The 55,927-nt window shown below is 75.5% G+C and carries 52 protein-coding genes, 1 pseudogene and 1 riboswitch (1 of these 54 cut by a window edge); of the genes and pseudogenes, 34 read left to right on the forward strand and 19 right to left on the reverse strand.

The annotated features are described in order from the left end of the window. The first annotated feature begins 156 nt into the window (after positions 1-156). The 10 genes from clsA to OSB71_RS14690 all read left to right on the forward strand — a co-directional run bounded on the left by clsA (position 157) and on the right by OSB71_RS14690 (position 10,424). The gene (gene clsA, locus OSB71_RS14645) at positions 157-765 is read left to right on the forward strand and encodes a cardiolipin synthase ClsA (RefSeq protein WP_265948358.1); all 609 of its coding nucleotides are present in this window, start codon (positions 157-159) and stop codon (positions 763-765) included. A 109-nt stretch (positions 766-874) separates the two neighbouring features. Continuing rightward, on the forward strand, positions 875-3,370 hold the full coding sequence (locus OSB71_RS14650) for a mannose-1-phosphate guanyltransferase (protein WP_265948573.1): 2,496 nt from the start codon (positions 875-877) through the stop codon (positions 3,368-3,370). Between the two features lie 72 nt (positions 3,371-3,442). After that, a complete protein-coding gene (locus OSB71_RS14655; RefSeq protein WP_265948360.1) occupies positions 3,443-4,345 on the forward strand; it encodes a DUF881 domain-containing protein in 903 nt (300 codons plus the stop codon). Then, complete coding sequence (locus tag OSB71_RS14660; protein ID WP_265948361.1) at positions 4,342-4,674, forward strand: small basic family protein; 333 nt, start codon at positions 4,342-4,344, stop codon at positions 4,672-4,674. The genes OSB71_RS14655 and OSB71_RS14660 overlap by 4 nt, the downstream gene beginning before the upstream one ends. Before the next feature lie 5 nt (positions 4,675-4,679). Next, on the forward strand, positions 4,680-5,660 hold the full coding sequence (locus tag OSB71_RS14665; RefSeq protein WP_265948363.1) for a DUF881 domain-containing protein: 981 nt from the start codon (positions 4,680-4,682) through the stop codon (positions 5,658-5,660). Positions 5,661-5,717: 57 nt separating this feature from the next. Beyond that, positions 5,718-6,602 (forward strand): double zinc ribbon and FHA domain-containing protein, encoded by an 885-nt coding sequence (locus OSB71_RS24655; RefSeq protein WP_265948365.1) that lies wholly within the window; start codon positions 5,718-5,720, stop codon positions 6,600-6,602. A 25-nt stretch (positions 6,603-6,627) separates the two neighbouring features. After that, entirely contained in the window at positions 6,628-7,368 is a 741-nt protein-coding gene (gene ftsR, locus OSB71_RS14675; RefSeq protein ID WP_265948366.1) for a transcriptional regulator FtsR, read from the forward strand. A 133-nt stretch (positions 7,369-7,501) separates the two neighbouring features. Continuing rightward, positions 7,502-7,975 (forward strand): bifunctional nuclease family protein, encoded by a 474-nt coding sequence (locus OSB71_RS14680; RefSeq protein ID WP_265948367.1) that lies wholly within the window; start codon positions 7,502-7,504, stop codon positions 7,973-7,975. Positions 7,976-8,171: 196 nt separating this feature from the next. After that, complete coding sequence (locus tag OSB71_RS14685; RefSeq protein ID WP_416237263.1) at positions 8,172-8,771, forward strand: MerR family transcriptional regulator; 600 nt, start codon at positions 8,172-8,174, stop codon at positions 8,769-8,771. Between the two features lie 87 nt (positions 8,772-8,858). Further along, on the forward strand, positions 8,859-10,424 hold the full coding sequence (locus OSB71_RS14690) for a DNA polymerase IV (protein WP_265948369.1): 1,566 nt from the start codon (positions 8,859-8,861) through the stop codon (positions 10,422-10,424). On the opposite strand, the gene OSB71_RS14695 is transcribed toward OSB71_RS14690, so the two are convergent. Then, positions 10,337-10,729: a PRC-barrel domain-containing protein gene (locus tag OSB71_RS14695; protein ID WP_265948576.1), complete on the reverse strand. Its 393-nt coding sequence runs from the start codon at positions 10,727-10,729 to the stop codon at positions 10,337-10,339. The two genes, OSB71_RS14690 and OSB71_RS14695, sit on opposite strands and share 88 nt — an antisense overlap. Before the next feature lie 120 nt (positions 10,730-10,849). Next, positions 10,850-10,947, forward strand: a riboswitch (glycine riboswitch). Between the two features lie 186 nt (positions 10,948-11,133). On the opposite strand from OSB71_RS14695, the gene gcvP reads away from it, so the two are divergent. Then, positions 11,134-14,019 carry an aminomethyl-transferring glycine dehydrogenase gene (gcvP, locus tag OSB71_RS14700; RefSeq protein ID WP_265948371.1) on the forward strand — a complete coding sequence of 962 codons (2,886 nt, stop codon included), beginning with the start codon at positions 11,134-11,136 and terminating at the stop codon, positions 14,017-14,019. A 126-nt stretch (positions 14,020-14,145) separates the two neighbouring features. On the opposite strand, the gene OSB71_RS14705 is transcribed toward gcvP, so the two are convergent. Both OSB71_RS14705 and OSB71_RS14710 read right to left on the reverse strand, forming a co-directional pair. Next, positions 14,146-14,352, reverse strand: a complete 207-nt coding sequence (locus OSB71_RS14705; protein ID WP_265948372.1) for a DUF5999 family protein — start codon at positions 14,350-14,352, stop codon at positions 14,146-14,148. Between the two features lie 335 nt (positions 14,353-14,687). After that, entirely contained in the window at positions 14,688-15,272 is a 585-nt protein-coding gene (locus OSB71_RS14710; protein WP_265948374.1) for a hypothetical protein, read from the reverse strand. 482 nt (positions 15,273-15,754) lie between these two features. Between OSB71_RS14710 and OSB71_RS14715 the strand changes: the two genes are divergently transcribed. Further along, positions 15,755-17,251: a glutamate-cysteine ligase family protein gene (locus OSB71_RS14715; RefSeq protein WP_265948375.1), complete on the forward strand. Its 1,497-nt coding sequence runs from the start codon at positions 15,755-15,757 to the stop codon at positions 17,249-17,251. A gap of 143 nt (positions 17,252-17,394) precedes the next feature. Beyond that, positions 17,395-18,219: a CPBP family intramembrane glutamic endopeptidase gene (locus tag OSB71_RS14720; protein ID WP_416237264.1), complete on the forward strand. Its 825-nt coding sequence runs from the start codon at positions 17,395-17,397 to the stop codon at positions 18,217-18,219. A 6-nt stretch (positions 18,220-18,225) separates the two neighbouring features. Here the strand turns inward: OSB71_RS14720 and OSB71_RS14725 are convergent, their stop codons facing one another. Then, the gene (locus OSB71_RS14725; protein ID WP_265948377.1) at positions 18,226-19,047 is read right to left on the reverse strand and encodes a PhzF family phenazine biosynthesis protein; all 822 of its coding nucleotides are present in this window, start codon (positions 19,045-19,047) and stop codon (positions 18,226-18,228) included. A gap of 142 nt (positions 19,048-19,189) precedes the next feature. Between OSB71_RS14725 and OSB71_RS14730 the strand changes: the two genes are divergently transcribed. Both OSB71_RS14730 and OSB71_RS14735 read left to right on the forward strand, forming a co-directional pair. Further along, the gene (locus OSB71_RS14730) at positions 19,190-20,287 is read left to right on the forward strand and encodes an EamA family transporter (protein ID WP_265948379.1); all 1,098 of its coding nucleotides are present in this window, start codon (positions 19,190-19,192) and stop codon (positions 20,285-20,287) included. A 155-nt stretch (positions 20,288-20,442) separates the two neighbouring features. Beyond that, a pseudogene (locus OSB71_RS14735) lies at positions 20,443-21,381 on the forward strand (DMT family transporter); the annotation flags it as partial. On the opposite strand, the gene OSB71_RS14740 reads toward OSB71_RS14735, so the two are convergent. Beyond that, positions 21,376-22,050: a pyridoxamine 5'-phosphate oxidase family protein gene (locus OSB71_RS14740; protein WP_265948380.1), complete on the reverse strand. Its 675-nt coding sequence runs from the start codon at positions 22,048-22,050 to the stop codon at positions 21,376-21,378. The pseudogene OSB71_RS14735 and the gene OSB71_RS14740 overlap by 6 nt on opposite strands. A gap of 205 nt (positions 22,051-22,255) precedes the next feature. On the opposite strand from OSB71_RS14740, the gene OSB71_RS14745 reads away from it, so the two are divergent. Beyond that, a complete protein-coding gene (locus OSB71_RS14745) occupies positions 22,256-23,587 on the forward strand; it encodes an aminotransferase class I/II-fold pyridoxal phosphate-dependent enzyme (protein WP_265948381.1) in 1,332 nt (443 codons plus the stop codon). Between the two features lie 146 nt (positions 23,588-23,733). Here OSB71_RS14745 and OSB71_RS14750 read toward each other — a convergent pair whose 3' ends face one another. Continuing rightward, positions 23,734-24,285, reverse strand: a complete 552-nt coding sequence (locus OSB71_RS14750) for a hemerythrin domain-containing protein (protein WP_265948383.1) — start codon at positions 24,283-24,285, stop codon at positions 23,734-23,736. A 27-nt stretch (positions 24,286-24,312) separates the two neighbouring features. Next, on the reverse strand, positions 24,313-24,435 hold the full coding sequence (locus OSB71_RS14755) for a hypothetical protein (RefSeq protein WP_265948385.1): 123 nt from the start codon (positions 24,433-24,435) through the stop codon (positions 24,313-24,315). Positions 24,436-24,465: 30 nt separating this feature from the next. On the opposite strand from OSB71_RS14755, the gene OSB71_RS14760 reads away from it, so the two are divergent. From OSB71_RS14760 to OSB71_RS14795, 8 genes are all read left to right on the forward strand, one after another. Further along, positions 24,466-25,188, forward strand: a complete 723-nt coding sequence (locus tag OSB71_RS14760; RefSeq protein ID WP_265948386.1) for a potassium channel family protein — start codon at positions 24,466-24,468, stop codon at positions 25,186-25,188. Between the two features lie 219 nt (positions 25,189-25,407). Further along, positions 25,408-26,226 (forward strand): HipA family kinase, encoded by an 819-nt coding sequence (locus OSB71_RS14765; protein WP_265948388.1) that lies wholly within the window; start codon positions 25,408-25,410, stop codon positions 26,224-26,226. Next, positions 26,223-26,654, forward strand: a complete 432-nt coding sequence (locus OSB71_RS14770; RefSeq protein ID WP_265948390.1) for a DUF3037 domain-containing protein — start codon at positions 26,223-26,225, stop codon at positions 26,652-26,654. The genes OSB71_RS14765 and OSB71_RS14770 overlap by 4 nt, the downstream gene beginning before the upstream one ends. Positions 26,655-26,752: 98 nt before the next feature. Beyond that, positions 26,753-27,514, forward strand: a complete 762-nt coding sequence (gene fabG / locus OSB71_RS14775; protein ID WP_265948391.1) for a 3-oxoacyl-ACP reductase FabG — start codon at positions 26,753-26,755, stop codon at positions 27,512-27,514. A gap of 34 nt (positions 27,515-27,548) precedes the next feature. Further along, positions 27,549-28,304 carry an SDR family oxidoreductase gene (locus OSB71_RS14780; RefSeq protein ID WP_265948393.1) on the forward strand — a complete coding sequence of 252 codons (756 nt, stop codon included), beginning with the start codon at positions 27,549-27,551 and terminating at the stop codon, positions 28,302-28,304. 580 nt (positions 28,305-28,884) lie between these two features. Continuing rightward, positions 28,885-30,468, forward strand: a complete 1,584-nt coding sequence (locus OSB71_RS14785) for an ABC transporter substrate-binding protein (protein ID WP_265948394.1) — start codon at positions 28,885-28,887, stop codon at positions 30,466-30,468. A 99-nt stretch (positions 30,469-30,567) separates the two neighbouring features. After that, on the forward strand, positions 30,568-31,239 hold the full coding sequence (gene ung / locus OSB71_RS14790; protein ID WP_265948579.1) for a uracil-DNA glycosylase: 672 nt from the start codon (positions 30,568-30,570) through the stop codon (positions 31,237-31,239). A gap of 98 nt (positions 31,240-31,337) precedes the next feature. Continuing rightward, the gene (locus tag OSB71_RS14795; protein ID WP_265948396.1) at positions 31,338-31,820 is read left to right on the forward strand and encodes a hypothetical protein; all 483 of its coding nucleotides are present in this window, start codon (positions 31,338-31,340) and stop codon (positions 31,818-31,820) included. 357 nt (positions 31,821-32,177) lie between these two features. Here the strand turns inward: OSB71_RS14795 and OSB71_RS14800 are convergent, their stop codons facing one another. Further along, positions 32,178-32,627: a hypothetical protein gene (locus OSB71_RS14800; protein ID WP_265948397.1), complete on the reverse strand. Its 450-nt coding sequence runs from the start codon at positions 32,625-32,627 to the stop codon at positions 32,178-32,180. A 465-nt stretch (positions 32,628-33,092) separates the two neighbouring features. On the opposite strand from OSB71_RS14800, the gene OSB71_RS14805 reads away from it, so the two are divergent. After that, positions 33,093-33,998 carry a Gfo/Idh/MocA family protein gene (locus OSB71_RS14805; protein WP_265948399.1) on the forward strand — a complete coding sequence of 302 codons (906 nt, stop codon included), beginning with the start codon at positions 33,093-33,095 and terminating at the stop codon, positions 33,996-33,998. Here the strand turns inward: OSB71_RS14805 and lnt are convergent. From lnt to OSB71_RS14820, 3 genes are all read right to left on the reverse strand, one after another. Then, entirely contained in the window at positions 33,970-35,484 is a 1,515-nt protein-coding gene (lnt, locus tag OSB71_RS14810) for an apolipoprotein N-acyltransferase (RefSeq protein ID WP_265948401.1), read from the reverse strand. The genes OSB71_RS14805 and lnt overlap by 29 nt on opposite strands. Positions 35,485-35,575: 91 nt before the next feature. After that, positions 35,576-36,466, reverse strand: a complete 891-nt coding sequence (locus OSB71_RS14815; protein WP_265948403.1) for an undecaprenyl-diphosphate phosphatase — start codon at positions 36,464-36,466, stop codon at positions 35,576-35,578. Positions 36,467-36,662: 196 nt separating this feature from the next. Beyond that, positions 36,663-37,445 carry a TVP38/TMEM64 family protein gene (locus tag OSB71_RS14820; RefSeq protein WP_323055295.1) on the reverse strand — a complete coding sequence of 261 codons (783 nt, stop codon included), beginning with the start codon at positions 37,443-37,445 and terminating at the stop codon, positions 36,663-36,665. A gap of 130 nt (positions 37,446-37,575) precedes the next feature. Here OSB71_RS14820 and OSB71_RS14825 point away from each other — a divergent pair, with 130 nt between their 5' ends. After that, the gene (locus tag OSB71_RS14825; RefSeq protein ID WP_265948405.1) at positions 37,576-38,418 is read left to right on the forward strand and encodes a spermidine synthase; all 843 of its coding nucleotides are present in this window, start codon (positions 37,576-37,578) and stop codon (positions 38,416-38,418) included. Here OSB71_RS14825 and OSB71_RS14830 read toward each other — a convergent pair. Beyond that, positions 38,358-39,722 carry an MFS transporter gene (locus OSB71_RS14830; protein ID WP_265948407.1) on the reverse strand — a complete coding sequence of 455 codons (1,365 nt, stop codon included), beginning with the start codon at positions 39,720-39,722 and terminating at the stop codon, positions 38,358-38,360. The genes OSB71_RS14825 and OSB71_RS14830 overlap by 61 nt on opposite strands. Continuing rightward, on the reverse strand, positions 39,719-40,792 hold the full coding sequence (locus OSB71_RS14835) for a DUF8017 domain-containing protein (RefSeq protein WP_265948409.1): 1,074 nt from the start codon (positions 40,790-40,792) through the stop codon (positions 39,719-39,721). The genes OSB71_RS14830 and OSB71_RS14835 overlap by 4 nt, the downstream gene beginning before the upstream one ends. Before the next feature lie 160 nt (positions 40,793-40,952). Here OSB71_RS14835 and OSB71_RS14840 point away from each other — a divergent pair, with 160 nt between their 5' ends. From OSB71_RS14840 to OSB71_RS14850, 3 genes are all read left to right on the forward strand, one after another. Beyond that, entirely contained in the window at positions 40,953-41,405 is a 453-nt protein-coding gene (locus OSB71_RS14840) for a DUF4442 domain-containing protein (protein ID WP_265948411.1), read from the forward strand. 62 nt (positions 41,406-41,467) lie between these two features. Next, positions 41,468-42,007: a gamma carbonic anhydrase family protein gene (locus OSB71_RS14845; protein WP_265948413.1), complete on the forward strand. Its 540-nt coding sequence runs from the start codon at positions 41,468-41,470 to the stop codon at positions 42,005-42,007. Between the two features lies 1 nt (position 42,008). Then, on the forward strand, positions 42,009-42,749 hold the full coding sequence (locus tag OSB71_RS14850) for an acyltransferase (RefSeq protein WP_265948414.1): 741 nt from the start codon (positions 42,009-42,011) through the stop codon (positions 42,747-42,749). Between the two features lie 50 nt (positions 42,750-42,799). Here the strand turns inward: OSB71_RS14850 and OSB71_RS14855 are convergent, their stop codons facing one another. Next, a complete protein-coding gene (locus OSB71_RS14855; RefSeq protein ID WP_265948415.1) occupies positions 42,800-43,216 on the reverse strand; it encodes a CoA-binding protein in 417 nt (138 codons plus the stop codon). A 166-nt stretch (positions 43,217-43,382) separates the two neighbouring features. On the opposite strand from OSB71_RS14855, the gene OSB71_RS14860 reads away from it, so the two are divergent. The 3 genes from OSB71_RS14860 to OSB71_RS14870 all read left to right on the forward strand — a co-directional run bounded on the left by OSB71_RS14860 (position 43,383) and on the right by OSB71_RS14870 (position 48,267). Further along, entirely contained in the window at positions 43,383-44,006 is a 624-nt protein-coding gene (locus OSB71_RS14860; protein ID WP_265948417.1) for a YigZ family protein, read from the forward strand. Between the two features lie 71 nt (positions 44,007-44,077). Next, the gene (locus tag OSB71_RS14865; RefSeq protein WP_265948419.1) at positions 44,078-45,247 is read left to right on the forward strand and encodes an exonuclease SbcCD subunit D; all 1,170 of its coding nucleotides are present in this window, start codon (positions 44,078-44,080) and stop codon (positions 45,245-45,247) included. Next, complete coding sequence (locus tag OSB71_RS14870; protein WP_265948421.1) at positions 45,244-48,267, forward strand: AAA family ATPase; 3,024 nt, start codon at positions 45,244-45,246, stop codon at positions 48,265-48,267. The genes OSB71_RS14865 and OSB71_RS14870 overlap by 4 nt, the downstream gene beginning before the upstream one ends. A 71-nt stretch (positions 48,268-48,338) precedes the next feature. Here OSB71_RS14870 and OSB71_RS14875 read toward each other — a convergent pair whose 3' ends face one another. Together OSB71_RS14875 and OSB71_RS14880 are read right to left on the reverse strand one after the other, a co-directional pair. Continuing rightward, entirely contained in the window at positions 48,339-50,039 is a 1,701-nt protein-coding gene (locus OSB71_RS14875; protein WP_265948423.1) for a DUF885 domain-containing protein, read from the reverse strand. Positions 50,040-50,133: 94 nt separating this feature from the next. Continuing rightward, on the reverse strand, positions 50,134-50,631 hold the full coding sequence (locus tag OSB71_RS14880) for an Lrp/AsnC family transcriptional regulator (protein WP_265948425.1): 498 nt from the start codon (positions 50,629-50,631) through the stop codon (positions 50,134-50,136). A 59-nt stretch (positions 50,632-50,690) separates the two neighbouring features. On the opposite strand from OSB71_RS14880, the gene OSB71_RS14885 reads away from it, so the two are divergent. Then, positions 50,691-51,905: a trans-sulfuration enzyme family protein gene (locus OSB71_RS14885; protein WP_265948427.1), complete on the forward strand. Its 1,215-nt coding sequence runs from the start codon at positions 50,691-50,693 to the stop codon at positions 51,903-51,905. Here OSB71_RS14885 and OSB71_RS14890 read toward each other — a convergent pair. Beyond that, the gene (locus OSB71_RS14890) at positions 51,853-53,106 is read right to left on the reverse strand and encodes a GNAT family N-acetyltransferase (RefSeq protein WP_265948429.1); all 1,254 of its coding nucleotides are present in this window, start codon (positions 53,104-53,106) and stop codon (positions 51,853-51,855) included. The two genes, OSB71_RS14885 and OSB71_RS14890, sit on opposite strands and share 53 nt — an antisense overlap. 854 nt (positions 53,107-53,960) lie before the next feature. Here OSB71_RS14890 and OSB71_RS14895 point away from each other — a divergent pair. After that, positions 53,961-54,254: a chaplin gene (locus OSB71_RS14895; protein ID WP_265948430.1), complete on the forward strand. Its 294-nt coding sequence runs from the start codon at positions 53,961-53,963 to the stop codon at positions 54,252-54,254. A 129-nt stretch (positions 54,255-54,383) separates the two neighbouring features. Here the strand turns inward: OSB71_RS14895 and OSB71_RS14900 are convergent, their stop codons facing one another. Together OSB71_RS14900 and OSB71_RS14905 are read right to left on the reverse strand one after the other, a co-directional pair. Next, positions 54,384-55,217, reverse strand: a complete 834-nt coding sequence (locus tag OSB71_RS14900; protein WP_265948432.1) for an alpha/beta fold hydrolase — start codon at positions 55,215-55,217, stop codon at positions 54,384-54,386. Between the two features lie 114 nt (positions 55,218-55,331). After that, a protein-coding gene (locus tag OSB71_RS14905) for an SDR family oxidoreductase (protein WP_265948434.1) crosses the window boundary here: on the reverse strand, positions 55,332-55,927 show its 3' portion. The gene runs 154 nt beyond the window's last position; 596 of the gene's 750 nt are visible here — the last part of the coding sequence; the start codon falls outside the window, past its right edge; it ends in the stop codon at positions 55,332-55,334.

Raw genomic sequence — 55,927 nt, forward strand, 5'->3', positions numbered from 1 at the left:
TGGAAGAGCCCCGCTGGTCGAACCAGCGGGGCTCTTCCGCGTTGTGGTCCGGCCGGCCCCCGGGTCCGCCGGTTCCGTACCCCCGCGAGGCCTTCGTCCGGGCCTGCCGGTAAGGTCAGGGAGCAGGGTTGGCACGTTCCGGTCAGGAGGCCCCGGGTGGAGGTCCAGGAAACACGCGTCCAGACGGACCGGGTCCTCACCATTCCCAACGTGCTGAGCATGGCGCGCCTGCTCGGCGTCCCCGTGTTCCTGTGGCTCGTGCTGTGGCCGGAGTTCGGCGGCCCGAACGCCGACGGCTGGGCGCTCGCCGTTCTGGCGCTGAGCGGCGTGAGCGACTACCTGGACGGCAAGCTGGCCCGCCGGTGGAACCAGATCAGCAGCCTCGGCCGGATTCTGGACCCCGCGGCCGACCGCCTCTACATCCTGTCCACCCTCGTCGGCCTCACCTGGCGGGGCATTCTCCCGCTGTGGCTCACCGCGCTCCTGCTGTCCAGGGAGCTGGTCCTGCTGGTCATGGTGTGGCTGCTCGACCGGCGCGGTTTCGCCCCGCCGCAGGTCAACTTCCTCGGCAAAGCCGCGACCTTCAACCTCATGTACGCCTTCCCGCTCCTGCTTCTCAGTGACGGGGGCGGGTGGCTTGCGTCACTTGCCGCGATTTTCGGATGGGCGTTCGCTGGATGGGGTACAGCTCTGTACTGGTGGGCAGGAGCCCTCTACGTGGTCCAGGTCCGCCGGATTCTCAGGGCGGACAGCGTGACCGGCTGAGCCGACTCCGACAGCGTCGCGGAGCGAGGTGCCACCCCGTTTTCCCGGGAACCCCGCCGTGGGCTCGGTCAGGTCCGACCGTCGTCGTGTGAAGGAGGACGTTACCGACATGAAGGCCGTTGTGATGGCCGGTGGCGAAGGCACCCGCCTTCGTCCGATGACCGCGAGTATGCCCAAGCCCCTCCTGCCCGTGGCCAACCGGCCGATCATGGAGCACGTTCTCAGGCTGCTGAAACGTCACGGCCTGAACGAGACCGTGGTCACCGTGCAGTTCCTGGCCTCGCTGGTCAAGAACTACTTCGGTGACGGCGAAGAACTCGGCATGGACCTGACCTACGCCAACGAGGAGAAGCCGCTCGGCACGGCCGGCAGCGTGAAGAACGCCGAGGAGGCGCTGAAGGACGACTCCTTCCTCGTCATCTCCGGCGACGCGCTCACCGACTTCGACCTCACGGATCTGGTGAATTTCCACCGGGAGCGCGGCGCGCTCGTCACCGTGTGCCTGACGCGGGTCCCCAACCCGCTGGAGTTCGGCATCACCATCGTGGACGACGAGGGCCGGGTCGAGCGCTTTTTGGAGAAGCCCACCTGGGGCCAGGTCTTCTCCGACACCGTCAACACCGGCATCTACGTCATGGAGCCGGAGATCTTCGACTACGTCGACCCGGACGTCCCCGTCGACTGGTCGGGTGACGTCTTCCCCAAGCTGATGAAGGAAGGCAAGCCCATCTACGGCTACGTCGCCGAGGGCTACTGGGAAGACGTCGGCACGCACGAGAGCTACGTCAAGGCCCAGGCCGACGTCCTGGAGGGCAAGGTCGAGGTCGACATCGACGGCTTCGAGATCTCCCCGGGCGTGTGGGTGGCCGAGGGCGCCGAGGTGCACCCCGACGCCGTGCTGCGCGGCCCGCTGTACATCGGCGACTACGCCAAGGTGGAAAGCGGCGCCGAGCTGCGCGAGCACACGGTGATCGGGTCGAACGTCGTCGTCAAGAGCGGCGCCTTCCTGCACCGGGCCGTGGTGCACGACAACGTCTACATCGGTGAGCAGACCAACCTGCGCGGCTGCGTCATCGGCAAGAACACCGACGTCATGCGGGCCGCGCGGATCGAGGACGGCGCGGTCATCGGCGACGAGTGCCTGGTGGGCGAGGAGTCCATCGTCCAGGGCAACGTGCGCGTGTACCCGTTCAAGACGGTGGAGGCCGGCGCCTTCGTCAACACCTCCGTCATCTGGGAGTCGCGCGGCCAGGCGCACCTCTTCGGCGCCCGCGGCGTCTCCGGCATCCTGAACGTCGAGATCACCCCGGAACTCGCCGTGCGGCTCGCCGGCGCCTACGCGACCACGCTGAAGAAGGGTTCCACGGTCACCACCGCCCGGGACCACTCGCGCGGTGCCCGGGCGCTCAAGCGCGCCATCATCTCCGCGCTCCAGACCAGCGCCATCGACGTCCGCGACCTGGAGAACGTGCCGCTGCCCGTGGCCCGGCAGCAGACCGCCCGCGGCAGCGCCGGGGGCATCATGGTCCGCACGACGCCGGGCGTGCCCGACTCGGTGGACATCATGTTCTTCGACGAGCGCGGCGCGGATCTGTCCCAGGCCAGCCAGCGCAAGCTGGACCGGGTGTACGCCCGCCAGGAGTACCGGCGCGCCTTCCCCGGTGAGATCGGCGACCTCTCCTTCCCGGCCAGCGTCTTCGACTCCTACACCGGCGCCCTGCTGCGCGCCGTGGACACCAGCGGGGTGGCCGAGGCCGGGCTCAAGGTCGTCGTCGACGCCTCCGGCGGCAGCGCCGGGCTCGTCCTGCCCAGCCTGCTGGGCCGCCTCGGGGTGGACGCGCTCACCATCAACCCCGGTCTGAACGAGGCGCGGCCCACCGAGACGTCCGACGGCCGCCGCTCCGGGCTAGTGCGGCTGGGCGAGATCGTCGCCTCCGCCCGCGCGGCCTTCGGCGTGCGCTTCGACCCGGTCGGAGAGCGCCTGTCCCTGGTGGACGAGCGCGGCCGCATCATCGAGGACCACCGCGCGCTGCTGGTCATGCTGGACCTCATCGCCGCCGAGCGGCGCAGCGGCCGCGTCGCGCTGCCGGTGACCACGACCCGCATCGCCGAGCAGGTGGCCGCCTACCACGGCACCCAGGTGGAGTGGACGACGACGTCGCCGGACGACCTCACCCGGGTCGGCCGCGACGACGCGACGATCTTCGGCGGCGACGGCCGCGGCGGGTTCATCGTGCCGGAGTTCAGCTCCGTCTTCGACGGCGCCGCCGCCTTCGTGCGGCTCATCGGCCTGGTCGCGCGCACCCAGCTCACCCTGAGCCAGATCGACGCGCGCATCCCGCGCGCCCACGTCGTGCGCCGCGACCTGGCCACCCCGTGGGCGGTCAAGGGCCTGGTCATGCGGCACGTCGTCGAGGCGGCCGGGGACCGCTCCGTCGACACCACCGACGGGGTGCGCGTGGTGGAGTCCGACGGCCGCTGGGTGATGGTGCTGCCGGACCCGGCCGAGGCCGTCACGCACCTGTGGGCCGAGGGGCCGGACGACGCCTCCGCGCAGGCCCTGCTGGACGAGTGGGCCGCCGTCGTGGACGGCGCCGGGCGCTGACGCCCGCCCGCCCGGGCCCTCCGGCGGCGGATCGGAGGGCCCATTCGGCGGTACGCCCGCCGACGTGCGACGATGTGCGGCATGTCGCAGCAGCACCCCGCACGGAGTACCGCACCGCGGCCTGCGCGACCCGACGCCTCCATGTCGTTGCTGACCAACGTCATGGAACACAGCCTCGACGACGGCTACGCGGAGGCCGCGGCCCGGCGCGACGCCACCGGCCGCACGGGGCTGCCCCGCTCCCTGCGGGGCAAGCTCCTGCTCGCCCTCGGCCTGGTCCTGGCCGCGTCGGTGGTGACGCTGGGCGCCGCCCAGGCGCGCTACGACGCCCCCACCGCGGCCAAGGAACGCGAAGAGCTGATCGACCGCGTCGAGCAGGGCACCCGGGAGGCCGACGCCCTGGAGGCGCGGGTGCACGAGCTGCGCGAGGACGTGGCGGACATGCAGCGCGAGGCGCTGCGCGCCGACGGCACGCCGGACGACCTGATCAGCCTGCTGGCCGGCTCGGTGCCGGTCACCGGCCCCGGCGTCGAGGTGGTCGTCGACGACGCCGAGGACACCCGCGCCGGTGGCGACGGGCCGCGCGAGACGACCGGCTTCTCCGACACCGGGCGCGTCCGCGACCGCGACCTCCAGCTCGTGGTGAACGGGCTGTGGGCGTCGGGCGCCGAGGCCATCTCCATCAACGGCCAGCGGCTCACGTCGGTGTCGGCCATCCGGGCGGCGGGCGAGGCCATACTGGTCGACAACCGTCCCCTCGTCCCGCCGTACACCATCCGCGCGGTGGGGGACGGTCCCGACCTGCGTTCCCGGTTCGAGAGCAGCGTGGACGGCCAGTACCTGCGGGTACTGGAGGAGAACTACGACATCCAGGCCCGGACCACGGTGCGCGAGGAGCTGGAGCTGCCCGCCGCACCGAGCCTGAACATCGAAACCGCCGAGCCGCTCCCGAACGGAAAGGGCAGCCATTCGTGATCGCCGTACTGGGCCTCATCGTGGGAGTCGTGGCGGGGCTGGTGCTCCGGCCCGTGGTGCCGACGGCCGTGGAGCCCTACCTGCCCATCGCCGTGGTGGCGGCGCTGGACGCGGTCTTCGGCGGCCTGCGCGCCATGCTGGACGGCATCTTCGTCGACAAGGTCTTCGTGGTGTCGTTCCTGTCCAACGTCGTCGTCGCCGCGCTGATCGTCTTCCTCGGTGACAAGCTGGGGGTCGGGGCGCAGCTCTCCACGGGCGTGGTCGTCGTCCTGGGCATCCGCATCTTCTCCAACGCGGCCGCCATCCGGCGGCACCTGCTCGGGGCGTGAGGCCGATGAGCGAGGACGACGGCAGGGCACCGGAGCCCGGGCGCGGCGCGCGCGAACCCGAGGCCGCCCCCGACACGCCCGGGCCGGCGGCGCGCCCCGACCGGTCAGCGACCCCCGGGCCGGAGGCGCGCGGCGAGCCGGCGGCGCCCGGTCGCGCGGCACCTGACCAGCCGCCACCCGAACAGCCCGCCGAGCCCCCCGCCGACGCGGCACCGGGCGCGGAGCCGCCGGAGCCGGAGCCCACCGGGGCGGAGGACGCGGCGCAGCTCACCGGACGGCAGCGGCTGGCCGCCGGACTGTGGCCGCCGCGGCTGAACCGCAACCAACTGATCGCCGCTGCCCTGCTGTTCGTCCTGGGCCTGGGCCTGGCCATCCAGGTGCGCTCCACCAGCGAGGACAGCGCCCTGCGCGGCGCCCGCCAGGAGGACCTGGTGCGCATCCTGGACGAGCTCGACGACCGCACCACGCGCCTGGAGGAAGAGCGGGAGCGGCTGGAGAGCCAGCGCTCGGAGCTGGAGAACAGTTCGGACCAGGCCGAGGAGGCGCGCCGGCAGACCCGCGAGCGCGAACGCCAACTCGGTATCCTGGCCGGTACGGTGGGAGCCCAGGGGCCGGGTGTCCAGATGGAGATCAGCGCCCCGCCCGACGTCGTGGAGTCCGGTCAGCTCCTGGACGCCATCCAGGAACTGCGTGCCGCGGGCGCGGAGGCGATCGAGGTCAACGACGTGCGCGTGGTGGCCGACACGTACTTCACCGACACCGACGGGGGAGTGCGCGTCGACGGTCGCCCCGTCTCGCCGCCCTACCGGTTCCAGGTCATCGGCCGACCGCAGGACCTGGAACCGGCGCTGAACATCCCCGGCGGGGTGGTGCAGTCGCTCCAGGGCGACGGTGCCACGGTGACCATCACGCCCTCGGAGAACGTCGTCGTGGACGCCTTGCGGTCTCCGCAACGGCCTGACTACGCTCGGTCGCCATCGCGGTGATGCGAGGATGATCTCTTTGGGGGGCCGACGGGTCCGCGGCGCGTCGTGTGGTGGAAAATGTGTACTGGCCGCGGACGTTGGCCGGGGCCCGGCTCCGGCCTGTGTGAGCATCAAGGGTCTGTCCTGCCCCGCGGGCGGGTCTGTTTCGTGCGAGGGGAATCGCCCGTGAGTTTTCTTTCGAAGTTGTTCAGCAAGCGCAAGGACGCCGGTGGAGCCCACCGCGCGCCCAAGCACCAGCCGTCCGGCGAGCCCTCGCCGGAGGCCGGTGCCGAGCGTCCGCTCTTCCGCCCCGAGCCCACTGCTCCGGTTGGCGGCAATACGGGTGGTCAGGGCGCGGGTTCTGTTGACCCGGCCGCGGCCGGGCGCATAGGTTCCCAGGCACCATCGACCTCAGGTACGGGCGGAGGGTTGGGCGTGCCGGTCTGTCCCAGGTGCGGTAGCCAGGCGGCGGAGTCGAGCCGGTTCTGCTCCCACTGCGGCGCCCCGCTGCGCGGCGGCGCCCACGCCGCCGAGCGCCCTTCGGAGACGACGTCGACCATCTCGATCACCGGCCTGGAGGCGTACGACGCCGAGGCCACCGGTCAGACGCCGATGCTCTCCCCGGAGGCCGTCGCCGCCATCGACGCGCTGCCGGTCGGCTCCGCGCTGCTGGTCGTGCGCCGCGGGCCGAACTCGGGCGCCCGCTTCCTGCTGGACAGCGAGCTGACCACGGCCGGGCGCAGCCCGCAGAGCGACATCTTCCTCGACGACGTGACCGTCTCCCGCCGCCACGTGGAGTTCCGGCGCGGGGCGGACGGCGGCTTCACCGCGTCCGACGTGGGCAGTCTGAACGGCACGTACGTCAACCGCGAGCCGATCGACTCGGTGCCGCTCAACAACGGCGACGAGGTGCAGATCGGCAAGTTCCGCCTGGTGTTCTTCGCCCACCAGCGAGGTGCCTGACCAGCGAAACGTCCAGGGAAGGTTCATGCTGCACACACCGTCGGGCGGCGCCGCTGGCGGCGCCGCCACCGCGGACGAGGGCCCGATGAGCATCGGGGCCGTGCTCGGTCTGCTGCGCGAGGAGTTCCCCGACGTCACCGTCTCCAAGATCCGCTTCCTGGAGGCCGAGGGGCTCGTGGAGCCGCAGCGCACGCCGTCGGGCTACCGCAAGTTCACCGGCGGCGACGTCGAGCGGCTGGCGTTCGTGCTGCGGATGCAGCGCGACCACTACCTGCCGCTGAAGGTGATCAGGGAGCAGCTCGACGCGCTCGACCGCGGGGAGCAGGTGACCGTCCCCGGGCCCGCGCAGCCGCGTGACCTGCTGGACGGGGCCGCGGCGCCCCTCCAGCCGGTGGACGCCGCCCGGGTTGGCCGCGCCGAGCTGCTGGCCGCGGCCGAGGTGGGCGAGGAGGAGCTGGCCGAGTGGGAGTCCTACGGGCTGCTGGGGCCGGCCGAGGACGGCGGCTACGAGGCCGAGGCCGTGGAGATCGCCCGGCTCGTCGCCGACCTGGGGCGGTTCGGGCTCCAGGCGCGGCACCTGCGCGCGGCCCGGGCGGCCGCCGAACGCGAGGCCGGGCTGGTCGAGCAGATCGTGGCCCCGCTGCGCCGGCACCGCAACCCGCAGACCCGGACCCGCGCCGAGGCCACGGCCCGGGAGCTGGCCAGCCTGTCGGTGCGGCTGCACGCCACGCTGGTGCAGGCCGCGCTGCGTGCCCAGCAGCGGTGAGCTGCGGGTCCGGCGGCGCTGGGCCGCGTGCGCAGTGGCGCTGGGCGCGGCCCCGGCGGGCTCCCGCCCCCGATGGCCGGGTGCGGGAGTGCCCGACTACCCAAACCGGCGGGGCAGCGCCTAGGGTTGCTGTGTGAACGAGCTCGATGTCGTGGGTGTCCGGGTCGAAATGCCCTCCAACCAGCCGATCGTGCTGCTGCGTGAGGTGGGGGGCGACCGCTATCTGCCCATCTGGATCGGACCCGGCGAGGCGACGGCGATCGCCTTCGCGCAGCAGGGTATGACGCCGGCCCGTCCACTGACCCACGATCTCTTCAAGGACGTCCTGGAGGCGGTCGGGCAGGAACTCACGGCCGTCCGCATCACGGACCTGCGCGACGGCGTCTTCTACGCCGAACTGGTGTTTTCCAGCGGTGTCGAGGTCAGCGCCCGCCCGTCCGACGCCATAGCGCTCGCCCTGCGCACCGGAACGCCGATCTACGGCAGCGACGGGGTGCTGGACGACGCGGGCATCGCGATCCCGGACGAGCAGGAGGACGAGGTGGAGAAGTTCCGCGAGTTCCTCGACCAGATCTCGCCCGAGGACTTCGGCACCAGCAACCAGTGACGCGGCGGCTCTCCGGCCGCGTCGGGCCAAAGGCACGCCTTTACCCGGTACCAGGTCACGCCAAACCACACGTTAGGTGACTATCACCCGGCGTGCCGAGTGTGGCGATCGTTGACGCACTCGGGGTGACTGCCTACCGTCATGGAGGCAGGTCCCGGAGGCGTCAACTCGGGACGTGAAGGGATGGAGGGTCGGCGTGACCAGCACCGGCGACGGCGGGTCCGTGAGCAGCCCGCTCCCGCTGCCCGGGGCCCTTCCGCACCCCGCCCGGCAGCCAGCGGCGGAAGCGGCGGACGCCTCCGGCGAGCGGGTCGGCTACCGGGGGCCGACGGCCTGCGCGGCGGCCGGCATCACCTACCGCCAGTTGGACTACTGGGCGCGCACCGGGCTGGTCGAGCCCAGCGTCCGCCCCGCGTTCGGCTCGGGGACGCACCGGCTCTACAGCTTCCGGGACGTCGTCGTCCTGAAGATCGTCAAGCGGCTGCTGGACACCGGTGTCTCCCTGCAGAACATCCGCACCGCCGTCCGGCACCTGCGCAGCCGCGGCCTGCCCGACCTGCCGCAGCTCACCCTCATGAGCGACGGGGCCACCGTCTACGAGTGCTCCTCGCCGGACGAGGTCGTCGAGTTGCTCCAGGGCGGCCAGGGGGTTTTCGGCATCGCGGTGGGCGTCGTCTGGCGGGACGTGGAGTCCACGCTGTCGCATCTGCACGCGGAGCGGGTCGACACCGGCGAGACGCTGGTCAGGGAGCACCCGGGCGACGAGCTGGCCAGGCGCCGCAACCGCGCCGGCTGACCTGCCGGGCCCCGGACACGGCCGGCGAGCGCCCGCCCTCGCCGCGCCGTGCGGCGACTGTCAGCGCCGTGCGGCAGCATCGGGGGTGTGAGAGCCGCACCGACGATCCTCCACCTGGACATGGACGCGTTCTACGCGGCCGTCGAGCAGGCGGCCAAGCCCAGCCTGCGCGGGAAGCCGGTGATCGTCGGCGGCCTCGGTCCGCGCGGCGTCGTGGCCACCGCCTCCTACGAGGCACGCCGCTTCGGCGTGCACTCGGCCATGCCCACCGCCCAGGCCCGCAGGCGCTGCCCGAACGCCGCCTACCTCACGCCCCGCTTCACCCTCTACCGCGACATCAGCCAGATCGTCATGGACCTGCTGGGTCGGCTCTCGCCGCTGGTGGAGCCGCTGAGCCTGGACGAAGCCTTCGTGGACCTGGAAGCCGGCGGCGTCCGCGCCGACACGGCCGCCGCCCGGGAGGCCGGGCACCGGCTGCGGGCCGCCATCCGGGCCGCGACGGGCCTGAGCGCCTCGGTCGGGCTCGCCGGTTCCAAGATGCTCGCCAAGATCGGCTCCGAGCGGGCCAAACCGGACGGGCTGGTCGTCATCGAACCGGGCACCGAGCGGGAGCTGCTCGCCCCGCTGACCGTCCGCACCCTGCCGGGCGTGGGCCCGGCCACGGCCGAGACCCTGCGCCGCGCGGGCATCACCACCGTCGGCGAGGCGGTCGAGGCCGGTCAGGACGAGCTGCTGCGCCTGCTCGGCCGGGCGCACGGGCTCGCCCTCCACGCCATGGCCCAGGGGCGCGACGACCGGCCGGTGGTGGCCGAGCGGGTCTCGAAGTCCGTCTCGGTGGAGGACACCTTCGACGTGGACGTCACCGACCGGGTCCGCATCCAGGCCGAGGTGGGACGGCTGGCCGAGCGGTGCGCCCAGCGGCTGCGGGCCGCCGGACGCTCGGGCCGCACCGTGGTGATCAAGGTGCGCCGGTACGACTTCGCCACCCTGACCCGCTCCGACACGCTGCGCGGGCCCACCGACGACCCGGCGGTCATCCGGGAGGCCGCGGCGCGGCTGCTGGACGCCGTCGACACCACCGCGGGCGTGCGGCTGCTCGGGGTCGGCGTCAGCGGGCTGGCCGACTTCACCCAGGAGGACCTCTTCGCCCAGGCGGCTCCGGCCCCGGTCGCGCCGGGGTCGGAGCCGGTCGAGCCCGCCCCCGGCGCGCAGCACCCGCCGGCGGCACCGACCGACGCGGCACCGGTCGGCGCTGAGCCGACCGGTGCGGAACAGCACGGCACGGAGCAGGACGGCACGGCGCCGACCGGCACGGAGTCGGCCGACGCGGCACCGGGCGGCGCGGGACCGGCCCCGGCCGAGCGGGTCTGGCTGCCCGGGCTCGACGTCAGGCACGCCGAGTTCGGGCCGGGGTGGGTGCAGGGCAGCGGCGTGGGCCGGGTCACGGTGCGCTTCGAGCAGCCCGGCTCGCCACCGGGCCGCGTGCGCACATTCCGGGCCGACGACCCGGCCCTCACGCCCGGCGAGCCGCTGCCCCTCACGCCCGGCGCGGCGGCACCCGGGTCCTACTCCCCGGCCCCGGCGACGCGCTTGGCCTCCTCCCCGCCGGCGGGCGGCCCCGGCTCACCGACCGTGGGCACCTCCAGCCCGTAGTGGTGGTAGAGCTGGAGCTCCTGCTCGGGGGAGAGGTGCCGCCCCACCCCGAAGTCCGGCGCGTCCTTGATCAGCGTCCGGGTGAAGGGCACCCGCAGCGCCTCGTCCACCACCTCGCTCGGCTCCAGGGGCACGAAGGCGTCCCGGCCGAACAGCCCGGTGCGCACGGCCGCCCACTCGGGCCGTCCGGTCGCGTCGTCGAGGTACACCTCGTCCACGGTGCCGATCTTCGCTCCGTCCCTGTCGAACGCCTTGCTTCCTATCAGGCTCCGCGGGTCGATGTCGGTCTGCACGGTTTCCTCCACCTGGTAGCCGTTTTCCCCGAAAGTCCCTGCCACAACGAAAGGACACAACCCGCGCCGTGGCCAGTCGGCGGCGCGCCCGGTGCCGTCCGGGCGGGCGCTGGTAGGCTCGTAGACGGCTGCTGACCCCGCGCGGGAGAGTCCTCCGGTACGAGTTCCGGGGGCGCCGAAGGAGCAAACCCTCCCCGGAATCTCTCAGGCACACGTACCGTGCGGGTGAGGTCACTCTGGAAAGCAGGGTGGGTCACGGGGTGCCACGGCGCCCCCGCGCTCCTCCTCACCGACGGTGAAAACCGGGGCATGGCTGGTCGGCCCGGTGAAGCTCTCAGGTCGCGATGACAGAGGGGGAGGCCGTCCGGGCACCACCCGGTGCCCCCGAAGGTCGCACGACCAGGAGGCCTCCGCACATGACCACCGATCGCATCTCCCTCACCACCCTCGAAGGCGGTACGCCGTTCGAGCGGCGGCACATCGGCCCCGACGCCGAGCAGCAGGCCAAGATGCTGGCCCACGTGGGGTACGGCTCGCTGGACGAACTGACGGCCGCGGCCGTGCCCGACGTCATCAAGTCCGCCGACGCGCTGGACCTGCCGGGAGCCCGCACCGAGGCGGAGGTCCTGGACGAACTGCGCGGGCTCGCCGACCGCAACCAGGTGCTCGACTCGATGATCGGCCTGGGGTACCACGGCACCTTCACGCCGCCGGTGATCCTGCGGAACGTCATGGAGAACCCGGCCTGGTACACCGCCTACACGCCCTACCAGCCGGAGATCTCCCAGGGGCGCCTGGAGGCGCTGCTGAACTTCCAGACCGTCGTGGCCGACCTCACCGGCCTGCCCACCTCCGGCGCCTCCCTGCTGGACGAGGGCACGGCCGCGGCCGAGGCCATGGCGCTCTCGCGCCGGGTCGGCAAGGTCAAGGAGGGCGTCTTCCTGATCGACGCCGACTGCCTGCCGCAGACGATCGCGGTGATCGAGACCCGGGCCGAGCCCACCGGCGTGGAGGTCGTCGTCGCCGACCTCACCGACGGCATCCCCGCCGACATCGCCGAGCGCGGGGTCTTCGGCCTGCTGGTGCAGTACCCGGGCGCCTCCGGCGCGGTGCGCGACCCGCGCGCCGTCATCGAGCAGGCCCACGAGCTGGGCGCCGTCGTCACCGTCGCCGCCGACCTGCTCGCCCTCACCCTGCTGACCCCGCCAGGCGAGCTGGGCGCGGACATCGCGGTCGGCTCCAGCCAGCGCTTCGGCGTGCCCATGGGCTTCGGCGGCCCGCACGCCGGGTTCATGGCCGTGCGCGAGAAGTTCGCCCGCAACCTGCCGGGCCGCCTGGTGGGCGTGTCCGTCGACGCGGACGGCCGCAAGGCCTACCGGCTGGCGCTCCAGACCCGCGAGCAGCACATCCGCCGGGAGAAGGCCACCAGCAACATCTGCACCGCGCAGGTCCTGCTCGCGGTGATGGCGGGGATGTACGCCGTCTACCACGGCCCCGAGGGGCTGCGGATGATCGCCCGGCGCACCCACCGCTACGCCACCGTGCTGGCCGCCGGGCTCCGCGCGGGCGGCGTGGAGGTCGTCCACGACCGCTTCTTCGACACCGTCACCGCCCGGGTCCCCGGCCGCGCGGCCGAGGTCGTCGCCGCCGCCCGGGCGTCCGGCGTCAACCTGCGGCTCACCGACGCCGACCACGTGGGCATCGCCTGCGACGAGACCACCGCGCGCCGCCACCTGAGCGCGGTGTGGGCCGCCTTCGGCGTCTCGGCCGACGTCGCGGAGCTGGACGCGGCCACCGGGGACGCGCTGCCCGCCGCGGTGCTGCGCACGGACGACTACCTGGGCCACCCCGTCTTCCACCAGCACCGCTCCGAGACCGGCATGCTGCGCTACCTGCGCCGCCTGGCGGACAAGGACTACGCGCTGGACCGGGGCATGATCCCGCTGGGGTCGTGCACCATGAAGCTCAACGCGACGACCGAGATGGAGCCGGTCACCTGGCCGCAGTTCGGCGCCCTGCACCCCTTCGCGCCCGCCGAGCAGGCGGAGGGCTACCTCACCCTCATCCGCGAGCTGGAGGAGCGGCTGGCCGAGGTCACCGGATACGACAAGGTCTCCATCCAGCCCAACGCCGGCTCCCAGGGCGAGCTGGCCGGGCTCCTGGCGGTGCGCGCCTACCACCGGGCGAACGGTGACGAGCAGCGCACCGTGTGCCTCATCCCCTCCTCGGCGCACGGCACCAACGCCGCCAGCGCGGTGATGGCCGGGATGCGGGTCGTCGTGGTGAAGACCGGGGAGAGCGGTGACGTCGACACCGAGGACCTGCACGCGAAGATCGAGCGCCACCGCGACGAACTGGCCGTGCTCATGGTCACCTACCCCTCCACCCACGGCGTGTTCGAGGAGAACATCTCCGACATCTGCGCCGCCGTGCACGACGCGGGCGGCCAGGTCTACGTGGACGGCGCCAACCTCAACGCGCTCGTCGGCCTGGCCAGGCCCGGACGCTTCGGCGCGGACGTCTCGCACCTGAACCTGCACAAGACGTTCTGCATCCCGCACGGCGGCGGCGGCCCCGGCGTCGGCCCGGTCGGCGTCCGCGCGCACCTGGCGCCGCACCTGCCCAACCACCCGCTGCAGCCGCAGGCGGGCCCCGCCACCGGCATCGGTCCGGTCTCGGCCGCGCCCTGGGGCTCGGCGGGCATCCTGCCGATCTCCTGGGCCTACGTGCGGCTCATGGGCGACGAGGGCCTGCGCCGGGCCACCCAGGTCGCCGTGCTCAGCGCGAACTACATCGCCAAGCGGCTGGAGCCGCACTACCCGGTGCTCTACAGCGGCCCCGGCGGCCTGGTCGCCCACGAGTGCATCATCGACGTGCGCCCGCTGACGAAGGCCACCGGCGTGAGCATCGACGACGTCGCCAAGCGGCTGATCGACTACGGGTTCCACGCGCCGACCATGTCCTTCCCCGTGGCCGGCACCCTGATGATCGAGCCGACCGAGAGCGAGGACCTCGCCGAGATCGACCGGTTCTGCGACGCGATGATCGCCATCCGCGCGGAGATCGAGCGGGTCGGCTCCGGCGAGTGGACGGCCGAGGACAACCCGCTGCGCGGCGCGCCGCACACCGCCGCCCAGCTCGCGGGGGAGTGGGAGCTGCCCTACACCCGCGAGGAGGCCGCCTTCCCGGGCGGCGTCACGGCCGAGGGCAAGTACTGGCCGCCGGTGCGCCGCATCGACGGCGCCTTCGGCGACCGCAACCTGGTGTGCTCCTGCCCCCCGCTGGAGGACTACGACGGCTGAGCGGTCCCCCGCTCGGCCGACGCGGAACCGGGCCCGGCCGGGCCTGCCGGCACGACTGTGCGGGTGGGCTCGGGCCGGGCCCGCCCCGTCGCACGCCCGGTTCCGGGCCGGCGGGGCGGCCCCGGTTCAGGCCGCCGCCGTCACCACGGTGGCGTCGACCGGACGGCGTGGCGCGATGACCCGCCCGTCCGGTAGCAGTTCGCCGGTGTCGTCGAACAGCAGGACCCCGTTGCACAGCAGGCTCCAGCCCTGCTCGGGGTGGTACGCCACCGGGTGGGCGGCCTCACGGTCGGCGGAGTCGGCGGACGGGCAGGGTGGCTGGTGCTGACACATGGCAGTACGCTCTCGGTTCTCTCGCTGCGGTGTGACGTACGTGCTGCGGCGCTGTGCTTCGGGCATGGCCGCTCCCCCGGGTTCCGGTACGCGTCCGTCCCAGTGTCGTCCCGCGGAGGGCGTTCCGCAGGCATTTCCCCGCGGCGGTACTCAACGGGTGACGTCGCGTCACCCGCGCGAGCGGTCGCCCCGCGCCGGAACCATCTTTTCGGGTGGTGCGGGGGTTCACAGTGACTAGCCCGCGGGGGCGGCGTCGCCCGGGTGCGCGAAGGCCCCGCGGCCGGGAGCGGCCGCGGGGCCGGTGCGTACCGCCGAGCGCGGCGCGGGCGGCGGCGCTACGCCGGGGCCTGCAGCAGCGGGGGCGGTACCAGACGGTGGGCCAGCAGGGGCAGGAGCGCGGCCACCCGGTGCGGAACGTGCGCGGCGATGCCCGGGGGCGCCGGCGCGAGCGGCATCAGCAGGTCGGTGGGCAGCAGCGTGCCGCCCGCCGGGTCGGCCGCGGTGTCGCTGTGCAGCCACAGCGTGAGCATGTAGAGCTCCGGCACCGACAGCAGGCGGGGTTGGTACGGCCCCGGCAGCGCGTCGGCGTGTCGCAGCGCCGTCTCCGTGGAACGCACGTAGGGGCCCTCGCCGAAGTGGGAGAACGCCCAGCCGTCCGCCGTCAGCATCGCCTCGGCGGTCCCCACCGAGGCGTCGCGGCCGCGCAGCAGGAAGCGCCAGCCGGTCAGCTTGGTGCTCGGCGGCCCCCCGGCGCCGGTGATGCCCGTCAGGACGTGCACGGGCAGCGGCAGTTCGGGTTGCAGTCCGCCGTAGGCCGTGGCGCGGGAGCGGACGCCGCGGATCGCGGCGGTGGGTGAACGGAGCGCGGCGAGGACACTGCGCAGGGCGGCGGCGGGGGCCGGGGGAGCGTGCGTCGGCATGGCGGGTCGCCTCTCACTTGGGGAGACAGGAGGGTGCGCGGAGAAGCCCGACGACGCTGTCGGCAGAACCGGAAGGGGCACGGCGCGGGGCCGGGCGGAGGGAGAAGGACCGGAACCGAGAGACGTCACGTCACGGCCTCATGGGCGGGAGTTTATACGACATTTGTTCCCGAGGCGTTTCCGCTAGGCGACTCGGGTGTGCCGCGCAAGGAGAAAACCCGTCGACTTCCGAATGGTGCGCACCGGCGCGGACGCTGGACGTGTTTCCCTGACCTCGCCGGGGGCACGCGTCACGGATGGCCGAAAAACGCACGGTGTTTACTGGGCGCCGAAGCGGGAATCTGCGGACAGGTTACCGTATGCCCTGGGAATGTGCCCCTCGAATGCTCCCGCCCGTTTAACCCCTTCCCACGGCCCGGGGCGAGTTGTCGATCTCGACGCGGGGCATCATCGAGGCACTGCCGAGCGAGGAGGACACACCCATGGGGGAGAAGGTCGCGGCCGACGGGTTCGGTCTCCCGGACCGCCGGCGCTACCGGGAGAAGCTCCACCAGTGTCTCCAGGGGCTCCGTACGCTGCTGGCGCAGCAGCGGTTCGAACGCCCGCGCAACCTCATGGGGCTGGAGATCGAACTCAATCTCGCGGACGCCGACGGAATGCCGCGGATGATAAACGAGGAGGTCCTCGACCGCATCGCGAGCCGGGATTTCCAGACCGAGCTCGGGCAGTTCAACCTTGAGGTCAATATCCTCCCGCACCCCTTCCACGGGCGGGTCCTGGACCAGCTCGCCGAGGAACTGCGCACCGGCCTGGCCTACGCCGACCGCAAGGCGGGGGAAGCCGACGCCCGCATCCTGATGACCGGCATTCTCCCCACCCTCACCCCCGACGACCTCAGCTCCGCCAACTTCTCCAACGCCGAGCGCTACACCCTCCTGAACAACGAGATCATGGCGGCCCGGGGCGAGGAGGTGCGGCTCGACATCGACGGCCCGGAACGCCTGACGCGCACCTCCCCCTCGATCGCGCCGGCCGCGGCCTGCACCTCCGTGCAGCTCCACCTCCAGGTCACCCCGTCGCGCTTCGCCGACGTGTGGAACGCCGCGCAGGCCGTCCTCGGCGTGCAGCTCGCGGTGGGCGCCAACTCGCCGTTCCTCTTCGGCCGCGAGCTGTGGCGCGAGTCGCGCGTCCCGCTGTTCCTCCAGGCCACCGACGCCCGGCCCCCGGAGTTCGCGGCCCAGGGCGCACGGCCCCGCACCTGGTTCGGCGAACGCTGGATCGACTCCGCCTACGACCTGTTCGCCGAGAACGTGCGCTACTTCCCCGCGCTGCTGCCGCTGTGCGCCGAGGAGGACCCCCTGCGCGTCCTGGCGGACGGCGGCATCCCCTCGCTGGCCGAACTGGCCCTGCACAACGGGACGGTCTACCGCTGGAACCGCCCCGTCTACGGCGTGGCGGACGGGGTGCCGCACCTGCGGGTGGAGAACCGCGTGCTGCCCGCCGGGCCCACGGTCACCGACGTCCTGGCGAACACCGCGCTGTACTACGGACTCGTGCGCTCCCTGGCCGACGAGCAGCGCCCGCTGTGGACCCGCATGCCGTTCTCCGTGGCCGAGGCGAACTTCGACGCCGCCGCCCGCGACGGCATCGAGGCCCGGCTGTGCTGGCCCCGGCACGGGCGCGGCGGCGGACTGCACACGGTGCCCGCCCACCGGCTGGTGCTCGACGAGCTCCTGCCGACGGCCGCCGCCGGGCTCGACGCGTGGGGCATCGAGCCGGCCGACCGGGACTTCTACCTCGGGGTGATCGAGGGCCGGTGCCGGCGGCGGACGAACGGCGCGGCCTGGCAGGCCGCCGCCTACCACCGGGGCCGGGAGGGCGGCCTGGACCGGGAGAAGGCCCTGGCCGCGGTCGCCCGCCGCTACGTCGACCTGGCCCACACCGGTGAACCGGTGCACACCTGGCCCACGCCGGCCTGACCCCGCCGCACGGCGTCCGGCCGCCCGGGGCCGCCGGCCCCGGGCCCCGGCCGGAACACACGCCCCGGCCCCCGGCCGTGGGCGCGGCGGCGTACGGCAAGCTGGAGCCCGTCAGTGTCCGCGCGCCGTGTGGGAGGCCCCTGGTGCAGTCGTCGTCCGGGGACGGCCCGGCCCGTCCCCGGCCCGTGTCCGACCCGGCCGCCCGGCGCACGCTGGGGCGTGAGACGCTCCTCGTGCTCGCCCTCTCCCTGGGGGCCAGTGCGGTGTCCGCGCTCATCAGCTTCACCGGCGCGCTGACCCGTCCCGGTGGGCTGGCCGCCCAGCCCGCCAACCTCAACGGCTCGCTGGCGCCGGACCGGCCCTGGCTGGACCTGGCCTGGCAACTGTTCGGCATCGCCACCGCCCTGGTACCGGTGTTGCTGGTGGGCCACCTGCTGCGCCGGGAGCCCGCCGTGACCCCGCCCGCGCCCGGCCTGCGGGTACTCGGCTTCGATCTGCGCCGACCGGGCTTTGACCTCGGCTGGGGCGCGCTCGTCGCCGCCGGGATCGGCGGCAGCGGCCTGCTGCTCTACCTCGGCGCCCGCGCCGCCGGGGCGAACCTGACCGTGGTGCCCGAGTCGCTGCCCGAGGTGTGGTGGAAGCTGCCGGTGCTGGTCCTGGCGGCCGTGCAGAACTCCGTCGTCGAGGAGGTCATCGTCCTCGGCTACCTGCTGCGGCGCCTGGACCAGCTCGGCTGGGGTCCGCTCGCGGCCATCGGGGCGAGCGCGCTCCTGCGTGGCAGCTACCACCTGTACCAGGGCGTCGGCGGGTTCGTCGGCAACGTCGCGATGGGCCTGATCTTCGGATGGCTCTACCGCCGCTGGGGCCGGGTCGGCCCGCTGGTCGCGGCGCACGCGCTCATCGACATCGTCGCCTTCGTCGGGTACGCGCTCCTGGCCGGCGAGGTGGGCTGGCTCCCGACCGCCTGAGCGCGTTCACAGCCCGGCGCGCAGCCGCCCGTCCAGCACGGTGACCGCGTGCCCGGACAGCAGGGTGCGCTCGCCGCGCAGCGTGGTGCGCACCACTCCGGTGCGGGCGGACGCCTGCAGCCCGGTCAGCCGCTCCCGGCCCAGGCGCCGGGACCACAGCGGGGCCAGGGCGGTGTGGGCGCTCCCGGTGACCGGGTCCTCGTCGATGCCGACGGCGGGGAAGAAGCAGCGGGAGACGTAGTCGTAGCCGCGACCGGGCTGCTCGGCGGCGGCCGTCACGATCACGCCCCGGCCGTCCAGCCGCGCCAGGCCGCGCAGGTCCGGATCGAGCGCGCGCACGGTCGCCTCGTCCGCCACCTCCACGAGCAGGTCCTGGACGTTCGGGCCGGTCTCGTGCACGCCGACGGGCTCGGCGCCCAGCGCCCGCGCGGCCTCCGGGGGCAGCGTGCCGGGGGTGAGCGGCGCGGTGGGGAAGTCGAGCGTGAGGGCGCCGTCCGCCTCCGGGGTGGCCGTCAGCACGCCGCTGAGGGTGGCGAAGCGGACCGTGCCCGAGGTCGTACCCGTCTCCCGCAGGACGTGGGCGGTGGCCAGGGTGGCGTGGCCGCACAGCCGCACCTCGGCGGCCGGGGTGAACCAGCGCAGCGCCCAGTCCGCCTCGGCGCCCGCGGGCAGCGGGTGGGCGTAGGCCGTCTCGGAGAGGTTCAGCTCGGCGGCCAGCCGCTGGAGCCGGTCGTCGTCGGGGAAGGGCGGGCCGTCGAACAGCGCGACGGCGGCCGGGTTGCCGGCGAAGGGCCGGTCGGTGAACGCGTCAACGATGCGGATCTGCATAGCCGGAGCCTAGGCACGGCACGGCGGCCCGCACGACGGCCACCGCCCGGCGAGTGGACCGCTCCCGCCCGGCCCGGCCCCGGGCGATGTGACAGGTGTCACCGGCTCGACACTCGTGACGCAGGGGCGGCATAGTGACGCCATGCCAGACGCTCCGCCCGCCGCCTCCCGCCCGCCGGCCGCCGCCGCCCGCGCCCGCACCGGCATCGGCCTCGCCCTGCTCTCCGCGTTCGCCTTCGGCGGTTCCGGGGTCGCCGCGAAGCCGCTCATCGAGGCCGGGCTCGGACCCCTGCACGTCACCTGGCTGCGGGTGGCCGGGGCGGCCCTGGTGCTGCTGCCGCTGGCCTGGCGCCACCGCCGCCTGGTGCGCGAGCGCCCGGCGCTGCTGGCCGGGTTCGGGCTGCTGGCCGTCGCCGGTGTGCAGGCGTGCTACTTCGCCGCCATCTCGCGCATCCCCGTCGGCGTGGCGCTGCTCATCGAGTACCTGGCCCCGGCCCTCGTGCTCGGCTGGGTGCGGTTCGTGCAGCGCCGACCGGTCAGCCGGGCGGCGGGCGTGGGCGTGGTGCTCGCGGTCGGCGGGCTGGCCTGCGTGGTGGAGATCTGGGCCGGCCTCGGCTTCGACGCCCTCGGGCTGCTGCTGGCGCTGGGCGCCGCCTGCTGCCAGGTCGGGTACTTCGTCCTCTCCGACCACGGCGCGGGCGCCGACGGCCGCACGCGGCCCGACCCGGCGGGCGTCATCGCGCACGGCCTGCTCGTCGGCGCCCTGGTGCTGACGGTCGTCGCCCGGCCGTGGACGATGGACTGGCGGGTGCTCGCCGGTCCGGCCGACCTGACGGACGCCACCGTGCCGGCGGCCGTGCTGCTGGGCTGGATCGTGCTCGTCGCCACGGTGGCCGCCTACCTCACCGGCATCGTCTCCGTGCGGCGTCTGACGCCCCAGGTGGCGGGCGTGGTGGCGTGCCTGGAGGCGGTCGTCGCCACCGTGCTGGCCTGGGTGCTCCTCGGCGAGCACCTGACGCTGGTGCAACTGCTCGGCGGCGCCCTGGTGCTGACGGGCGCGCTCATCGCCCAGCGGGCGACCCCCGCGGCGGCCTCCCCCGCTCCGGTGGCCGGAAGCGGGACGGGAGGGCCGGAGGGCCCGGACGGGCCGGGCGGAGCGGAGGGCCCGGGCGGGCCGGGCGGAGCGGAGGGAGCACCTCTCCCGGCGGACCCGTTGCCGCGCGGCACGCGGGTCTCGTAGGCTGCGGCGCATGCCTCACACCGTGCTGTCCCCGCCCGCCGCTTAGGGCGGGCGCCTTTCGCGTGCGACGGCACGACCCCCACGGGGCCGTGCCGTCGTCGGGCTGCCCGCGAACGAGACGAATCCCTTCCGTCGACTCGTGTGGGAGCCTTTCCATGCAGCACCACTCCACCCCTGCCCCGGCCGTCGGGCGGGGTCTGCTCTTCGTCGTCCTGTCCGCCCTCGCCTGGGGCACCGCCGGCGCGGCGGCCGCCCTGCTGTTCGACACCAGCGGGCTCGGCCCGGTCGCGCTCACCTTCTGGCGCACCGCGGGCGGCCTGGCGCTGCTGCTGGCCGTGCGCGCCGTCCGCCGGCCCCGCGGCGGCGCGCGACGCCCCGAGCCCCGGCGGCGCCGGATCGTCCGCATCGCCGTGACCGGGCTCGGTCTCACCGTGTTCCAGACCGCCTACTTCGCCGCCGTGGAGGCCACCGGGCTGGCCGTCGGCACCGTGGTGACGCTGGGCGCGGGGCCGGTGCTCATCGCGCTGGGCGGGCGCGTGCTCATGGGCGAGCGGCTCGGGCGCGGCGGCGGCCTCGCGGTGGCCGGGGCGCTGGCCGGGCTGTGCGTCCTGATGCTCGGCGGCACCGACGGCTCCGGGTCGGTGGTGCCGCTGGGCGTGGGGTACGCGCTGCTGTCCGCGCTCGGCTACTCGGCGATGACCCTCTACATCCGGGCCCACGGCCGCCAGGGCTCCGGCGGGGACCCGTTCGGCACCACCCTGGCCGCCTTCGCCGTGGGCGCCGTGCTGCTCGCGCCGCTCGCCGCCGTCGAGGGGCCGTGGCCGCAGGCGCAGGACCTGGGGTGGTCGCTGGCCCTGATGGCCTACGTGGCCGCGGTGCCGACCGCGCTCGCCTACGGCCTGTACTTCGCGGGGCTGGCCGTCGTGCGAGCCGCCACCGCCTCGGTGATCGCCCTCATCGAGCCGGTCACCGCCGCGGCCATCGCCGTGACGCTGCTCGGCGAGCACCTCACGCCGTTCACCCTCGTCGGCACGGGCGTGCTGTTGACGGCGGTGACGGCGCTGGTGCTCGCCGAGTCCCGGGCGGGTTCAGCCCCGGGTGTAGCCCGTGAGGTAGTCCGGGGCGGGGATGCCGGGCTCCAGGTCACCGGCGGGGACGGGGGCGCCGTGGACGGTGGCGACCGGCAGCAGCCCGCTCCAGTGGGGGAGTGAGAGGTCCTCGGGCTCGTCGCCGGGGTCACCCGTGCGCAGCTTCGCGGACACCTCCGACAGCTCCAGGGCCAGCACCGCCGTGGCGGCCAGCTCCTTGCGGTTCGCCCGCCGGGAGTCGGCCGACCGGCCCGGTATGACGTGGTCCACCAGCGCGTCGAGGACGCGCGCCTTCTCCTCCGGGTCCGTCACCGGGGTCGCCGTGCCGTGCACCATCACCGAGCGGTAGTTGACCGAGTGGTGGAAGGCCGAGCGGGCCAGCACGAGCGCGTCCACGTGCGTCACCGTCACGCACACCGGCAGCCCCGGGTCCTCGCGCGCCGCGTTCAGCGGTCGGGAGCCGGTGGAGCCGTGCAGGTACAGCCGCTCACCGACGCGGGCGTACAGGGTGGGCAGCACGACGGGCCGCCCCTCGCGCACGAAACCCAGGTGGCACAGGTAGCCCTCGTCCAGGATCGCGTGCACCAGCTCCCGGTCGTAGGAGGCGCGCTCCGGGCTGCGGGTGGGGACGGTGTACGGCGTCGGTGCGTAGGAACCGGCGGCGCTGGTGGACATCGACTTCCTGCCTCCTCAGGCGGACGCCGGAGTGCGGTGCCCGTGGGCACGGTCACCGCACGCCGGCGCCCTGGAACGTGCGGTCCGCTGCGAACCGGCGGTGCTTCTCGGCCGGCGGCGCCTGCGCGCCGCCGCCTGTCGAGGCGCCGGGCCGTCGAACCGCGACGGTTTTCGAACGACTTTGAATTAGTGCATACTGTTGTTTGTGCTAGGAGACTACCGGATCGAAGGGCGGGGCGCAGCCGACATCGCCGCCAGCATCGAACGCGGCGTCGGCGACGGGGCGCTGCCGCCCGGCCACGCGCTGCCGCCGCTGCGCGCCCTGGCCGGCACGCTCGGCGTCAACCCCAACACCGTCGCCGCCGCCTACCGCACGCTGCGTGAGCGCGGCGTCGTCGAGACGGCCGGTCGCCGCGGCACCCGGGTGCGGGCGCGCCCGGCCAGCACGCCACGCGAGGCCATCCAGGTGGCGGCGCCGGAAGGCGGCCGGGACATCGCCCAGGGCAACCCCGACCCCGCGCTGCTGCCCTCGCTCGGCCCGGCGCTGGCCGAGGCCGCGGACCGGTACGCCCGGCGGCCCACGCTCTACGGGGAGCGGGCCGTGAGCCCGGAGCTGGCCGCGCTCGCCCGCGCGGGCTTCGACGGCGACGGGGTGCCCGCCGGGCCGGTCGCCGTCACCTCCGGTGCCCTGGACGCCGTCGAGCGCGTGCTCACCGCCCACCTGCGGCCCGGTGACACCGTCGCCGTGGAGGACCCCGGCTGGGGCAGCCTGCTCGACCTCGTCCCCGCGCTGGGCCTGCGGGTGCTGCCGGTCGCCGTGGACGACGACGGGCCGCTGCCCGGCGCCGTCGCGCGGGCGCTGGAGCGGGGGGCCCGCGCGCTGGTGGTCACCGCCCGCGCGCAGAACCCCACCGGAGCCGTCGTCGGCCCCGAGCGCGCGGCGGCGCTGCGCGAGGTGCTCGCCGCTCACCCGGCCACCGTGCTCATCGAGGACGACCACGGGCACGCCATCGTCGACCAGCCCCTGCACCCGCTGTGCGGCGTCACCTCACGGTGGGCGCTGGTGCGTTCGGTGGCCAAGGCGTACGGCCCCGACCTGCGGCTCGCGGTGCTCACCGGGGACGCCGTCACCCTGGACCGGGTGGAGGGCCGGCAGCGCCTGGGCTCGGGCTGGGTCAGCCGGCTGCTCCAGGACGCGGTGGCGCACCTGTGGCGCGAGGGAGCCGTGGACCCGGCGGCGGTGGCGCGGGCCTACGGCGACCGGCGCACCGTGCTGCTGGACGCGCTCGCCGCGCGGGGGGTGCGCGCGCACGGCCGCTCCGGCATGAACGTGTGGGTCCCCGTACCCGACGAGTCCGCCGCCGTGGCGGGGTTGCTCCGGGGCGGCTGGGCGGTGGCGCCCGGCGCCCGCTTCCGGGTCGCCACCCCGCCCGCCGTCCGGCTCACCGTCTCCGGCCTCGACCGTGCCGCGCTGACCTCCCTCGCCGCCGCCCTCGCCGCCGCCGTGCACCCGGGCGAGCACCGCCGCTACGGCTGACCCGGACGGGCGCCCGGCGCTGTCACGCAGCGGCTTTGGCCCGCGTGCCCGGGGGCGGGCGGGCCGGCAGCGCGTCCCGGCGGGCGGCCGCCCGGCGCGTGCGGGGCAGCCGCCCGCCGGCGTCCGGCGTCCCCCGGCGTCCGGCGTCAGGAGTCCCTGGCGTGGCGGATGGCGTCGCGTGCGCGGTCGGTGACGGCGGCCAGCGGGCCCAGGGAGAGGTTCTTGGCCGCCGACTCCACGCCGGGGTGGGGACGGGTGGGCGCGGTCGACTCGGCCGCCTTGACGGCCTTGGCCATGGTGGCGAGCTGCCGCTCGTCCGCGGTGCGGAGCAGGTGGGCGAACTCGTAGCGCTCCTCGGCGCGCGCGTGCTCCATGACCGCCATGCGCAGTTCGAGCAGCAGGGGCAGGAAGCCCTCGTCCTCGGTGTCCATGTCGTCCAGCCGGGCGAGCATCTCCTTGGCCTCCCGCTCCTCCGCCAGCCGGTCCTCGGCGACGCCGTCGCCGCCGTCGACGTTGCGGCGGGTGTAAGGGTGGACGACCTCCTCCTCGGCGGTCTCGTGGACGGCCAGCATGCGCACGAGCTCGCGGAAGGCGTCGCGGCGGGCGTCGCCGGTGGTCTGCTCGACCTTGTCGAACAGGTTGCGGATCTCGCCGTGCTGGTGCCGCAGCAACGCGACGACGTTCGTGTCGGGGTTCATCTCGCTCCTCCTTCGCCGGTGCCCGCGTCAGCCGCGCTCGCGCAGGGCCGCGACGGGGTGCTCGCCCTCGGTCTCCAGGCGGTACTCCCGCCCGGCCTCCTCCCGCTGGCGCTCCATGACCCGGTCGCTGGGCGCCGCCTCACCGCCCATCAGGGCCTCCTGCATCGCCTCGAACCGCTCGTGCGTGCCCAGACCCAGCAGCCCGCCGACGGCTGGGCCCGGGTCTACTTCACCGGCTACACCCTCTTCACCCTGGGGACCGGCGACTACGTGCCCGGGACCGCCTGGACCCAGGTCGCCACCACCCTGGCCGCACTGACCGGCCTGTTCGTGGTCACGCTCTCCATCACCTACTTCGTGCAGGTCGTGCAGGCGGTGGTCCACAAGCGGGAAGTGGCCCAGCACATCCACACCCTCGGGCGGGACGGAGCGGACATCGTCGTCGGCGGCTGGACGGGTGAAAGGTTCAGCCCCATGTTCGACCAGCACCTGGTCTCCCTGACCGCGCCGCTGCTGCGGCTCGCCGAGCAGCACGTCGCCTACCCGATCGTGCAATACTTCCACGCGCCGTCCCCGCGGAAGGCGCCCGCGTGCGCCGTCGCCGCGCTGGACGACGCCCTGCTGCCTCTGCGGTACGCCCTGCCCGCCGACGCCCGCCCCGACCCGTCGGCGACCGGCCCGCTGTGGCTGGCCGTGGGCCAGGTGCTGCGAACCCTGCGGCCCTTCTTCCCCGCGGCGGTTCGCGAGAAGCCCGAGGTCCCGCTGTCGGCCCTCCGGCGAGCGGGGCTGCCCACCGTGGACGAGGCCGAGTACCGCGGCGCCGTCCGGGACCACGCCGAGCGCCGCCGGCTCCTCCGGGGCTTCCTGAGCAGCGACGGCTGGGACTCCCGGCACGGCGCCTAACCGGACGCGGCCCCGCGTGCGCCTCCTTCCGGGCGCGCACCCGGCTACTCCCGCGGGGGCGGTGCCGGCGCCGGTGGCCGTCCCCGGCGCCCCCGGCTCCCGGCCACCGCACCCGCGTGCGCCGCTGCGGCCCACCGGGGCCGCGGCGCCCCTCCGTCCGGCGTGTGCGGGGCGGCCGACCGTGGATTAACAGGTTGCGCACCCGTATAGCCTGGGGAAATGCTCCCCGAAGTCACCGCCACGCGGTATGTGACGCCTCTGCGCGAGGGCGGCTCGCTGCCCGGGATCGTCGAGGCGGACGATCTGGGCACCTACGTCATGAAGTTCACCGGTGCGGGGCAGGGCCGCAAGACCCTGGTCGCGGAGGTGATCTGCGGTCGGCTGGCACAGCGCCTGGGCCTGCGGGTCCCGGAGCTGGTCGGTCTCCAGCTCGACCCCGTCATCGGCCTGAGCGAGCCCGACGAGGAGGTGCAGGAGCTGCTCAAGGCCAGCGGTGGCCTCAACCTGGGCATGGACTTCCTGCCCGGCTCGCTGGGTTTCGACCCGCTGGCCTACCAGGCGGACGCCGCCGAGGCCGGCCGGATCGTGTGGTTCGACGCGCTGGTGGGCAACGTCGACCGCTCCTGGCGCAACCCGAACCTGCTCGTCTGGCACGGCGACCTGTGGCTCATCGATCACGGTGCCACGATGATCTGGCACCACAACTGGCCCACCGCCGCCACCGTCGCCACGCGCCCCTACGACGCCTCCGACCACGTCCTGGCGCCCTGCGGTCCCGACCTCGCGGGCGCCGCTGCCGCCCTCGCCCCGCGCGTCACCGAGGAGCTGCTCGCCGCCTGCGCGGCGGACGTCCCCGACGAGTGGCTGGTGGACGAGCCCGGCTTCACCTCGCCCGATGGCGTACGGCGGGCCTACACCGAGGCGCTGCTGCGCCGGGCGGAGGGCCTGGTGGACTGCGTCACCATCGGCGCGCCGACCGCGGACCGGCCGTCGCGCGCGCCGGGCTGGCTGACGGGGAAGCCGGAGGCGGGCCGATGAGCGACCGTCACGTGTTCGAGTACGCGCTGCTGCGGGTGGTGCCCCGCGTGGAGCGCGGCGAGCTGGTCAACGCGGGCGTCCTCGTGTACTGCCGGGCCCGGTCCTTCGTCGTGGCCCGTACCGCGCTGGACGAGGTGCGGCTGCTGGCCCTGGACCCGTTCGTGGACCTCCCCGGGGTGCGGGCGGCGCTGTGCGCGGTGCGGCGGGTGTGCCGGGGCGGCGCCGAGGCCGGGCCGGCCGGGGGCGACGACGCCGGGCGCCGGTTCCGCTGGCTGGTCGCGCCGCGCAGCACCGTCGTGCAGCCGGGCCCCGTCCACACCGGGCTGACGGCCGACCCGGCGGCGGAGGCCGAGCACCTCCTGGACGTGCTGGTCCGCGCGCCCCGCGAGGGCACGGCCCGGCGTACCGCACCTCCCGGCGAGCGGTGAGCGGGGCCACCGTTGACAGCGCTCCGGCAGGCTTCTAGCGTCACGTCTGCCAAAGGTACTAAGCGGTTGCTCACCTACGAGGACGAGGAGGCCCAGCGATGTCCAGCACCGAGCAGCGCGTCGCGGTCGTGACGGGCGCGGCCCGAGGGATTGGCGCGGCCACGGCCGTGCGGCTGGCGGAGGAGGGGCGCGCCGTGGCGGTGCTCGACCTCGACGAAGGCGCCTGCCGGGAGACCGTCGACGCCATCACCGCGGCGGGCGGCAAGGCGCTCGCCGTGGGCTGCGACGTCGCCGACGCCGAACAGGTCGAAACCGCCGTCGCCAAGATCACCGAGGAGCTGGGCGCCCCGGTCATCCTGGTCAACAACGCCGGCGTGCTCCGGGACAACCTGCTGTTCAAGATGAGCGAGTCCGACTGGGACACGGTCATGAACGTGCACCTGCGCGGCGCCTTCCTGATGACCCGCGCCTGCCAGAAGCACATGGTGGACGCCGGGTTCGGCCGCGTCGTCAACCTCTCCTCCAGCTCCGCGCTGGGCAACCGCGGCCAGGCGAACTACTCGGCGGCCAAGGCCGGCCTCCAGGGCCTGACGAAGACGCTCGCCAAGGAGCTGGGAAAGTTCGGCGTGACCGCCAACGCCGTCGCCCCCGGCTTCATCGCGACCGACATGACCGCGGCCACCGCCGCCCGGGTGGGCATGGACTTCGAGGACTTCCAGACCGCCGCCGCCAGCCAGATCCCGGTGCAGCGCGTGGGCCGCCCGGAGGACGTCGCCGGGGCCGTCGCCTACTTCACCGGCGACGACAACGGCTTCGTCTCCGGCCAGGTCCTCTACGTCGCCGGCGGACCACTGGACTGACCGACCGCACCGCGAGAGAAAGAGCAGGAGTGCGATGACAGCACAGGACAGCGGGCGGGTCGCCCTCGTCACCGGCGGCAGCCGGGGCATCGGATACGGCATCGCCCAGGCGCTCGTGGCCCGCGGGGACCGGGTCTGCATCACCGGGCGCAACGAGGGCGCGCTCAAGGAGGCCGTCGCCTCCCTCGGGGCCGACCGCGCCATGGGCGTGCCGGGCAAGGCCCACGACCAGGCCCACCAGGCGGAGGTCGTCGACCGGGTGATGGGCGCCTACGGGCGGATCGACCACCTGGTCAACAACGCCGGGACCAACCCGGTCTTCGGGCCGATCGCCGAGGTGGACCTGGACGTGGCGCGGAAGGTGTTCGAGACCAACGTGGTCTCGGCCCTGGGCTTCGCCCAGCGCACCTGGGCGGCGTGGCAGAAGGAACACGGCGGCTCGATCGTCAACATCGCCTCGATCGCGGGGCTGAGCGCCTCGCCGTTCGTCGGCGTCTACGGCGTCAGCAAGGCCGCGATGATCAACCTCACCCAGCAGCTCGCCCACGAGATGGCGCCGGGCGTGCGCGTCAACGCCATCGCCCCGGCGGTGGTCAAGACGAAGTTCGCCGCGGCGCTCTACGAGGGGCGCGAGGAGGAGGCGGCCGCCGGCTACCGGCTGGGCCGGCTCGGCGAGCCCGAGGACGTCGGCGGCGCGGCGGCGTTCCTCACCTCCGGCGACGCGGGCTGGATCACCGGGCAGACCCTCGTCGTCGACGGCGGCCTGTTCCTCGACGCGGGCGTGGCGTAGGGCCCGCCCACACGGCCCGTGGACGGGGCGGCTCCGGGGCCGGGAGACCCGGGGAGCCGCCCCGTTCCCGTGCGGCCGCCGGCCGCGCCGGAGCCCGGGTGCCCCGCGCGCCGTCCCGGTGCCGCCGACCGGCCGGTGCCACCGGGCGCGCGCCGGGGCGTTCGCGCGTCGCCGTGCCCTGACGTTCGCGCGTCGCCGTCCGCTGGTGCCTGTGCGCCGCTGCCGCCGGCGTCCGGGCGTCGCCGTGTTCCGGGGTCGGTGCGGTCGCCGTGTCCCGGCCCCCCGCGGTCGCCGTCCGACGCCGCCCGCGCACCGCCGGGAGCCGTCGCTCATCGCTGCGTCACGGGGGATGCCGCATGCGTGACGGCCTGCGGAAAGGCGATGCACAGGGCACTGATCCGTCCATGTAGTTCCGGCGGCTGCTGCGGTAGGGTCTCCGTCGTCACAGGCCTGGGGGGTCCGCCCGCCGCACCGGTGCGCTCTGCGCGGGGCCGCAAGGGGCGCGCCACGCCCGCCCGCAGTCGGCGAACACCGTCGCGCGCCGTTCAGCAGTGGCCCCCGCCCACCGAGGAGCGTGCACGTGTTCAGCCGCAAGAAGCTTCTCCGCCGCTTGGCGATGATTCCGGCGGTCGCCGTGCTCGCCGGCTGCGCCTCGCTGACCGGGGGAAGCGACGAACAGGACGAGGCGATCGTCGTCGGGACGACGAGCAAGCCGACCGCGCTGGACCCGGCCGGCGCCTGGGACGGTTCGTGGGAGCTGTACCGCAACATCTACCAGACGCTCCTGTACTTCCCGAAGTCCAGCGGGACGCCGCAGCCCGACGCCGCGGAGAGCTGCGGCTTCACGGACAACGCCAGCCAGCTCTACCGCTGCACGCTCAAGGACGGGCTCACCTTCGCCAACGGCAACGCGCTCGACGCCCAGGCGGTCAAGCACTCCTTCGAGCGAACCCTGGCCATCAAGGACCCGGGCGGTCCGCGGCAGCTCCTGGAATCCATCGACCGCATCGAGACCGACGGCGACGCCACGGTCGTCTTCCACCTGAAGAAGTCGAACGCGACCTTCCCGCTCATCCTCGCCACGCCCGCGGCCTCCCTCGTCGACCCGGAGACCTTCCCGGCCGACCGGCTGCTGGAGTCCGACGAGATCGTCGCCTCCGGGCCGTACAAGCTGGCGCACTACGACCCCCGCGAGCGGGCCGAGCTGGTGCGCAACGAGCGGTACGGGGGCCCGGCCAAGCTGCACAACGACGCGGTGACCATCCGCTACTTCGACGACTCCGGGCCGATGCTCGAGGCGTTGGAGAACCGCGAGATCGACCTCACCTACCGCGGCCTGTCCCCGGAGCAGATCACCGCCGTCCAGGAGGGGCGGACGGAGAACGCCGACATCTCCCTGCACGAAGCCGTCGGCACCGAGATCCGCTACCTGGTCTTCAACCCGGCCTTCGAGGGCGCCGAGCAGCCGGCCGTGCGGCAGGCCATCGCCCAGCTTATCGACCGCAAGACGCTGGTGCGCGAGGTCTACCAGCGCACCGCCGAACCGCTGTACTCGATGGTCCCCGGCGGCATCACCGGCCACACCAGCGCGTTCTTCGACGCCTACGGCGAGCCCAGCCAGGACAAGGCCGAGCAGCTCCTCGCCGACGCCGGTGTCAGCACGCCCGTGCGGCTCACCCTCTCCTACAACACCGACCGCTACGGCTCCAGCACGGCGGCGGAGTTCCAGGAGATACAGCGGCAGCTCAACGACTCGGGCCTGTTCGACGTGGAGATCCAGGGGCAGGAGTGGGAGGCCTTCCAGGACGGCATCGAGGGCGGCGAGTACGCGGTGTTCGGCCGCGGCTGGTTCCCCGACTTCCCGGACGCCGACAACTACATCGGCCCCTTCGTCGGCCCCAACCCCTCCGTCGGCGTTCCCTACGAGGACGAACGGCTCACCGGCACGCTGCTGCCCGAGTCGCGCCGCGAGAGCGACCGCGCCGCGGCGGGGGAGACGCTCAAGGAGGCCCAGCGCCTGATCGCCGAAGACGCCCGCCTGCTGCCGCTGTGGCAGGGCCGGGTCTACATCGCGGCGCACAACGAGATCGCCGGCATCGAGTGGACCATCGACGCCTCGACGATCATGCGCGTGTGGGAGCTGCACCGCAAGGAGAGCTGGTAACGGCGTTGTCGGTGCCGACCGGTACGTTCGGTGGTGCCCCGGGAGCCCGCCCGGGGCACCACTGCGCAACGCGTACCGAGGGGTGACGACGTGAACGGCATGCTGCCCGCCTCCTGGCAGGACGTGCTCGGCGACGAGCTGGACAAGCCCTACTTCAAGGAGCTGACGGAGTTCGTCGAGGAGGAGCGTGCGCGCGGGCCGGTCTACCCGCCGCGCGAGGAGGTCTTCGCGGCGCTGGAGGCCACCCCCTACCAGGACGTGAAGGTCCTGGTGCTCGGTCAGGACCCGTACCACGGGCCAGGGCAGGGGCACGGGCTGTGCTTCTCGGTGCGGCCCGGCGTGCGGGTGCCGCCGTCCCTGCGCAACCTCTACCGCGAGCTCCACGACGACCTGGGCGTCCCCGTGCCGGACAACGGCTACCTCATGCCGTGGGCCCGGCAGGGCGTGCTGCTGCTCAACGCGGTGCTGACGGTGCGCGGCGGCGAGGCGAACTCCCACAAGAACAAGGGCTGGGAGCAGTTCACCGACGCGGTGATACGGGCCGTGGCGGACCGGCGCGATCCGGCCGTCTTCGTGCTGTGGGGCAACTACGCCCAGAAGAAGCTGCGGCTCATCGACACCGAGCGCCACGCGGTGGTCGCCGGAGCGCACCCCTCGCCGCTGTCGGCGCGGAAGTTCTTCGGGTCGCGCCCGTTCAGCCAGATCGACGAGGCCGTCGCCGCCCAGGGGCACACACCGATCGACTGGCGCATCCCGGACCTGGCCGACTGACTCCCCCCGCACGCCCGGTGGCGCCCACCGCGCCGCCCGGCGAGCCCCCGCCGCTCACCACCGGGGCCGGTTCGCGCCGGCCGCCGGGGAGGAGGACCGTGACCGAGCGAGACCACGCGCACGACACCGAGGACCTGACGACCCGCATCGGGCAGGTGATCATGCTGCTGCACGGCGGGGACCGCGAGGAGGCCCGCAACCGTTTCGCGGCCCTGTGGTCCGAACTGGCGGTCGGCGGTGACCTGTTCCACCAGGTCACCGTGGCGCACTACATGGCGGACGCCCAGGACGACCCGGCCGCCGAGCTGGCCTGGGATCTGCGGGCCCTCGGCGCGGCGCAGGCACTGACCGAGACGGAGGTGTCCTGGGGCGGCCACGCGATCGCCGTGCGCGCCCTGTACCCCTCGCTCTACCTCAACCTGGCCGCGGACTACCTGAAGCTGCGGGACCGTTCGGCCGCCCGGCGCGAGCTGGACCGCTGCCAGGCGGTGCTCGGCACCCTGGACGACGACGCGTACGGCAACGGCGTCCGCGCCGCGGCCGCCCGCCTGGAGACCCGGTTGTCCGCCGATCCCTCCTGACCCCGCGCCGACCGCCCCGCGCCGACCGCCCCGCGCCGCCCGGCGCGCACCGGGCGGCGCGGGGCGCGAAGCCGTGGCGGGCCCTGGCGGCGCGCGGGCCGGCCGGTGGGCTGGCCGGCCGATGCGCGCCGCGTGGGGCGCCCGGGGCACACCACCGGGCCTCGCGGTCGCGCCGATCGGGGCGGGCGTACCGGACGCCGGGGCGCGCGGGCGGGCCGGTGCGCCCGGGCGAGCCCGGTGGCGCGACCGGGGAAACGCGCCGGTGGGGCGCGGGAGGCGCGGGGCGCCCGGCGGCGCGGTGGGCGCGCACCGGAAGGGCGCGGGCCCGGGAGCGCGGCGGCCGTGCGGGGGCGCGGCTCAGCCGCCGTCGTAAACCTCCCGGCACAGGCGGTTCGCCGGGCCGTCCGGCGCCCAGCGCCCGTACCTCTCGCCCAGGTCACACACCTGCTCCCACGGCGGCACGGTGGTGCGGGGCGTGGCCGGGGGAGCGGGCGCCGCGCGGGTGGGGGCGGCGCCGGGGGACGCGGGGGGCGCGACGGCGGTGGGCCGGGCCCGCGGCGGACGGGGCGGCGGCGACGCGGTGGGCGGTGTCCGAACCGGGGCGGAGGTGGCCGGACGCGGCCGCGGCACGGTGACGGCCTCGCGCGCCGGGGGCCGGGGCGAGGAGGAGGCGCGCTCGGGCACCGTCACGCCGGGGGCACCGTGCGGCCGCGGTTCGGGCGCGGCGGGCGCGGGGACGGTGACACACCCCGACGCTCCGGCCAGGGCGGCTCCGGCCAGCAGCAGGACTCGCGGTACACCTCGCACCCGGCCCACTGTGCCGCGCGCGGCGCCCCGCGTCATCTCCCCGCAGGGGTGAACGCGGCGGCATGCCCTTAACGCCTCCGGGGCCTCAACGCCTCCGGGGCCTCAACGCCTCCGGGGTGCGGGCCGGGCGGGCGCCCGGCGCGCGAAGTCCGTCCGGCCCGCTACGGACCGTCCGGCCGGCCGCGCCGGTACGCGCACCGTCGGCGTCACCGCGCGGAGGGAGCCGACGCCGCACGGGAAGCGGCGGCCCCGTCCCAGGGGCGGGGCCGCCGCGTGGCGCGGCCCGGCCGGGGCGCCGCGCGGCGCTTCCGGCCCGGCCCGCACCGCCGCCGCGCCGGCGGGCCGCCCGGCCGCGCACCCGCGGCGGCATCGCCGACGGGAGTCGGCCGCCGCACACGTATGCTGCCCCGGGGCGGGGCGCCGCGGCGTGGCCCGCGACGGCGATCGAGGCGAGGGAGCGCGCACGTGAGGGTCGGCATCATCGGTCTGGGCGACATCGCCCGCAAGGCGTACCTGCCGGTCATCGCGGCGCAGCCCGGCATCGAGCCGCACCTGCACACCCGCACCCCCGCCACGCTGCACCACACCGGTGACGCGCACCGCGTCCCGCCGGAGCACCGCCACGCCACGCTGCCGGAGCTGCTGGCGGCGGACCTGGACGCGGCCTTCGTGCACGCCCCCACCGCCGCCCACCCCGCCCTGGTGACGGAGCTGCTCCGGGCGGGCGTGCCGACGTACGTCGACAAGCCGCTCGCCTACGACATCGACGCCGCGCGGCGGATGACGGCGCTGGCCGAGGAGCGCGGCGTCAGCCTCGCCGTCGGTTTCAACCGGCGCTTCGCGCCTGGCTACGCTCAGTGCCGCGAGCACCCGCGTGACCTCATCCTGATGCAGAAGAACCGGGTCGGGCTGCCCGAGGAGCCGCGGCCGATGGTCTACGACGACTTCATCCACGTCGTGGACACCCTGCGCTTCCTCCTGCCGGGCCCCTGCGACCGGGTGGACGTGCGGGCACGGCAGGAGGACGGGCTGCTGCACCACGTCGTCCTCCAGCTCTCGGGCGAGTCCTGCACCGCGATCGGCGTCATGAACCGCCTCTCGGGCTCGGCCGAGGAGGTGCTGGAGGTCTCGGGGAAGGACACCAAGCGGGAGGTGCGCAATCTCGCGGAGGTGATCGACCACAGGGGCCAGCCCAGCGTCCGGCGCCGTGGGGACTGGGTCCCGGTGGCCCGTCAGCGCGGGATCGAGCAGGCCGTGCTCGCCTTCCTGGACGCGGTGCGCGAGGGCCGCACGCTCAGCGCCCGTGACGCGCTGCGCACCCACGAGCTGTGCGAGCAGGTCGTCACGGCCGTGGAGCGGGGCGCGGCCTGAGCGCCGGGCGCGCCCGGCGGACGAGCGCGCCCGCGCCCGCCGCGGCCAGCGCGCCCAGCGACAGCCACACCGGCCACGGGCCCAGCCGCACGAACACCGTCCGCCCCTCGGCCAGCGGCACCGGGTAGACCCGGGCGGTGCTCGCGCCCAGGTCCAGCCGGGGCCCGGTCCGCGCTCCGTCCGGCCCGAACACGGCGGTGACCCCCGTCAGCGTGGCGTGCACCATCGGACGGCCGGTCTCGGCCGCCCGCAGCGCCCCGAGCGAGGCGTGCTGCGCGGGGGCCCAGGTGTCCTGGAAGCTGCTCGTCGCGGACTGGCCCACCAGGACCTGCGCGCCCTCGCGCACCAGGTGCCGGCCCATGTCCGCGAACGCCGTCTCGAAGCAGATCAGCGGGCCCACGCGCAGCCCGTCCGCGTCCAGCACGACCGGTTCCGTGCCCCGGCGGCGGTCCACGTCGGCGGCGTCCCCGACCCGAGTCGCCCAGCCCAGCAGGGAGCGCAGCGGCACGTACTCGCCGAAGGGGACCAGCCGCATCTTGTCGTACCGGGCGCCGCTCGGGCCGCCGTCGTCGAGCAGCACGGAGCTCTTGTAGATGCCGGGCCCGCCCTGCCGCCGGGCGTCGACGTTCACCAGCAGCGGCGCCCCGACCTCGGCCGAGAGCGCGGCGAGCTCGGCCGTGCGGCCGGGCCGGGAGAAGAGGTCGAAGCCGACGCTGCTCTCCGCCCACACCACCAGGTCCACGTCCCGGCCCGCCAGCTCCCGGGTCAGGTCCACCCCGCGCGCGAAGCGGGACTCGGCGGCGTCCAGCCGGCCCGGCTGCACCACGGCGATCCGCGCCTCCGCCCGCGCCGGGGGCGGGGCCGCCCACGCCCAGGCGCCGAGCGCCGCGAGCCCGCAGCACCCCAGCGCCGCGAGCGCCACGAGCCGGCCCCGGGCGGGGCCGCGGGCCACCAGTACCGTCACCGCGACGTTGACGGCGACCACCAGCCAACCCACCAGCCACACCCCGCCCAGCGACGCCAGGCGGAGCGCGGGCGTCCACTGCCACTGGCTCGCCCCGAGCATCCCCCACGGCCCGCCCGCGTACTCCCAGGAGCGCACCAGCTCGGCCGCCAGCCAGCCCGAGGGCAGCAGCACCACCGCCGCCAGCACCCGCCGGGGCCCGGGGGAGCCGGCCAGCAGCCGGTGGGCCAGCCACCCCCAGGGCGCCCACAGCAGGCCCACCAGCGCCGCGAGCGGGAGGAGGAAGACGTGCAGGTGCGGGGCCAGCCAGTGGTGCGTGGCCAGGACGAAGCCCGTCCCGCCCAGCCAGCCGTGCACCGCGGCCCGCCGGCCGCCCGGGGCCGCGCGCAGGATGAGCAGCCACGGCACCAGGGCGGCGTGGGCCAGCCACCACAGCGCGGGCTGGGGGAACGCGGCGGCGGGCAGGGCGCCCGCCAGGAGCGCCGCGGGCGCGTGCCACCACCGCGCGGGTGTACGCCTCATCCGCGTGCCCTCCCGTCCCGGCGGCCAGGGACACTACCCAGTGTGCCCCGGTCGGGCGCCCGGGCGGCGGAAGCGGGGCGCTCCCGGGGCGTCAGCCGATGTCACTGCCCGCCAGCGGGTCGAGCACGCCGAGCCAGACCAGCGCGAGCACCACGCTGCCCAGCAGCACGCGGTAGATCACGAAGGGCAGGAAGCTGCGGTGGGAGATGAAGCGCATGAACCACGCAATCACGGCGTAGCCGACCAGGCCGCTCACGAGGGTCGCCAGGGCCGTCGGGCCCCAGTCCACGTGGCTGCCCTCCTCGCCGATGGCCGTCAGCTCGTACGCGCCCGAGGCGAGCACGGCGGGGATGGCCAGCAGGAAGGAGTACCGGGCGGCGGCGGCGCGGTTGTAGCCGAGGAACAGGCCGCCGGTGATCGTCGAACCCGACCGGGACATGCCGGGGATCAGCGCGAGCGCCTGGCAGAAGCCGAACAGGACGCCGTCGCGGACGGTCAGGTCCTGGAGGTCCTTGGGCGGACGCACGGCGCGGTGCCGCCCGCCCTTCTCGGCCCGCTGCGCCGCCCGCGACGCCATCCGGTCGGCGACCCCGAGGACGATGCCCAGGACGATGAGGCTGGAGGCGATGAGCCGCAGGTCGCGGAAGGGGCCCTCGATGTGGTCCTTGAACAGCAGCCCCAGCACACCGATCGGCAGGGTGCCGACGAGCACGAGCCAGCCCATCCGGGCGTCCAGCGTCTTGCGCACCGCCTTGTCGCTCAGCGAGCGCCACCAGGCACCGACGATGCGGCCGATGTCCTTGCGGAAGTAGATCAGCACGGCCGTCTCGGTGCCGATCTGGGCGACCGCGGTGAAGGCCGCGCCCGGGTCCGGCCAGCCCGCGGCGACGGCCGCCAGGCGCAGGTGCGCGCTGGAGGAGACGGGCAGGAACTCCGTCAGCCCCTGGACGATCCCGAGGATGAATGATTCGAACCAGGTCATGTCGGGATGCGCTCGTCCTTGTAGTCGGGGAGGGAGGGACAGGGGAAAGGCGGTCTCGGGGAGGGTCGGCCGGCCGGGCCGGGCCGGTCCGGTGCGGGCTGCGGGGCCGGGGTGCGGCGCGGCGCCCGGCGGGGGCCCGGCGGCGGCCGCGCCCGGTGGCGCGCGAGCCGGTTCAGATGCTACGTCCGGTGCGGCCTCATCCCGTCACCGGTGTCGGCACCCGGCACGCCGCCCGGCGCCGTCGGGCCCGCAGGTACCAGGCGAGCCCGACGGCGCCGAGGCCGGTGACGGCGAGGAAGGCGGAGGCGGCCAGGAACGCGGGCGAGGTCGGATCGTTCGCCCGGCTGCCGGCCACCGCGTACGCCGCGGTGCTGGGCAGCGTGCCGACGGCGGTCCCGGCCACGATCGCGGGCCACCGGAGGCGGCTCAGCGCGGCGGCGTAGTTGGACAGGGCGAAGGGCACGCCCGGCAGCATCCGCAGGACCAGCACGGCGCGGAACCCCTCGCGGCTCAGCAGCCGGTCGGCCGCGGCGAGGCGGCGCCCGCGCAGCAGCGGCCGCAGGGCGTCCCGGCCCAGCAGCCGCCCCAGGCCGAAGGCGGCGGCCGTGCCCAGCACCGAGCCGGCCAGGGACGCGGCCGTGCCCAGCCCGGCACCGAAGAGCGCCCCCGCGGCCAGCGACAGCACCGGACGCGGCACGAACGCGGCCGTGGCCAGGCCGTAGGCGAGCGTGAAGCCGGTCAGCGCCGTGCCCGCCGGGAGGTGCGCCGTCCACGAGCCGGTCACCAGCCGCTGCGGCTCGTGCAGCAGCCCGGCCGCCACGGCCGCCGCCAGCAGCGCGAGCAGCAGCGCGCACTTGAGCCAGGCCGAGCTCAGCGCGGCGGCGACGCGTACACGCGGCCGCCCGGCGGTGGTTGACGTCGCGTCAGGCGGCGCGACCGCGGCCGCGCCGGGAAGCGGGGGAGGGGCGGGGGCGAGCACCGGGTGAGATTAACCCACCCAGGTGAAGCGCGGAGGTCGGTACGGTGACGCGGCGGTGGCCGCGCCGCTCGCCGATCGCACCGGTCGCCGCCGGTGCCGCGCGGACCCGGGCGTCCCCCACAATGGGGCGGTGAACTCCTCCCTGCCCGTCGTCCGTGCCGTGGACCAGGGCACCGCACGCCTGCTCCCCGACGTGGACCGCCCGCACGCGTGGCTGCTGACCGTCGACGACGCGCCGCAGTCCTACGTCGACCTGCGCGACCCCGGCCACCTGGAGTTCGAGTACACCCGGCGCATCGGCCACCTCATCGACGCGGTGCCGGGGCCGGGCCCGCTGGACGCGCTGCACCTGGGCGCCGGCGCGCTGACCCTGCCCCGCTACACCGAGGCGACGCGCCCCGGCTCCCGGCAGCGGGCGGTGGACGCCGACGCGGCGCTGCTCGCCCTGGTCACCGCGCACCTGCCGCTGCCGCCCGGCACCGGTGTCGAGGTCCGGGCCGAGGACGCGCGCGCGGCGCTCGCCGGCTCGGCTCCGGCCGCCTGGGACCTGATCGTCGCGGACGTCTTCGGCGGCTCGCGCATCCCGGCGCCGCTGACCACCGCCGAGTGCGCCCGGGCCGCCGCCCGCGCCCTGCGCCCGCATGGCGTCTACGTGGCCAACCTCGCCGATGCCGCACCGTTCACCTTCCTCGGCTCCCAGGTGGCGTCCTGCGCGCTGGCGTTCACCGACGTGTGCGTCGTCGCCGAGCCCGCCGTGCTGCGCGGGCGCCGGTTCGGCAACCTGGTGCTGGCCGCCTCCCACGCGCCGCTGCCGCTGGCCGACCTGGCCCGGCGCTGCGCGGGCGACGCCTTCCCGGCCCGCGTCGTCCACGGTCCGGCGCTGCGCCGGCTGGCCGCGGGCGCGCGTCCGCTTCACGACGGGGCGGCCGGGCCGTCGCCCGAGCCGCCGGCCGGGGCCTTCAGCATCGGCTGAGCCGGGTCGGGCCCCGCCGCGGCCGCCGCCACCGCGCCGTCGGCCGGGCCGCCCCCGCCCGGCTCGCGTCGCCGCAGCCGCCGCACCTCCGGGACGCACAGGACCGCGGCGGTCAGCGCCACGACGAGGGCCGAACAGCCCCACAGCGCCGCGTCGGTCCCCACGCGTTCGGCCACCGGACCGGCCGCCGCGGTGGCCGCCGGCACGAGGGCGAGCGAGCCGAGCCAGTCGTAGGCGGCCACCCGGGAGAACCGGTCCTCCGGCACCTCCTGGTGGAGCGCCGTCATCCACGTCACCGCGAAGACCTCCACGGAGACGCCGCTGACGAACATCACGGCCGCGAGCCCCGGGGCGCCCACGGGCACGGCCAGGGCGGCCGACGGGAGGGCGAGCGGGAAGACGCACAGGGCGCCGGCCAGCAGCAGCCGGCGCGGCTTCCACCGGACCATGACCACCGCGCCGAGCACGGTGCCCGCGCCGAAGGCGGCCAGCGCTAGCCCCCACGGGCGGGCCCCGCCCAGGTGCTCCTCGGCCACCAGTGGCCCGTACACCGCCTCGGCGGCCGCGACGACGGCGTTGACCACGGCGAACTGGAGCACCACCGCCCACAGCCAGCGCCGCCCGGTCACCTCGCGCCAGCCCTCGCGCACGTCGTGCAGCAGGCTCCCGCCCGCCGCCGGTCGCCGGGTGGCGTCGACGTCCAGCAGGGCGCGCAGCGCGGCGGCCACCGCGAACGCCGCCGCGTCGACGGCGAGCACCCACCCGGGGCCGACCGCGGCCGTCATCGCCCCGCCCAGCGCCGCCCCGCCGATCCCGGCGCCGTTCACCCCCATGCGGAACACGGCGAACGCCCGCCCGGCCTGCTCGCCGCTGACGGTCGCCAGCACCATGCCCTCGGCGGCCGGGGCGAAGAAGGCCTGCCCGGTGCCGCCCAGGGCCGCGAGCACGGCCATCTGCCACACCTGCGCCTGGCCGGTGAGCACCAGCACGGCGAACAGTGCCTGGGAGGTGCAGTTGAGTGCGTTGGCGGCGACCATCACCCGGTGCCGCTGGAACCGGTCGGCGACCGCACCGCCCACGAACAGGAAGGCGACCAGCGGCACGGTGCGGGCGGCGGCGACCAGCCCCACGTCCCCGGCGCTGCCGCCCGCCTGGAGCACGGCGAACGCCGCCGCGATGAGCGCGCCCGCGCTGCCCAGCCCGGTGATGACGGCGGCGGACGTCAGCAGCGTGTAGTTGCGGCCCGCCCACGAGGGCCTGCGCGACCCGCTCCCGAAGGCCCGGGAACCGGTCGCCTGCCTCACGCCTCCCCGTCGCCCTCGGTGTAGGGGCGCAGGCTCGCGGTCATCTGGTCGATGACCTCCTGCGGCACCTCGTCCTCGACGCCGGTGTCCGAGATCAGCACCCACAGGCGCAGGTCGCGCGAGTCGTCGAGCCAGGAGATGGCGACGGACTTGCCGTCCGCCTCGCACTTGTTCGCCTTCTCGCCGCCGGTGTGGGTGGCGGTGGCGATGTGGCCCTCGATGCCGTGGTCGTTGCTGAAGGGCTCGGACTCCGTCCAGTCGACGAGCTCCTTGTCCTCACCGCCGTGGCGGTGGAAGACGAAGTTCTGGGCGGCCGCGAGCGCGGCCTCCTCGGTGTTCTTCGCCCCCTGCGCGCCCTTGGTGCCCACCACCGCGCGGGAGTAGGTCCCCTCGTCGGAGTCCCGGCACCAGTCTTCCTCCAGGAAGGCCGGGGCGCTCATGGCCACCGCCGGGGCCGGGATGAGGGCGTCCTCGGAGTCCTCCGCCTCGCCCCAGCCGACGATCGTGTCCTCGGTGGCCGGCTCCCACTCGCCGGGCACGTCGAACGCGCTGTTGTGCCTGCCGTTGACGACGACCTGCCAGCCGTCGACCACCGGTCGGGGCTCGCCGTCGTCGGCGTCCGGGTCGTCGGTCGGCTCGGCCGACTCGGACGGCTCCGAGGGGCTCGCCGAGGAGTCGGCGGACGGGCTCCCCCCGGCGGTGGGCCGTCCGCCGCCCTCGTCGTCGGACAGCAGCCACACGCCCGTGACCACGGCGCCGGCGATCACGGCCAGACAGACGGCGATGGCCAGGATGGTGTTGCGGGTGGCGTTCTTCGGCCGGCCCCCGTCCGGAGGGGGCGGGCCCGCCGGTGCCGTGGGCGGCCCCCAGGGCGGCTGGCCCGGCGGGTGCCCCGGCTGCGGGTAGGGGCCCGGCTGCCGCGGCGCGGGCGCGCCCTGCCCCGGGTAACCGGGCTGCTGCCCGCCCGGCTGCTGGTAGGGGTTGGGCTGCCCGTACCCACCGGGCTGCTGGTACGGGTTGGGTTCCTGCGGGTTCTGGCCGCCCCCGGGCTGCTGCTGTCCTGGCCACATGGCGTGCACTCTACGGACGGCTTCGCCCCTGGCCGCCGCCACCCCCGTTTTTCTTACGTGTTCGCGACATACACGGCCGGCCCCCGGGCGGGGATACGACCCGGAGAAGGGGCCGGGCAGGCCGGGTGCCCACAAGCTACTGACTGGTAATCTGACCGGCATGTCTGAGACCCAGCCCTCGATCGGCGAGCTCCTGACGGCCACCGTGCCGATGGTGCGCACCCTCAACCTCGAATACCTCGAAACCACTCCCGAGCGCGCGGTCCTGCGCCTGCCCGACCAGCCCGAGTACCACAACCACGTGGGCGGCCCGCACGCCGGCGCGATGTTCACGCTCGCCGAGTCGGCCAGCGGCGCCGTGGTCCTGGCCGCCTTCATGGACCAGCTCTCCCGCGCCGTGCCGCTGCCGGTGCGCGCGGAGACCACCTACAAGAAGCTCGCCAAGGGCCCGCTCACCGCGACCGCCGACCTCGGCCGGCCCATCGCCGAGGTGCTGGCGGAGCTCGACGCCGGCCGCCGCCCGGAGTTCCCGGTCACCGTCGACATCACCCGCGAGGACGGCGCCGTCACGGGCGACATGACGATCGTGTGGACGCTGCGCCCGAACTCCTGACGCCCGCGGTGGCATACGGTGCTGGCGGGCGCGCGACGGGGAAGAACCGGAAGGAGCTGGTGATGGCAGAGGCGTTGGTCGCGGCGGTGGGCGGCACCGAGCCCCGCGTCGACCCGGGGGCGTACACCGCGCCGACCTCCGTGGTGCTGGGCGACGTGGCACTGGCCGCGGGCGCGAGCGTCTGGTACCACGCGGTGGTGCGGGCCGACATGGGGCCGGTCGCCATCGGCCGGGACAGCAACATCCAGGACAACTGCACCGTGCACGTGGACCCCGGGTTCCCCGTCACCGTCGGCACCGGGGTGTCGGTCGGGCACAACGCCGTCCTGCACGGCTGCACCATCGAGGACGACGTCCTGGTGGGCATGGGCGCCACCGTGCTCAACGGCGCGGTCGTCGGCGCCGGCTCGCTGGTCGCCGCGCAGGCGCTGGTGCCGCAGGGCATGCGGGTGCCCCCGGGCTCGCTGGTGGCCGGAGTCCCCGCCCGGGTCCGGCGCGAGCTGACCGCGGAGGAACGCGAGCACATCCGCCTCAACGCCGCCGCCTACCGGGACCTGGCCGAGCGGCACCGGGCCGCGTTCGGCGGCGCCGAGGCGGGCTGAGGTGAACCGGCACACCGTCCTCGCCCTGCTCTCCCGGGCCGTGCACCGCGCCTGGCACTGGACGCAGCGGGCGGGGGCGGTGACCCGGGAGCGCCCGGGGCCCTACGCGTTCCGCCGCATCGGCTACGGCACCCGGCTCGCCTTCCCGCAGGGCACGATCTTCGGCGCGCCGTGGATCGAGCTGGGCGACCACTGCGTCGTCGGCGCCGAGGTGACGCTCACGGCGGGCATGATGCCGGGCCTGGACCTCGGCCCGCGCCCGCTGCTGCGGCTGGGCGACGGCGTCGTGCTGGGCCGGGGCAGCCACCTCGTCGCGCACGCGGAGGTCACCGTCGGCGACGACGTCTTCTTCGGCCCGTACTGCTACGTGACCTCCACCAACCACTCCTACGACGACCCCGAGGAGCCGGTCGGCAAGCAGTGGCCGCGCGCGGCCCCGGTGGAGATCGGCTCGGGGAGCTGGCTGGGCCACGGGGCCGTGGTGCTGCCGGGCGCCCGGCTCGGGCGCAACGTGGTGGTCGGCGCCGGTTCGGTGGTGCGCGGCGAGGTGCCCGACCACGCGGTGGTCGCCGGGGCCCCGGCGAAGGTCGTGCGGCGCTGGGACGCCGAGTCCGGCTGGCGGCCCCCGCTGCGCACGCCGCCCCCGGTGCCCGTACCCGAAGGCGTCACGCCCGAGCAGTTGCTCGCGCTCGCCGAGCCGCCCGAGGACGGGGCCCCGCCCCCGGAGCCGGGCCCGCGCTGAGTCCCGGTCCCACGCGTGGGACCCGGTCCCACGCGCCCGGGGACCGGCCGTCACAGCAGCGGCAGCTCGATCGCCGGGCAGCGGTCCATCACCATCTCCAGCCCCGCGGCCCGGGTGCGCGCGTAGGCGTCCACGTCCACCACGCCGAGCTGGAACCACACGCCGCGCGCCCCGACGGCCACGGCCTCGTCGGCCACCCGCCCGGCCAGCGAGGTGTTCACGAACACGTCCACCACGTCGACCGGGAACGGTATCTCGGCCAGACTCGCGTACCCGGGTTCGCCGTCCACCGCCTCCGCCCTCGGGTGCACCGGCACGACCCGCTTCCCGTGGCGGCGCAGCACCCGGGCGACGCCGTACGCCGCCCGCGCGGTGTTGTTCGACAGCCCGACCACCGCCCAGGTGTCTCCCAGTTCCGTGAGCATCCGGCGGACGGCCCGGTCGTCCGTGCGTACGTCGAGATCCATGCCCTCGACAACTCCCGGCCACGGTGGCGCATTCCCGACGGTGCCCGGAGCTTGTCCGGGCACCGGCCGCCGGGCCGGTCCGCCGCCGGGGCCGGTCCGCCGCCGGGTGCCCCGGGGACGCCCGCCCCGGGGCCCGGGCCCGCGTCCGGACCCATAGGCTGGCCGGATGCAGGACCAGTACCTGACCGTCGCGGCCGCCGGCGTCCACGAGACGGAGGTCAACCGGTCGCGCTTCGTGTGCGCGCTCGCCCCGGCCGCCACCGAGGCCGCGGCACGGGCCTTCCTCGCCCGCGTGCGCGCCGAGCACCCGGCGGCCTCCCACCACTGCTACGCCTACGTCGTCGGCGCCGCCGGGGAGGTCCAGAAGTCCGGTGACGACGGCGAGCCCGGCGGCACCGCGGGGGCGCCCATGCTGCAGATGCTGCTGCGCCGCGAGATCCGCTACGCCGTCGCCGTCGTCGCGCGCTACTTCGGCGGGACCAAGCTCGGCGCGGGCGGGCTCATCCGCGCCTACGGCGGTGCGGTGGGCGCCGCGCTGGACGCCGTGGGCACCACCGTCCGGCAACGCCGCCGGCACGCCACGCTCACCGTCGGCCACGACCGCGCCGGGCGGCTGGAGAACGACCTGCGCGCCACCGGGCACGAGGTCCGCGACGTGCGCTACGGCGCCGAGGTCACCTTCGACCTCGGCCTGCCCGCCGCCGGCGTGGAGGCCTTCCGCGCCTGGCTCGCCGACGCCACCGCGGGCACCGCCCGCCTGGAACTGCACGGCGACACCTACGGCCCCTGACGCCGCGCCGCGCGAAGGCCCGAGCAGGGCCCCGGGCGGCGGTGTCACCGGCAGCACTTAGGGTCTGGGCCATGCGCCTGCTGCACACCTCGGACTGGCACCTGGGCCGGAGCCTGCACCGGACGAGCCTCCTCGCGGCCCAGGAGACCTTCCTGGACCACCTGGTGGAGACGGTCCGCGCCGAGCGGGTGGACGCGGTCCTGGTCGCCGGGGACGTGTACGACCGCGCCGTGCCTTCGCTGCCCGCCGTCGCCCTGTTCGACGACGTGCTGCACCGGCTGGCCGGGCTGGGGGTGCCGGTGGTGCTGATCTCCGGCAACCACGACTCCGCGCGCCGCCTGGGCGTGGGCTCCGGGCTGCTGAGCCGGGCGGGCGTGCACCTGCGCACCGACCCCGCCGGCTGCGGCGTCCCGGTCCTGCTCGCCGACGACCACGGGCCCGTCGCCTGCTACGGGCTGCCGTACCTGGAGCCCGCCCTCGTGCGGGACGAAGTGGGCGGTGCGCGCGCCTCCCACGCCGCCGTGCTCGCCGCCGCCATGGAACGGGTGCGCGCCGACCTCGCCCGGCGCCCGGCCGGCACCCGCTCGGTGGCCCTGGCCCACGCCTTCGTCACCGGCGGGCAGCCCTGCGACAGCGAGCGCGACATCACCGTCGGGGGAGTGGCGGCGGTACCGGCCGCCGTGTTCGACGGCGTCGACTACGTGGCGCTCGGACACCTGCACGGCTGCCAGCGCATCACCGAGCGCGTGCGCTACTCCGGCTCCCCGCTGGCCTACTCCTTCTCCGAGGCCGACCACCGTAAGTCGATGTGGCTGGTCGACCTCGACGCCCGGGGCGCGGTGCGCGCCGAGCGCGTGGAGTGCCCCGTGCCCCGCCCGCTGGCCCGGCTCCGCGGTCGGCTGGAGACGCTGCTGACCGACCCGGACCTCACCCCGCACACCGCCGCCTGGGTCGAGGCCACGCTCACCGACCCGGCCCGGCCCCCGGAGCCGATGGCCCGCCTGGCCGAGCGCTTCCCGCACGTCCTCAGCCTCGTCTTCGACCCCGAGGACCGCGAACAGCGCCCCCGGCGCTCGTACGCGCAGCGGCTGCGCGGCCGCGACGACCAGCAGATCGCCGAGGACTTCGTCGCCCACGTCCGCCCCGGCCGCGCCGCCGGGCCCCGCGAGCGGGACGTGCTGCGCGAGGCGTTCGAGAGCGTGCGCGTGGCCACCGCCCGCGTCGAGGAGGAGGCCCGGTGAGACTCCACCGCCTCACCCTCACCGCGTTCGGCCCGTTCGCCGGCACCGAGCACGTTGACTTCGCCGCCCTGTCGGCCGCGGGCCTGTTCCTGCTGCACGGCCCCACCGGGGCGGGGAAGACGTCCGTGCTGGACGCCGTCTGCTACGCCCTGTACGACGGCGTCCCCGGCGCCCGCCAGACCCAGGGGCGCGCCGCGCTGCGCAGCAGCCACGCCGCCCCGGGCACCCCCACCGAGGTCAGCCTGGAGCTCACCGTGGGCGGCCGCCGGCTGGAGGTCACCCGCCGCCCCGAGCAGTCCCGGCCCAAGCGGCGCGGCACCGGCCACACCACCGACAAGGCCCAGGCCACCTTGCGCGAGTACGACACCACCACGCGCGCCTGGCGGGCCCTCAGCCGCTCCCAGCAGGAGATCGGCCGCGAACTCGGCGCGCTCATCGGCATGAGCCGCGAGCAGTTCTGCCAGGTCGTGCTGCTGCCCCAGGGGGACTTCGCCCGGTTTCTGCACGCCGGCGCGGAGGACCGGGCGACGCTGCTGGGCCGGCTGTTCGACACCCGGCGCTTCCGCGCCGTCGAGCAGCACCTGGTCGAACGCCGTGGCCAGATGCAGCAGCGGCTGCGGGCCGCCGACGAGTCCCTGCTCGCGCTCGCCCACCGCATGCGCCAGGCCGCCGCGTCGCTGCCCGGTGTGGACGCCGCCTTCCCCGCGCTCGCACCGGGCGACGACGGCCTCGCGGACGCCGTCCTGGAGTGGGCGGCGCGGGCCCGCACGACCGCGCGCGAACGGGTGGCGAGCACCGCACTGGCGGCGCGGGCCGCCGAGCACGCCGAGGCCGCCGCGCAGGAGGACCTCGTCCGCCGGCACGACCTCGCCCGCCTCCAGCAGCGGCACGCCGAGGCCCGCCGCCGCGCCGCCGCGCTCGCCGCGCGGGCCCCCGAGCGCGCAGCGGCCCGCGAACGCCTGGAGCGCGCCCGCCGTGCCGAGACGGTCACCTCCGTCCTCGGCGCGCACGAGCGCGCCGAGGACGAGCGCCGCCGGGCCGCCGACGCCGAACGCGCCGCCCGCGCGCACCTGCCCGGCCCGCTCGCCCAGGCCCCCGCCGAACAGCTCGCGGCGGCCGAGCGGGACGCCCGCCGCACCCTGGGGTCCCTGGACGCCGCGCGCCGGGCCGAAGAGCGCGTCGCCGCACTCGGCCGCGAGCTCGCCGCACTGGAGCGCGAGGCCGGCGCGGACGAGGCGGAGCTGCGCGAGGCCGAGGAGTGGCTGGAGACGTGGCCGGACCGGCGGGCCGACCACCGGCGGGAGGTGGCGCGGGCCCAGGCCGCCGCCACCCGCGCCGAACAGCTCGGAGCCCGTCTGGAACCCGCCCGGCGCCGCCTGGTGGCGGCCCGCGAGCGCGACCGGCTCGACGCCCTGGCGGCCCGCGCCCGCGAGGACCTCCAGACCGCCCGGGAGCGGGCCGGCACCGCGAAGGAGACCTGGCTCGACCTCCGCGAGCGCCGCCTGGCCGGCATCGCCGCCGAACTCGCCGCCCGTCTGGCGCCCGGGCGGCCGTGCGCCGTCTGCGGCTCGCCGGAGCACCCCGCGAAGGCCGAACCGACCGACGGCCACGTCGAAGCGGCCGAGGAGGACGCCGCCCTGGCGGCGCACCAGGCGGCCGAGGCCGCACGTGAGCGGGCCGAGCAGGCCTGGCGCGCCCTCCGGGACGGGCGCGCCGCGGCCGGTGAGGCCGCCGAGGACGCCGCCACGGGGGAGTGCGCCGCCGCCGTGGCCGAGCTGGAGGCGGACCTCGCCGACGCCCGCCGCGTGGCCGCCACCGCGCACGCCGCCCAGGAAGAGCTGGACCAGGCCGAACGCGAGCACGGGCGCCGCGTCGCCGCCCGGGACGCGGCGGGGCGCCGCGCGGCCGCCCGCGCCTCCCAGCGCGAAGCGCTCCACCAGGAGCTCGCGGCCCGCCGCCGGGAGGTGGCCGAGGCCGGGGGCGAGGCCACCGGCGTCGCCGCGCGGGCCGCGGAGCTGACCCGGCGCACCGCCGCGCTCGCCGCCGCCGCCGAGGCCGCCCACGCGGCACAGGCGGCCGCCCGGCATCTGAAGCAGGCCGACGCCGACCTCGCGGACGCCTGCTGGCGCGCCGGGTTCACCGGCCCCGGGGCCGCCGCCGACGCGGCCCTGGACCCGGCGGACGCCGACGCGCTGCGCCACCGCCTGGACGCGTGGCAGACCGAGGAGGCCGCGGTCGCCGCCGAGCTGGCCGACCCGCGGGCCCAGGACGCCGCCGCCCAGCCCCCGGCCGACACCGCCGCGGCCGGGCGGCGGGCCGAGGCGGCCGCCGCGCACCGCCGCTCCGCGGAGACGGCGGCGGCCACCGCACGGGCCCGCGTCGCCGACCTGGACGCGCTGTCCGGGCAGGCGCTGGAGGCCGTGCGCGCGCTCGCGCCCCACCGGGCCGAGCACACGGGCATCAGCGAGCTGGCCGGGCTCGCCGCCGGCACCTCGGCGGACAACGAGCGCAGGATGCGGCTGGAGACCTACGTGCTCGCCGCCCGGCTGGAGCAGGTCGCCGCCGCGGCCGGGCACCGGCTCCACCGGATGTCCGGCGGCCGCTACACCCTCGTCCACTCCGACAGCCGGGCCGGGCGGGGCGCCCGCTCCGGGCTCGGGCTGCACGTCGTCGACGCCTGGACGGGCCGGGAACGCGACACCGCCACGCTCTCCGGCGGGGAGACGTTCTTCGCCTCCCTCGCCCTGGCGCTCGGCCTCGCCGACGTCGTCGGGGACGAGACGGGCGGCACCCGGCTGGACACCCTCTTCATCGACGAGGGCTTCGGCAGCCTCGACGAGCAGACGCTGGACGAGGTGCTCGACGTCCTGGACTCCCTGCGCGAACGCGACCGCTGCGTGGGCATCGTCAGCCACGTCGCGGACCTGCGGCTGCGCGTCCCCGCGCAGTTGGAGGTCCGCAGGGGGCGCGCCGGCTCGACGTTGCGCCACCACCCGCCCGCCGCCCTCGCGGACGTGTAGCCCGGCCCGCACCCGCCCGCACCCACCCGGCGCGGCCCGCCCGCCCCCGCACGGGGGCGGGCCGCCGCGGTTCACAGCGCGGCGAGTTCCCCGGCCAGGTCGTCCAGCCCCAGCGAGCCCTGGGAGAGCGCCGCCATGTGCCAGGCCTTCGCGTCGAAGTCGGCGCCGTGGGCCGCCCGCGCGGCCGCGCGCCCCGCCAGCCACACGCGCTCGCCCAGCTTGTAGCCGATCGCCTGGCCGGGCAGGCCCAGATACCGCACCAGCTCGCTGTCCAGGTAGTCCGGCGTGAGTCCGCTGTGCCGGGCGAAGAACTCCCGGCCGAGCTCGGGCGTCCACCGCTCCCCGGGGCGGTAGGGGGAGTGGTCCGGGATCGTCAGTTCCAGGTGCATGCCGATGTCGAGGACGACCCGCACGGCACGCAGCATCTGTTCGTCCAGGTGGCCGAGCCTGCGCGCCGGGTCCGGGAAGAACCCCAGCTCGTCCATGAGCCGCTCGGCGTACAGGGCCCACCCCTCCACGTTGGCACTGACCAGCCCCACCGTCGTCTGGTAGCGGGAGAGGTCGTCGGCCACGTGCGCCCACTGCGCGATCTGGAGGTGGTGCCCGGGAACGCCCTCGTGGTACCAGGTGGAGACCAGGCCGTGGACGGGGAAGCGGGTCTGGTCCATCGTGGGCAGCCAGGTGCGGCCGGGCCGGGAGAAGTCCAGCGACGGGCCGGTGTAGTACGGTGCGGCGGCCGATCCCGGCGGGGCGATCATCGACTCCACCCGCCGGACGCGGTCGGCCAGGTCGAAGTGCGTGCCGTCCAGCGCCGCGATGGCCTCGTCCATGAGGTCCTGCAACCAGGCCCGCGTCGTCTCGGCGCCCGTCACGGCCGGCCCGTGGGCCTCCAGGTGGCGCAGGGCCGCCCAGGGGGAGTCGGCGCCGGGCAGCACCTTCTCCGCCTCCGCGCGCATCTCGGCGTGCAACCGGTGGAACTCCGCCCACCCGTAGGCGTACGCCTCCTCCAGATCGAGGTCGGTTCCGTTCCAGTAGCGCGCCCACCGGGCGTACCGCTCCCGCCCGACGACGTCCGGCGCGCCCTCGGCGCCCGGCGCGTAGGTGTCGCGCAGCCAGTCGCGCAGCCGCTCCACGGCGGCGTCGGCCGTCCGCGCCGCCGCCGCCAGCTCCGCGCGCAGCGCCTGCGGGCCGCCGTCGGCCAGGCCCGTGAACCAGCCGCGGGAGTCGAACGCGTCGCCCCACTCCTCCAGTTGCCCCACCACCGCGGCCACCTGCCGCGGCCCGGCGGGCAGCCGCTTCGCCAGCCCCGCCGCCAGCGACGCCCGGTAGCCCTCCAGCGCCTCCGGGACCGCCCGCAGGCGCCGGGCGACGACGGCCCAGTCCTCCTCGGTGGCCGTGGGCATCAGGGTGAAGGCGTTGCGCACGGCGTGCGGCGGGGAGCCGAGGTTGGCGACGGCCCGCAGGTGCTCCCCGGCGTCGTGCACGGCGAGCTGCGCCGTGAGCCGCTCCCGCAGCAGCCGGGCGCAGCGGCGCTCGACCGGCGTGTCGGCCCCCGGCCGCGCCTCGGCCCGGGCGAGCTCGGCCAGCGTGTCGCGCCGGAGTGCGGCGACGGCCTCGTGGCCGTCCGGGGAGAAGTCGGGCAGCCGGCCGTGGCAGGCCGCGATACCCAGGGAGGTGCCCTCCACCGGGTTGAGTTCGACGTAGGCGTCCACGTACGCGTCGGCGAGCCGGCGGGGGAGGGGCGGGGCGGAAGGGCGCGTGGTCTCGGGCATGCCCCCATCCTGGTACGGACACCGGCCCCGAGTCACCGGGGCCGCTCCCGCCGGTGCGGTCGCGGTTCGGCCACCTCGCCGGCGGCGGTGGTGGTCAGGCGGGCGTGGCGTGGGTGCCCGGCTGGGGCGGCAGCAGCGGGCCGCAGGACCACTGCTGGAAGATCAGCCGCGTCTCGACGCGGGCCACCTCGCGGCGGGAGGTGAACTCGTCCAGCACCAGGCGCTGCAGGTCGGAGGGCCCGGTGACGGCGACGTGGACCAGGTAGTCGTCGGGGCCGGTCAGGTGGAACAGCGCGCGGGACTCCGGCAGGGCCCGCACCCGCTCGACGAACGGGCCGATGAGTTCGCGGCGGTGGGGGCGCACCTGGACCAGCAGCAACGCCTCCAGGGACCGGCCGAGCTTGGCCGGATCCAGCCGCAGGGCGTGGCCGAGCACCAACCCGGTGCGGCGCAGCCGGGTGACCCGGTCCAGGCAGGTGGAGGGCGCCAGTCCCACCGCTTCGGCCAGATCGCGGTAGGTGGTCCGGGCGTCGTTCTGGAGCAGGCGCAGAATCTCCAGGTCCACCGGGTCCAGACGGACGGAATCGGACATCGGCCGAACATAGCACGGCCGAAACCCGCTACGAGCCGGTAGCTGTTCACCCTGCCTCCATGGACACGACACGTCACCTCCCGGGCTTCCCCGACGGCCACGACCTCCCCGAGACCCCCGGGGCGCTGGCCACCCGCGCCGTGCACGCTGGCCGCGAGGACCTCGCGGCGCTCGGCCTGCACGCGGCTCCCCTCGACCTGTCCACCACCTACCCCAGTCCCGACAGCCGGGACGAGGGCGCCCGGCTGGACGCCTTCGCGGCCACCGGCGCCGAGCTGACGGGCCCTCCGGTCTACGCGCGGCTGGGCAACCCCACGGTCGCCCGGTTCGAGCGGGCGCTGGCCCGGCTGGAGGGCACCGAGTCGGCCGTCGCCTTCGCCAGCGGGATGGCCGCCCTCACGGCCGTGGTGCTCGCCAGGTCGGCGGCCGGGTTGCGCCACGTGGTGGCGATCCGGCCGCTGTACGGGTGCAGCGACCACCTGCTGGACAGCGGCCTGCTGGGCACCGAGGTCACCTGGACGGAGCCGGACGGCGTCGCGGCGGCGATCCGCCCCGACACCGCCCTGGTCGTGGTCGAGACCCCGGCCAACCCGACGCTGCGCGAGGTCGACCTGCGCGCCGTCGCCGCGGCCTGCGGCGAGGTGCCGCTCCTGGTCGACAACACCTTCGCCACACCCGTCCTGCAGCGGCCGGTCGAACACGGTGCCCGCCTGGTGCTGCACAGCGCGACGAAGTACCTGGGCGGCCACGGCGACGTGCTCGGCGGCGTCGTCGCGTGCGACGAGGAGTTCGCCCGCGACCTGCGGCGCATCCGGTTCGCCACCGGCGGCGTCCTGCACCCGCTGGCCGGCTACCTGCTGCTGCGCGGCCTGGCCACGCTGCCGGTGCGGGTGAGGGCCCAGTCCGCCGGCGCCGCCGAACTGGCCCGGCGGCTGGCGGCCGACCCCAGGGTGAGCCGGGTGCACTACCCCGCGATCGGCGGCGCGATGGTCTCCTTCGAGGTCACCGGCGACCCGCACGAGGTGATCGCCGGCGTACGGCTGATCACCCCGGCGGTCAGCCTGGGCAGCGTGGACACGCTCATCCAGCACCCCGGGTCCATCAGCCACCGCATCGTGGACGAGGACGACCGGCGGGCCGGGGGGATCAGCGAGCGGCTGCTGCGGATGTCCGTCGGCCTGGAAGACGTCGAGGACGTGTGGCAGGACCTGGACGCGGCGCTCAGCGGCCCTCGCTCGCGGCCGCGGACACGGCCGGAGCCAGCGGCGCGCTGAGCACCATCGTCCCCTCCTCGATCTGGTAGTCCAGCGGCAGCCCGAGGCCGCGCATGGCGGCGACCATGCCGGTGTTGGCGGCCCTGGTGACCGCGTACACGCTCTCGCACCGGGCCTCGACGGCCAGCTCCACCAGGCGGCGCAGCAGCTCCGAGCCGATGCCGCGGCGCTGCCAGGCGTCCTCCACCAGCAGCGCCACCTCCGTCTCGTCCCCGTCCCACAGCAGGTGGCCGAGGGCGACGAGCCGGCCGGAGGCGGTCTCCACCGCGAGGGTCCGCCCGAAGCGGGGTGAGAGCAGGTGGGCCAGGTAGCGGTCGGCGTCGTGCACGGGGCCGTGGTAGCGCAGGCCGAGCGTGGTGTCCGAGCAGCGGGTGTGCATGGCCCGGGCGGCCTCCAGGTCGCCCGGGTCCGCCCGGCGCACGGTGATGGCGTTGCCTTCCGGCAGGGTGAGCACGTCCCGGCGGCGCGGCACCCGCTGGCCCAGGCGGGCGTCCAGCGCCACCAGCGCGCGGGCCCGGGCGAACTCGGTGGGCGTGAAGGGCAGGTGGGGCCGCTCGACGACGATCGTGCCGCCCGCCGGGTCGGGCAGCCGCAGCACGGTGTCCTCCAAGATCCCGCCGGGCGGCACCCGCTGGGCCGTCGGCGTGCCGTGCACGGACGCCGCGGGCAGCGACCGTATGGTGCACCGGCCGAGCAACTCCCGCAGCGCCAGCGGCAGTTCGGCGGTGTCCAGGGCGGTGCGGGTGGCGAGCGCCAGCGTTCGGGTCGGGCCGTCCACCAGGTCGTGGGCGTCGGCGCGTTCCACCCACGTGTCGTGTCCGCCGCCGGCCGCGGCCAGCGCGCTCAGCTCGCCGGACTCGACACCGGCCGGGGCGCGCAGCAGGAACTCGTCGACCGTCGCCGCGCCGAGCGGGTGCGTCTGCAGGGCGAGGATGTCGATCCGCCGGCGCGCCAGCGAGGTGCACAGGGCCGCGAGCGCGCCCGGCCGCTCCGGCACGGTCGTCCGCAGCCGCCACAGCGTCGTGTCCCGGCCGTCCCCGGTGCGGGTGGCGGCCCGCCGCGCCGTGCCGGTGCCGGTATCGCCGCCGCCGTCCGGCGACGGGGTGCGGTGCCCGCGGTGCCGGGACCACCACAGGCGGCACCGGTCCAGCGCGGAGGCGGAAGCGGGGGCGGTGCTGGCGACGTCTGACGAATCGGGCATGCGCCCACCCTCCGGCACCGGTGTTGCCGTGCCACGAACGGCCTGTGACCGCTGAGTTAAGGGTGCTTCTGACGTTTTGGGAGCCATTTCAGCCATTTCAGCCCATCCACTGTGGTCACTTCGAAGCGCCGTCTGCGTCCGGTGCGGCGGCGGACGCCGCCCCGGCAGGCTTCCGCGTCAACGCTCCCCAGGCGCTGAGGGTTCCACGGGGGGTGGCGCGGAGCCGCGCACAGCCCTTCCGGTCGGGAGCGGGAGCGGCCCGGCGGCGCGGTCGACGCCACGGCCCCCACTCCGTTGCCGAATCGTAATCCGCCCCACGGACGCGGGGAACCGCGTGCCGGGGCATCTCGGCCACCTCGCCCCGGGGCCCGCCGGCTGGATTCCACCACCCGCCCGCCCCGCGCACCGTCCCACTCGCCCTTCGACCGCCCCTCCCACCGCTCGCCCGCCGGCGCACCGACCGGGCCGGCCGACCGGTCGACCGGCCCGGTCGGCGCGGCGTACCCGCTCCGTGCGCGGTCCGCATCCCCGCCCGCGACGCGACACGTGCGCCCGTCCGGGGGAAGGCGGGCGCGAAAACCGCAGGTCGCTCGCGCGTCGCCCGGCGCCCACCACCCCGCCCGGTTCACCCGCCCGGCCCGCCCCGGGTACGCCCCAGGGGGGACGGCGCCCCGCCGCACGGCGCACGCCGCCGCCGCCCCGGGAGCCGGAGGGGGCCGGCCCTTGCTGCCTTCGGGTGAACATCGCCGCGGACGCCGGTCCGCAGCGCGGCGGCGGACGGAGCACGGATGATCCTCGGCTGTGAACCGGTGGCTCATCGGCAGCCGCCACACCGACTGTGAAGGAGAACCACCATGCGTCGCATGGCGAAGTCCGCGGCGATGCTCGCGGCAGCCTCCGCCCTCGTCTTCACCGGCGCCACCAGCGCGACGGCGGACGCCGACGCCGACGGTGCCGCCGTCGGCTCGCCGGGCGTGCTGTCGGGCAACGTCGTGCAGGTGCCGGTCAACGTGCCGATCAACATCTGCGGCAACACCGTGAACATCATCGCGCTGCTGAACCCGGCCGCAGGCAACGTCTGCGTCAACGGCGACTTCGGTGGCCAGCAGCACGACAAGCACGAAGACCACGGCCAGCACGGCTGGTGATCCCCGCGCCGCGGCCCGCCCGGCGCCCTGCCGGGCCGTCTGGCGGGCCGCCGCTGCGCGGTGGGGCCGCACGCCGACGGCGTGCGGCCCCACCGCGTCGGCGGTGCGCGATCCGGCGGCGCGTTCCGGTCAGCGCGCCGTGTCCGAGATGACGCGGACCACCTGGGCCGGGTCGTCGTTCATCGGCACGTGGCCGCACCCGCGCAGCCGTACCAGCCGGGCGCCGGGGACCGTGTGCTTGGCGCGCACCCCCTGCCGGGGCAGCAGCAGGCGGTCCCGGTCGCCCCACGCTATGGTCACCGGCACGTCGGGTATGTCGTCGCGGAAGAGCGCGGCCGGGCCCTTCCCGCCCGAGAGGGTCGGTGCGAAGCCCGTTCCGCCGCGCAGCGCCCGCAGTTCGGCCTCCACCGCCGCGGGCGCCCGCAGGCCGGGCCTGGCGTAGATGGTGCTGGTGAGCGCGGCCCGCCCCGCCGCCGTTCCGGCCAGCCGGGACACCAGGGCGTCCGGCAGTTTCCGGGCGCCCAGCCGCATGCCGCGCAGCACGGTGAAGGCGTAGCGCCGCTCCCGCTCGTTCCAGAAGCCCGCCGGGGACAGCGCCGTCACCGAGCGGGCGTGTCCGGCCCTGGCCATGCCCAGGGCCAGCAGGCCGCCCAGCGAGTTCCCCGCGACGTGCGGCCGGGGCGCGCCCAGCGCGGCGCAGGCCCGCGCGAGCACGGCGACCACGCCCGGCACGTCGTAGGCGAGGCCCTCCGGCAGCGGCGCGGACCGTCCGAAACCCGGCAGGTCCAGCTCGATCACGTCGTAGGCGGCCGCCAGCGCGTCCGAGACCGGCTCCCAGGCCTGCAGGTGGTGCCCTATGCCGTGCAGCAGCACCAGCGGCTCCCCCGATCCGCGCCTGCGGTGGTTCAGGGTGACGGTGGCCGCCCCCACGGGCACCGTGAGCAGCGACAGCGTGTCGGTCATGGGAACTCCTCGTCGTACGCCGCTTCTTGGACGCCGTGTCAACACCTGCTGGACACTCTGTCAGCAAGCGGCGCGTCCGGGAAGGGCCCGGTGCGACGAGGCAGCGGCGTCCCGCTACAGGCCGCCGGCCACGCGCAGCACCGCGCCGGTGGTGTAGGACGCCTCCGGGGACAGCAGCCAGGCCACCGCACCGGCCACCTCCTCCGGTCGGCCCGGACGCCGCGCGGGCACCCGGTCGCGGATGCGCCACGGGCGCTCCGGGTCGCCCATCGAGGCGTGGATGTCGGTGAGCACCGTCCCGGGCTGGACGGAGTTGACCCGCACCCCGTCCTCGGCCAGCTCCTTGGCCAGACCGACCGTCAGGGCGTCCACGGCCGCCTTGCTCGCCGCGTAGTGGACGTACTCGCCCGGCGCGCCGAGCGTCGCCGCGGCGGAGGAGATGTTGACGATCGCGCCGCCCGCGCCGCCGTGCCGGCGCGACATGGCCAGCGCGGCCCGGCGCGCGCAGTACAGCGCGCCGAGGACGTTCACCTCGACCACCCGGCGCATGTGCTCGGCGGAGGTCTGGGTGAACCGGCCCAGCGGTCCGGTGACGCCCGCGTTGTTGACCAGTGCGGTGACCGGGCCCAACTCGGCGTCGACCGCGTCGAAGAGCGCGTCGACCTCCGCCTCCACGCTCGTGTCCACCCGCACCGCGACGGCCCGGCCGC

The organism is Streptomyces marinisediminis (genome assembly GCF_026262575.1).
Lineage (GTDB): Bacteria > Actinomycetota > Actinomycetes > Streptomycetales > Streptomycetaceae > Streptomyces > Streptomyces marinisediminis.

Excerpts from the sequence above, each read along its gene's own strand:
- OSB71_RS14705 (WP_265948372.1), bottom strand. The coding sequence starts at position 14,352 with ATGTGTCAGCACCAGCCACCCTGCCCGTCCGCCGACTCCGCCGACCGT.
- ung (WP_265948579.1), top strand. The coding sequence starts at position 30,568 with ATGCTGCCCGCCTCCTGGCAGGACGTGCTCGGCGACGAGCTGGACAAG.
- OSB71_RS14755 (WP_265948385.1), bottom strand. The coding sequence starts at position 24,435 with ATGGGCGGTGAGGCGGCGCCCAGCGACCGGGTCATGGAGCGCCAGCGG.
- OSB71_RS14875 (WP_265948423.1), bottom strand. The coding sequence starts at position 50,039 with ATGCCCGAGACCACGCGCCCTTCCGCCCCGCCCCTCCCCCGCCGGCTC.
- OSB71_RS14835 (WP_265948409.1), bottom strand. The coding sequence starts at position 40,792 with ATGTGGCCAGGACAGCAGCAGCCCGGGGGCGGCCAGAACCCGCAGGAA.
- OSB71_RS14725 (WP_265948377.1), bottom strand. The coding sequence starts at position 19,047 with ATGCAGATCCGCATCGTTGACGCGTTCACCGACCGGCCCTTCGCCGGC.
- fabG (WP_265948391.1), top strand. The coding sequence starts at position 26,753 with ATGTCCAGCACCGAGCAGCGCGTCGCGGTCGTGACGGGCGCGGCCCGA.
- OSB71_RS14815 (WP_265948403.1), bottom strand. The coding sequence starts at position 36,466 with ATGACCTGGTTCGAATCATTCATCCTCGGGATCGTCCAGGGGCTGACG.
- OSB71_RS14710 (WP_265948374.1), bottom strand. The coding sequence starts at position 15,272 with ATGCCGACGCACGCTCCCCCGGCCCCCGCCGCCGCCCTGCGCAGTGTC.
- OSB71_RS14895 (WP_265948430.1), top strand. The coding sequence starts at position 53,961 with ATGCGTCGCATGGCGAAGTCCGCGGCGATGCTCGCGGCAGCCTCCGCC.
- OSB71_RS14865 (WP_265948419.1), top strand. The coding sequence starts at position 44,078 with ATGCGCCTGCTGCACACCTCGGACTGGCACCTGGGCCGGAGCCTGCAC.
- OSB71_RS14840 (WP_265948411.1), top strand. The coding sequence starts at position 40,953 with ATGTCTGAGACCCAGCCCTCGATCGGCGAGCTCCTGACGGCCACCGTG.
- lnt (WP_265948401.1), bottom strand. The coding sequence starts at position 35,484 with ATGAGGCGTACACCCGCGCGGTGGTGGCACGCGCCCGCGGCGCTCCTG.
- ftsR (WP_265948366.1), top strand. The coding sequence starts at position 6,628 with ATGCTGCACACACCGTCGGGCGGCGCCGCTGGCGGCGCCGCCACCGCG.
- OSB71_RS14780 (WP_265948393.1), top strand. The coding sequence starts at position 27,549 with ATGACAGCACAGGACAGCGGGCGGGTCGCCCTCGTCACCGGCGGCAGC.
- OSB71_RS14900 (WP_265948432.1), bottom strand. The coding sequence starts at position 55,217 with ATGACCGACACGCTGTCGCTGCTCACGGTGCCCGTGGGGGCGGCCACC.
- OSB71_RS14845 (WP_265948413.1), top strand. The coding sequence starts at position 41,468 with ATGGCAGAGGCGTTGGTCGCGGCGGTGGGCGGCACCGAGCCCCGCGTC.
- OSB71_RS14650 (WP_265948573.1), top strand. The coding sequence starts at position 875 with ATGAAGGCCGTTGTGATGGCCGGTGGCGAAGGCACCCGCCTTCGTCCG.
- OSB71_RS14890 (WP_265948429.1), bottom strand. The coding sequence starts at position 53,106 with ATGCCCGATTCGTCAGACGTCGCCAGCACCGCCCCCGCTTCCGCCTCC.
- OSB71_RS14880 (WP_265948425.1), bottom strand. The coding sequence starts at position 50,631 with ATGTCCGATTCCGTCCGTCTGGACCCGGTGGACCTGGAGATTCTGCGC.
- OSB71_RS14665 (WP_265948363.1), top strand. The coding sequence starts at position 4,680 with ATGAGCGAGGACGACGGCAGGGCACCGGAGCCCGGGCGCGGCGCGCGC.
- OSB71_RS14885 (WP_265948427.1), top strand. The coding sequence starts at position 50,691 with ATGGACACGACACGTCACCTCCCGGGCTTCCCCGACGGCCACGACCTC.
- OSB71_RS14740 (WP_265948380.1), bottom strand. The coding sequence starts at position 22,050 with ATGTCCACCAGCGCCGCCGGTTCCTACGCACCGACGCCGTACACCGTC.
- OSB71_RS24655 (WP_265948365.1), top strand. The coding sequence starts at position 5,718 with ATGTGTACTGGCCGCGGACGTTGGCCGGGGCCCGGCTCCGGCCTGTGT.
- OSB71_RS14750 (WP_265948383.1), bottom strand. The coding sequence starts at position 24,285 with ATGAACCCCGACACGAACGTCGTCGCGTTGCTGCGGCACCAGCACGGC.
- OSB71_RS14715 (WP_265948375.1), top strand. The coding sequence starts at position 15,755 with ATGGGGGAGAAGGTCGCGGCCGACGGGTTCGGTCTCCCGGACCGCCGG.
- OSB71_RS14855 (WP_265948415.1), bottom strand. The coding sequence starts at position 43,216 with ATGGATCTCGACGTACGCACGGACGACCGGGCCGTCCGCCGGATGCTC.
- OSB71_RS14765 (WP_265948388.1), top strand. The coding sequence starts at position 25,408 with ATGCTCCCCGAAGTCACCGCCACGCGGTATGTGACGCCTCTGCGCGAG.
- OSB71_RS14730 (WP_265948379.1), top strand. The coding sequence starts at position 19,190 with ATGCCAGACGCTCCGCCCGCCGCCTCCCGCCCGCCGGCCGCCGCCGCC.
- gcvP (WP_265948371.1), top strand. The coding sequence starts at position 11,134 with ATGACCACCGATCGCATCTCCCTCACCACCCTCGAAGGCGGTACGCCG.
- OSB71_RS14860 (WP_265948417.1), top strand. The coding sequence starts at position 43,383 with ATGCAGGACCAGTACCTGACCGTCGCGGCCGCCGGCGTCCACGAGACG.
- OSB71_RS14770 (WP_265948390.1), top strand. The coding sequence starts at position 26,223 with ATGAGCGACCGTCACGTGTTCGAGTACGCGCTGCTGCGGGTGGTGCCC.
- OSB71_RS14655 (WP_265948360.1), top strand. The coding sequence starts at position 3,443 with ATGTGCGGCATGTCGCAGCAGCACCCCGCACGGAGTACCGCACCGCGG.